At 67.1% G+C, this 48,470-nt stretch carries 41 protein-coding genes and 2 tRNA genes (1 of these 43 cut by a window edge); 30 read left to right on the top strand and 13 right to left on the bottom strand.

Going from position 1 to position 48,470, the window contains the following annotated elements:
* Positions 1 to 605: 605 nt before the first annotated feature.
* On the bottom strand, positions 606 to 1,166 hold the full coding sequence (locus tag D619_RS0106555; RefSeq protein ID WP_152417348.1) for a hypothetical protein: 561 nt from the start codon (positions 1,164 to 1,166) through the stop codon (positions 606 to 608).
* A gap of 216 nt (positions 1,167 to 1,382) precedes the next feature.
* Between D619_RS0106555 and D619_RS17845 the strand changes: the two genes are divergently transcribed.
* On the top strand, positions 1,383 to 1,922 hold the full coding sequence (locus D619_RS17845) for a hypothetical protein (RefSeq protein WP_152417347.1): 540 nt from the start codon (positions 1,383 to 1,385) through the stop codon (positions 1,920 to 1,922).
* Positions 1,923 to 2,208: 286 nt separating this feature from the next.
* Here D619_RS17845 and lepA read toward each other — a convergent pair whose 3' ends face one another.
* Positions 2,209 to 4,017 carry a translation elongation factor 4 gene (lepA, locus tag D619_RS0106550; protein WP_017667776.1) on the bottom strand — a complete coding sequence of 603 codons (1,809 nt, stop codon included), beginning with the start codon at positions 4,015 to 4,017 and terminating at the stop codon, positions 2,209 to 2,211.
* 360 nt (positions 4,018 to 4,377) lie between these two features.
* Here lepA and D619_RS0106540 point away from each other — a divergent pair, with 360 nt between their 5' ends.
* Together D619_RS0106540 and D619_RS0106535 are read left to right on the top strand one after the other, a co-directional pair.
* Positions 4,378 to 5,679 carry an FAD-dependent oxidoreductase gene (locus D619_RS0106540; protein WP_017667774.1) on the top strand — a complete coding sequence of 434 codons (1,302 nt, stop codon included), beginning with the start codon at positions 4,378 to 4,380 and terminating at the stop codon, positions 5,677 to 5,679.
* A gap of 50 nt (positions 5,680 to 5,729) precedes the next feature.
* Positions 5,730 to 5,806, top strand: a tRNA-Pro gene (locus tag D619_RS0106535).
* 42 nt (positions 5,807 to 5,848) lie between these two features.
* Here the strand turns inward: D619_RS0106535 and D619_RS15865 are convergent.
* Positions 5,849 to 6,745, bottom strand: a complete 897-nt coding sequence (locus D619_RS15865; protein WP_017667773.1) for an SMP-30/gluconolactonase/LRE family protein — start codon at positions 6,743 to 6,745, stop codon at positions 5,849 to 5,851.
* 46 nt (positions 6,746 to 6,791) lie between these two features.
* On the opposite strand from D619_RS15865, the gene D619_RS0106525 reads away from it, so the two are divergent.
* Positions 6,792 to 7,424 (top strand): 2-dehydro-3-deoxy-6-phosphogalactonate aldolase, encoded by a 633-nt coding sequence (locus tag D619_RS0106525; RefSeq protein ID WP_033373116.1) that lies wholly within the window; start codon positions 6,792 to 6,794, stop codon positions 7,422 to 7,424.
* Between the two features lie 103 nt (positions 7,425 to 7,527).
* On the opposite strand, the gene D619_RS0106520 is transcribed toward D619_RS0106525, so the two are convergent.
* Together D619_RS0106520 and D619_RS18045 are read right to left on the bottom strand one after the other, a co-directional pair.
* Entirely contained in the window at positions 7,528 to 8,286 is a 759-nt protein-coding gene (locus D619_RS0106520; RefSeq protein ID WP_026090785.1) for an SDR family NAD(P)-dependent oxidoreductase, read from the bottom strand.
* 206 nt (positions 8,287 to 8,492) lie between these two features.
* A complete protein-coding gene (locus D619_RS18045) occupies positions 8,493 to 9,104 on the bottom strand; it encodes an outer membrane beta-barrel protein (RefSeq protein ID WP_017667770.1) in 612 nt (203 codons plus the stop codon).
* Positions 9,105 to 9,303: 199 nt separating this feature from the next.
* Here D619_RS18045 and D619_RS17835 point away from each other — a divergent pair, with 199 nt between their 5' ends.
* The 20 genes from D619_RS17835 (at position 9,304) to D619_RS15825 (ending at position 29,785) form a co-directional block, all read left to right on the top strand.
* Positions 9,304 to 11,151: a hypothetical protein gene (locus D619_RS17835; RefSeq protein WP_017667769.1), complete on the top strand. Its 1,848-nt coding sequence runs from the start codon at positions 9,304 to 9,306 to the stop codon at positions 11,149 to 11,151.
* A gap of 236 nt (positions 11,152 to 11,387) precedes the next feature.
* Positions 11,388 to 11,582 (top strand): Flp family type IVb pilin, encoded by a 195-nt coding sequence (locus tag D619_RS0106505; RefSeq protein WP_017667768.1) that lies wholly within the window; start codon positions 11,388 to 11,390, stop codon positions 11,580 to 11,582.
* Between the two features lie 4 nt (positions 11,583 to 11,586).
* A complete protein-coding gene (locus D619_RS17185; protein ID WP_017667767.1) occupies positions 11,587 to 12,081 on the top strand; it encodes an A24 family peptidase in 495 nt (164 codons plus the stop codon).
* A 40-nt stretch (positions 12,082 to 12,121) separates the two neighbouring features.
* On the top strand, positions 12,122 to 13,009 hold the full coding sequence (cpaB, locus tag D619_RS15850) for a Flp pilus assembly protein CpaB (protein ID WP_017667766.1): 888 nt from the start codon (positions 12,122 to 12,124) through the stop codon (positions 13,007 to 13,009).
* Entirely contained in the window at positions 13,006 to 14,316 is a 1,311-nt protein-coding gene (locus tag D619_RS15845; RefSeq protein ID WP_017667765.1) for a type II and III secretion system protein family protein, read from the top strand. The genes cpaB and D619_RS15845 overlap by 4 nt, the downstream gene beginning before the upstream one ends.
* A gap of 5 nt (positions 14,317 to 14,321) precedes the next feature.
* Positions 14,322 to 14,585, top strand: a complete 264-nt coding sequence (locus D619_RS0106480; protein ID WP_152417343.1) for a hypothetical protein — start codon at positions 14,322 to 14,324, stop codon at positions 14,583 to 14,585.
* On the top strand, positions 14,582 to 15,781 hold the full coding sequence (locus tag D619_RS0106475; RefSeq protein ID WP_017667763.1) for a P-loop NTPase: 1,200 nt from the start codon (positions 14,582 to 14,584) through the stop codon (positions 15,779 to 15,781). Before D619_RS0106480 ends, D619_RS0106475 begins: the two co-directional genes overlap by 4 nt.
* Positions 15,778 to 17,133 (top strand): CpaF family protein, encoded by a 1,356-nt coding sequence (locus tag D619_RS0106470; protein ID WP_033373109.1) that lies wholly within the window; start codon positions 15,778 to 15,780, stop codon positions 17,131 to 17,133. Before D619_RS0106475 ends, D619_RS0106470 begins: the two co-directional genes overlap by 4 nt.
* Before the next feature lies 1 nt (position 17,134).
* Positions 17,135 to 18,058, top strand: a complete 924-nt coding sequence (locus D619_RS0106465; protein ID WP_017667761.1) for a type II secretion system F family protein — start codon at positions 17,135 to 17,137, stop codon at positions 18,056 to 18,058.
* Positions 18,055 to 18,957: a type II secretion system F family protein gene (locus D619_RS15840; protein ID WP_017667760.1), complete on the top strand. Its 903-nt coding sequence runs from the start codon at positions 18,055 to 18,057 to the stop codon at positions 18,955 to 18,957. The genes D619_RS0106465 and D619_RS15840 overlap by 4 nt, the downstream gene beginning before the upstream one ends.
* Complete coding sequence (locus D619_RS0106455; protein WP_017667759.1) at positions 18,954 to 19,487, top strand: tetratricopeptide repeat protein; 534 nt, start codon at positions 18,954 to 18,956, stop codon at positions 19,485 to 19,487. Before D619_RS15840 ends, D619_RS0106455 begins: the two co-directional genes overlap by 4 nt.
* Positions 19,484 to 20,089, top strand: coding sequence for a TadE/TadG family type IV pilus assembly protein (locus tag D619_RS17180; protein WP_017667758.1), 606 nt, complete (start codon positions 19,484 to 19,486; stop codon positions 20,087 to 20,089). The genes D619_RS0106455 and D619_RS17180 overlap by 4 nt, the downstream gene beginning before the upstream one ends.
* Positions 20,076 to 20,639, top strand: coding sequence for a TadE/TadG family type IV pilus assembly protein (locus D619_RS0106445; RefSeq protein WP_081587071.1), 564 nt, complete (start codon positions 20,076 to 20,078; stop codon positions 20,637 to 20,639). The genes D619_RS17180 and D619_RS0106445 overlap by 14 nt, the downstream gene beginning before the upstream one ends.
* Positions 20,636 to 22,129, top strand: coding sequence for a pilus assembly protein TadG-related protein (locus D619_RS0106440; protein WP_017667756.1), 1,494 nt, complete (start codon positions 20,636 to 20,638; stop codon positions 22,127 to 22,129). Before D619_RS0106445 ends, D619_RS0106440 begins: the two co-directional genes overlap by 4 nt.
* A 169-nt stretch (positions 22,130 to 22,298) precedes the next feature.
* Positions 22,299 to 23,336 (top strand): UDP-glucose 4-epimerase GalE, encoded by a 1,038-nt coding sequence (gene galE, locus D619_RS0106435; RefSeq protein WP_017667755.1) that lies wholly within the window; start codon positions 22,299 to 22,301, stop codon positions 23,334 to 23,336.
* A gap of 108 nt (positions 23,337 to 23,444) precedes the next feature.
* Entirely contained in the window at positions 23,445 to 24,377 is a 933-nt protein-coding gene (locus D619_RS15830; RefSeq protein ID WP_017667754.1) for a UDP-2,3-diacylglucosamine diphosphatase, read from the top strand.
* A 10-nt stretch (positions 24,378 to 24,387) separates the two neighbouring features.
* Entirely contained in the window at positions 24,388 to 25,476 is a 1,089-nt protein-coding gene (locus D619_RS0106425) for a glycosyltransferase (protein ID WP_017667753.1), read from the top strand.
* 58 nt (positions 25,477 to 25,534) lie between these two features.
* Positions 25,535 to 26,818: an amidohydrolase family protein gene (locus D619_RS0106420; RefSeq protein ID WP_017667752.1), complete on the top strand. Its 1,284-nt coding sequence runs from the start codon at positions 25,535 to 25,537 to the stop codon at positions 26,816 to 26,818.
* Positions 26,818 to 28,866 (top strand): penicillin acylase family protein, encoded by a 2,049-nt coding sequence (locus D619_RS0106415; RefSeq protein WP_017667751.1) that lies wholly within the window; start codon positions 26,818 to 26,820, stop codon positions 28,864 to 28,866. The genes D619_RS0106420 and D619_RS0106415 overlap by 1 nt, the downstream gene beginning before the upstream one ends.
* A gap of 58 nt (positions 28,867 to 28,924) precedes the next feature.
* Positions 28,925 to 29,785 (top strand): MurR/RpiR family transcriptional regulator, encoded by an 861-nt coding sequence (locus tag D619_RS15825; RefSeq protein WP_017667750.1) that lies wholly within the window; start codon positions 28,925 to 28,927, stop codon positions 29,783 to 29,785.
* Here the strand turns inward: D619_RS15825 and D619_RS15820 are convergent.
* Positions 29,730 to 30,377 (bottom strand): RNA pseudouridine synthase, encoded by a 648-nt coding sequence (locus D619_RS15820; protein WP_017667749.1) that lies wholly within the window; start codon positions 30,375 to 30,377, stop codon positions 29,730 to 29,732. The two genes, D619_RS15825 and D619_RS15820, sit on opposite strands and share 56 nt — an antisense overlap.
* A gap of 104 nt (positions 30,378 to 30,481) precedes the next feature.
* Between D619_RS15820 and D619_RS0106400 the strand changes: the two genes are divergently transcribed.
* Positions 30,482 to 32,656, top strand: coding sequence for a flagellin (locus tag D619_RS0106400; protein WP_017667748.1), 2,175 nt, complete (start codon positions 30,482 to 30,484; stop codon positions 32,654 to 32,656).
* A 101-nt stretch (positions 32,657 to 32,757) separates the two neighbouring features.
* On the opposite strand, the gene D619_RS0106395 is transcribed toward D619_RS0106400, so the two are convergent.
* The gene (locus D619_RS0106395; RefSeq protein WP_017667747.1) at positions 32,758 to 34,317 is read right to left on the bottom strand and encodes an AMP-binding protein; all 1,560 of its coding nucleotides are present in this window, start codon (positions 34,315 to 34,317) and stop codon (positions 32,758 to 32,760) included.
* A gap of 165 nt (positions 34,318 to 34,482) precedes the next feature.
* Between D619_RS0106395 and D619_RS0106390 the strand changes: the two genes are divergently transcribed.
* A tRNA-Ser gene (locus D619_RS0106390) sits at positions 34,483 to 34,573 on the top strand.
* 307 nt (positions 34,574 to 34,880) lie between these two features.
* On the opposite strand, the gene D619_RS15815 is transcribed toward D619_RS0106390, so the two are convergent.
* Positions 34,881 to 36,905, bottom strand: a complete 2,025-nt coding sequence (locus D619_RS15815) for a TonB-dependent receptor (protein WP_017667746.1) — start codon at positions 36,903 to 36,905, stop codon at positions 34,881 to 34,883.
* 98 nt (positions 36,906 to 37,003) lie between these two features.
* On the opposite strand from D619_RS15815, the gene D619_RS0106380 reads away from it, so the two are divergent.
* On the top strand, positions 37,004 to 38,632 hold the full coding sequence (locus D619_RS0106380) for a carboxylesterase family protein (protein WP_017667745.1): 1,629 nt from the start codon (positions 37,004 to 37,006) through the stop codon (positions 38,630 to 38,632).
* 90 nt (positions 38,633 to 38,722) lie between these two features.
* On the opposite strand, the gene D619_RS0106375 is transcribed toward D619_RS0106380, so the two are convergent.
* Positions 38,723 to 40,543 (bottom strand): TonB-dependent receptor, encoded by a 1,821-nt coding sequence (locus D619_RS0106375; RefSeq protein ID WP_017667744.1) that lies wholly within the window; start codon positions 40,541 to 40,543, stop codon positions 38,723 to 38,725.
* Positions 40,544 to 40,567: 24 nt separating this feature from the next.
* The gene (locus D619_RS15810; protein WP_152417342.1) at positions 40,568 to 41,206 is read right to left on the bottom strand and encodes a VTT domain-containing protein; all 639 of its coding nucleotides are present in this window, start codon (positions 41,204 to 41,206) and stop codon (positions 40,568 to 40,570) included.
* A 211-nt stretch (positions 41,207 to 41,417) separates the two neighbouring features.
* Between D619_RS15810 and D619_RS0106365 the strand changes: the two genes are divergently transcribed.
* The 3 genes from D619_RS0106365 to D619_RS17175 are packed head-to-tail and all read left to right on the top strand — an operon-like array spanning position 41,418 to position 46,213.
* On the top strand, positions 41,418 to 44,012 hold the full coding sequence (locus tag D619_RS0106365) for a c-type cytochrome (RefSeq protein WP_020480406.1): 2,595 nt from the start codon (positions 41,418 to 41,420) through the stop codon (positions 44,010 to 44,012).
* 10 nt (positions 44,013 to 44,022) lie between these two features.
* Entirely contained in the window at positions 44,023 to 44,682 is a 660-nt protein-coding gene (gene ccmA / locus D619_RS15805; RefSeq protein ID WP_017667741.1) for a heme ABC exporter ATP-binding protein CcmA, read from the top strand.
* The gene (locus D619_RS17175) at positions 44,675 to 46,213 is read left to right on the top strand and encodes an ABC transporter permease (RefSeq protein WP_017667740.1); all 1,539 of its coding nucleotides are present in this window, start codon (positions 44,675 to 44,677) and stop codon (positions 46,211 to 46,213) included. The genes ccmA and D619_RS17175 overlap by 8 nt, the downstream gene beginning before the upstream one ends.
* On the opposite strand, the gene D619_RS0106350 is transcribed toward D619_RS17175, so the two are convergent.
* The 3 genes in view from D619_RS0106350 to D619_RS15790 are tightly spaced (at most 20 nt apart) and all read right to left on the bottom strand, a layout consistent with a single transcriptional unit that may run on beyond the window.
* Positions 46,201 to 47,268 carry an MBL fold metallo-hydrolase gene (locus D619_RS0106350; RefSeq protein ID WP_017667739.1) on the bottom strand — a complete coding sequence of 356 codons (1,068 nt, stop codon included), beginning with the start codon at positions 47,266 to 47,268 and terminating at the stop codon, positions 46,201 to 46,203. The genes D619_RS17175 and D619_RS0106350 overlap by 13 nt on opposite strands.
* Positions 47,265 to 48,356 (bottom strand): aldose epimerase family protein, encoded by a 1,092-nt coding sequence (locus D619_RS0106345; protein WP_243442612.1) that lies wholly within the window; start codon positions 48,354 to 48,356, stop codon positions 47,265 to 47,267. Before D619_RS0106345 ends, D619_RS0106350 begins: the two co-directional genes overlap by 4 nt.
* A gap of 20 nt (positions 48,357 to 48,376) precedes the next feature.
* A protein-coding gene (locus D619_RS15790; protein ID WP_017667737.1) for a PQQ-dependent sugar dehydrogenase crosses the window boundary here: on the bottom strand, positions 48,377 to 48,470 show its 3' end. 1,436 nt of this gene lie beyond the right edge of the window; only the last 94 of its 1,530 coding nucleotides appear in the window; its start codon lies beyond the right edge, outside the window — the gene reads right to left on this strand; it ends in the stop codon at positions 48,377 to 48,379.

Here is a 48,470-nt window from a genome sequence, read left to right as displayed (position 1 = left end):
CCCCGCCGCGTGCAGGGACGCAGTCCCTGCACGCGTTTGTTTTCTCGGCGGTTCCAAGGTTGGCCACTTTTGACAGTTTTTCCGCATTTCGCGGGGTTGTGAACCGCCGACCTCTGCCTGGTCGACCCCTCGCACCCCATGTGCAAGAGCAGCGCCCATCGACAGGATGACAGGCACTGGCCGTGCAGGACAGCAGGGGGCTGGCGCATCGGGAAAATGGCCGCTGGCGGACAGGGACGCGATCGCTGCACCCGTCCGCCTCAGGGCCGCCCCTTCGTTCGTTTCAGGGGCGCCGCTGTAGGTTACAAAGGTTACAGATTCTTCCACATGCGCGTGCGCGTCTGGACAAGATCAATCGTGGAAAGAGCAGCCGGGCGGGCCAGACGCCGAGTATAACGCCGCCAGCGCCGTGTAGGACAGCTTTCCGATGTGCGCTCTGCAAGAAGGGAAGTAAGGGAGCCTCCGGCGGGCAGGGACGCAGTCCCTGCACCCGTTTGTTTTGTGGCAGCTCTCAATCCCCAAAAATTCACACAATGCTCGACACGGTGACGCGCTGAATTAGCGCGCTGGCATCAAGGAATTTTTGTATTGTGTTCCCGGAAGTGTTAGCAGATCGGCACGCCTTGCGCCGCCGCAACTAGCCGGTCATGAACCTTTCCCAGCAAGACAAGGTCAGGACGCAACTCGGCGCATGTCTCATATAGCGCAGAGGCAAGATGGGCGACGCCAGTTTGGTCAATCTCGTGTGCGCCTGAAAACTCGTATGAATAGCGCCAATCCTGAAACACGCGCGCGAACGTAACAAGGTCGTCGGACAGTGCGCCTCCTTCATATCGGCCATGATAGCGCTGGGTGATCTTCTCCTGAGTTGCCGAATCCAGTCGCCTGAACAGTACGTTCAGCTCGTGGCCGCGCTCCGGAGCAGTCTGTTTTTCGATGGCGAAAAGCGCCTTCAAGTAAAGTTCACAGGCAAAAGCGTGCAGCACCAACCCCTGCACAGGAAGGAAGTGGGATCGACCCTCTGCCTCGCGAAACTCGAAACATCGCTGGGCACTTTCGTGGTAATCGCGTGCTGCACGAAAAATGCGATCGGCAGGCGGCACGGCTGGCAAAGTCCTCACATGCTGTTCCAGCTTTTCGCGTATCCAGTCGGGCATATTGGCCACTTTGCCGATCCTTTCACATTAGGCGCTATCTCGGCTTCTGGCACAAACTTGGCGTCAGAGAGAAGAAATTGTGGTGATATGCCGTTATCCGGATCCGGACGACCATGCGGCACTGCGTTGCTTGGCGGTATAATTGGCGGAATTTGGATTGAAATCTGCCATCATTTCGAGCTAAAATCGTGTTTGGGATGTGTCTTGTGGGAAGGGGCGCGGCAAGTGTCAGATCAAGTCATTTTCAAATCAAAAAGAACGTCCAACGCATTATTGGGCATTAGCCTTTTCGTGTTGGTTGGGTGTGTGTTCTATGTCGCGCTTTTTACAAATGAGCACGATTTTCTGAGCACTCGTGTTCGGCGAGGTGGCGGATTGATTAAGCTCATTGAACAATCAATTGGGTGGAACGCTTTTGTTGTCCTGCTGATTTTATTTAGCTTTTGGCTAACCGTGTATGCCATTGTCGCGCTTTGGAAAGCGATAGACGGGACGCCGGACGTAACAGCGTTTCCAGATCGTATCGAGTTTCATCCCTCTGTTCGACAGTCATCTGCGCTTTATGATGAGATATCTCATTGGTCGATTGAAATAGTAAGCGGGCATCCCGTTATTTGGATAAACTTCTTAGAATCCTATTGGTCTCTTCAAGGATTGTTCAAGAGGAAAACAGTTAAGCTGGAAGGTAGCTGGGAGCAATTAGAACCGTTGGTAGATTTCTTCTCACATCATCACGACATGGGGGGAAAGTTCGTTCGGTCTTAGGAAGGCCGCCCGACTTGATAACTAAAATTATCCATCGCCGGATTAGGATATACGTAGCGGTTCCGGTAGGCTTTCATTTCCAAAGGACCATATCGACAAGGACTACCTTCAAATTCCGGGGACACCAAATTCCGTGGACACTATACTTATTTGGCTCCTGCCCGCCCGGCGAAGGGATGCGTCACCCCGGATCAAGCCCGGGGTGACATGTGGGGTTGGGGCTGCGTGAAAACTGATGGGTGCAGGGTCCGCGACCCTGCCCGCCGGAGGCCCTCTTACTTCAACCTCAGTTATCATCCCCCATCCGCAGCGCCGCGATGAAGGCTTCCTGCGGGATGTCCACGTTCCCGTACTGCCGCATCCGTTTTTTGCCTTCCTTCTGCTTGTCGAGCAGCTTGCGCTTGCGGGAGGCGTCGCCGCCGTAGCATTTGGCGGTGACGTCTTTGCGCAGGGCGGCGATGGTTTCGCGGGCGATGACTTTGCCGCCGATGGCGGCCTGGATCGGGATTTTGAACAGGTGGCGGGGGATGAGGTCTTTCATCCGTTCGCACATGTGGCGGCCGCGGGCTTCGGCGGCGCTGCGGTGGACGATCATGGAGAGGGCGTCGACGGGCTCCATGTTGACCATGATCGACATTTTCACCAGGTCGCCTTCGCGGTGGCCGATCTGGTGGTAATCGAAGCTGGCATAGCCGCGGCTGATGGATTTCAGGCGATCGTAGAAATCGAACACGACTTCGTTGAGCGGCAACTCGTAAACCACCTGGGCGCGGCCGCCCACGTAGGTGAGGTTTTTCTGGATGCCGCGCCGATCCTGGCAGAGTTTCAGGATACTGCCCAAATATTCATCCGGCACGTAGATGGTGGCTTCGATCCACGGTTCGTCGATCTGCAGGATGGAGGAGGGATCGGGCATGTCGGCCGGGTTGTGCAGTTCCAGTGACGAGCCATCGCGCAGCATGATGTGATAGACGACCGACGGCGCCGTGGTGATCAGATCGAGATCGTATTCGCGGCTCAGGCGTTCCTGGATGATTTCCAGGTGCAGCAGGCCGAGGAAGCCGCAGCGGAAGCCGAAACCCAGGGCGGCGCTGGTTTCCATTTCGAAGCTGAAGCTGGCGTCGTTGAGGCGCAGCTTGGCGATGGAGTCGCGCAGCTTTTCAAAGTCGGCGGCGTCGGTGGGGAACAGGCCGCAGAAGACGACAGGCTGCACTTCCTTGAAGCCGGGCAGGGCTTCGTTGGCGGGCTTCTTCGCGTCGGTGATCGTATCGCCGACGCGGGCTTGCGCCACTTCCTTGATCTGGGCGGTAATGAAGCCGATCTCGCCGGGGCCGAGTTCGCTGAACTGTTCGATCTTGGGGCGGAAGGCGCCGACCCGGTCCACCAGGTGCACGCTGTCGGCGGCCATGAACTTGATCTGCTGGCCCTTCCTGATGGTGCCATCGATGATGCGCACCAGCACGACGACGCCGAGATAGGGATCGTACCAGCTATCGACCAGCATCGCCTTCAGCGGCTTGGTGGGATCGCCCTTGGGTGGCGGGATGCGGTGGACGATGGCTTCCAGCACTTCGACGATGCCGATGCCGGATTTGGCGCTGGCCAGCACGGCGCCCGATGCGTCGAGGCCGATGATGTCCTCGATCTCCTGCTTCACCTTTTCGGGATCGGCCGACGGCAGGTCGATCTTGTTGATGACCGGCACGATTTCATGATCATGCTCGATGCTTTGATAGACATTGGCCAGCGTCTGCGCTTCGACGCCCTGCGCTGCGTCTACCACCAGCAGTGCGCCTTCGCAGGCGGCGAGCGACCGGGAGACTTCATAGGCGAAATCGACGTGGCCGGGCGTGTCCATCAGGTTGAGGATATAATCCTTGCCGTCAGATGCGCGGTAATCGAGGCGCACGGTCTGCGCCTTGATGGTGATGCCGCGCTCCTTCTCGATATCCATGTTGTCGAGCACCTGCTCGCTCATCTCGCGCAGCTGCAGGCCGCCGGTCGTCTGGATCAGGCGATCGGCCAGCGTGGATTTCCCATGATCGATATGGGCGATGATCGAGAAATTGCGGATACGGCTCTGGTCGACGGTCATGCGAGGGCTTTAGCAGGCGTGGCGGTGCATGCAACGGTCAGGCCGTCGCGGGCGTTCTGTCCGGGGCGGGGAGGGTCAATACCCGCCCCGGACAGGCCCCCGCCCATCAGTCGCCCTGGTGCCCGATCCGATCAGCCATCGGCTTCCGGATTGGCCAGGCGGCTGGCGGCATGGTGTTGCAGCCCGACGGCACCGCAGTTTCACTGCGTGTCCCCCGGTCCTTCGAACACAGAATAACAGGCAGCATGGCGGCGAATTGCATGGAACCGACAGAAATGCTGGCCGGGCTGAAACCGCAGCTATCTTGACCCTGCGCTGCACTGGCCATAGCGGAACGGCAGCAAGCGACGGAGACAAGGATTGACCATCAGCATCGCCATCGTGGGTGCCGGCCCGGCCGGTTACTACACCGCCGAAGCCGCCCAGAAGCAGTGGGGTGAAGATGTGCGCATCGACATCATCGATCGCCTGCCGACGCCCTATGGCCTGATCCGCGCCGGCGTGGCGCCCGATCACCAATCGATCAAGGCTGTCACCAAGCGCTATGAGGCGACCAACCTGGCGCCGGGCACGCGGCTGGTGGGCAATGTGATGCTGGGCCGCGATGTGTCGGTGGAGGAATTGCTGGGCCTGTATGATGCGGTGGTGCTGTCGGTGGGTGCGCCGCTCGACAAGCCGATCGGCATTCCAGGTGATGATCTGCCGGGCGTGGTGGGTTCGGCGGCGTTTGTCGGCTGGTACAATGGCCATCCCGATCATGCCGGGCTGAATGTCGATCTGTCCCACCACGGCGCCGCCATCATCGGCAACGGCAATGTCGCCATCGATTGCGCGCGGGTGCTGGCCAAGACGGTGGACGAGCTGAGCCAGACCGATATCGCCGATCATGCGCTGAAGACGCTTGCCGCCAGTGGGGTGCGGGACATTCACATCATTGGCCGGCGTGGGCCGCATCAGGCCAGCTTCACCACCAAGGAAGCTGGCGAGCTGGGCCACCTGGTGCGCGCGCACCCCATCGTGCGGCCGGGCGATTTCCCGCCGGAAGCGGACGACGCCGCCTTGGACCCTGGCCAGCGCAAGATGGTGACGCATCTGCGCGGCTTTGCCGGCCTGCCCCGCGGCGACAAGCCGGTGACGATCAATTTCGAATTCTTCCGCCGCCCGGTCGCGGTGGAAGGCCATGGCAAGGCCGAACGGCTGATCGTCGAAACCACGCGGCTGGAGAATGGCCAGGCGGTGGGGACGGGCGAACTGCACGCGATTCCGTGCGGGCTGGTGATTGCCTGCATCGGCTATCGCACCGCCGAGATCCCCGGTGTCAACTGGTCTGAAAAATTGGGCCGCTTCCCCACCGACGATGCGGGCCGCATTGCGCCGGCGCTCTATGCCAGCGGCTGGGCGCGGCGGGGGCCTTCAGGCACCATCGGCACCAACCGGCCCGATGGTTTCAGCGTGGTGGCCGCGATGGTGGATGATGGCATCGCCGCGTCGGGCAAGGCCGGGCCGGCGGGCCTTGATGCGCTGCTGGCGACGCGTGGGCTGAAGGCGACGGATTTTGCCGGCTGGCAGAAGATCGAAGCCGCCGAAGTCGCCGCCGCCCGCGCCGGCGCGCCGCGCGAAAAACTGGTGGACGTGACGAAAATGCTGCAAATCGCGCTTTGAGCGGTTGCGCACGCGTGAGGCGGCGGCTATAGCGCCGCTTCCGTGAATGTCGGGGCGTAGCTCAGCCTGGTAGAGCGCTGTCTTCGGGAGGCAGAGGCCGGAGGTTCGAATCCTCTCGCCCCGACCATCGGGAACAAGGGGTCAGCAGCAATGCTGGCCCTTTTTCGTTTCAGCCGAGACGAAACCGCCCCGCCGGCAGGCCCCTGAATGGCTTTCCAGGCGGCCCCTCATACACCAGCACATCGCCGGCATGCGGCTCGGCTTCACGGTCCAGCCCTTCGCTGGCGCTGGTCACGAACAAGAGATCAAGCTCCGCGCCGCCGAACGCCACACAGGTCACCTGGCTGACCGGCACGGACAGGCGGCCGGCGACCGTGCCATCGGGGTTGTAGGCGGTGACGCGGCTGCCGCCCCATTCGGCATTCCACAACAGGCCGGCGGCATCCACGTCGGAGCCATCAGGCGCGCTGCCCGGTTCCGTCTGCGCAAACAACGTGCCTTCGCCCAGCGGGCCATCGGCGGGATAGCGCAGGATGCGGCCGGTCAACGAGTCGGCGAAATGGGCGTGCGCGCCATCGGGGGAGAAGCAGATCGAATTGCTGATCCCGATCCCATGGCGCAGCGCCACCGGCGGCGCCGTCCCCGGCGGGTCGAAGCGGTAGAGCGAACCCCGTTCCGGCGGCGCCCGGGCATCGTCCTCCACCATCGCCCCGGTCCAGAAACGGCCCTGCCGGTCCACCCGGCCATCGTTCAGCCGCATCCCGTGCGCTTCCAGGTCCAGCCGGTGCAGCCATTCGATCTGCCCGCTGGACAGGCTGAACAGCGCAAAGCCATTGGCCAGCGCCAGCAGCAGGCGATCCGGATCGTCGGTCAGCGCCAGCGAACCCAGCCGTTCGGGCAGGGCGATGCGTTCGAGCAGGCGCGCCTCGTGGCGCCAGCACAGCAGTTCGCTCTTCTGGATATCGGTGAACCACAGGCAGGCGTGCACCTCATCCCACACCGGCCCTTCGGCCAGCACGCATTGCGACGGGATGATGAAGGCGGGTTGGCTGGGCAGGGCAAGCATGGCGGGCAGGATTGCACTGCCGCCGGGGCCGGCGCAAGAAGCGCTGATGAGCCGAGAATTTCTTGATGGGCACCGGCCCTTGATCGCCATCCTGCGCGGACTGGAGCCGGAACGCGCCGCCGCTGTGGCCCACGCGCTGGTGGATGCCGGCATCAGCCTGATCGAGGTGCCGCTGAACTCGCCTGATCCGCTCAGCAGCATCGAAGCCATCATCGCGGCCGTTGGAGATCGCGCGCTGGTCGGTGCCGGCACCGTGCTGGATACCGGCGCGGTGCGCAGCCTGGCCGGCATTGGTGCGCGGCTGGTGGTGGCACCCAACTGCAATCCGCAGGTCGTCGCAGCGGCGGTGGCCAGCGGCATGATCGCGCTGCCGGGCGTGCTCACCCCTACCGAAATGTTCGCCGCCATCGCGGCTGGTGCCCATGGCCTGAAGCTGTTCCCGGCCGAGCTGGTGCCGCCTGCCGGCGTGAAGGCCGTGCGCGCCGTGCTGCCGCCGGGCCTGCCACTGTTCATGGTGGGCGGCATCAACGCCGACACGATGGCGGCCTATCGCGCCGCCGGGGCGACCGGCTTCGGGCTGGGCAGTTCCCTGTTCGCGCCGGGCAAGCCGCTGGCCGACATTGCGGCTGACGCCAGGGCCGTCGTGGCGGCGTGGGACGGCCTCTGCAAAATCGACTGAACCGCTCATGCCGAGCTTGTCGAGTCACGGACCGGCTGTGGTGCGTGCCTCGACAAGCTCGGCATGAGCGGGATTGGGATTTTGTCCCAGCGACACGTCTGGCCTAAACCCGCCCGCCGTCGATCACCACCGATTGCCCGGTGATCATCCGGCTGTCGTCACTGGCAAGGAACAGCGCCAGATTGGCGACGTCTTCCGGCAGGATGCGTTGCTTCAGCGCCACCTGTTTCATCCATTCGGCCTCGGCCTCGGGTGTCAGCCACAGATCGAGCTGGCGCTGCGTCACCACCCAGCCGGGCAGGATGGCGTTCACCCGGATCGCGTCCGGCCCATATTGCCGGGCCAGCGCCTTGGTCAGCCCGACAATGGCCGATTTCGCCGCCACATAGGCCGGCATCCCCGCCGGGCCGAGCAGCGCGTTGATCGAGGAGAAATTGATGATGCTGCCGCCTGCCGGCATCAGCCGGATCGCGGCCTGCGTGGCAAAGAAGCCGCAATCGAGATTGACCGCCATCAGGCTGCGCCAGCGCGCTTCATCAACGGCGAGCGGATCGTGGCGGCTGTCGTTGGCGACATTGTTGATCAGCACGTCCAGCCCACCCGCATGCGCGGCAAAATCGGCGATGGCGGCCTGCAGCGCCGCCGTATCGGTGACATCCAGTGCCCGGAACCAGGGCGCCGGCTGGCCGGCTGCCGTCACCATCCTGGCCACCGCTGCGCCATCGGCCAGATCGACATGGCCCACCACCGCCCCTTGCGCCGCAAAGGCCGTCACAAGTGCCGCGCCGATGCCGGTGGCGCCGCCGGTGATGAACACGCGGCGTCCGGCAAGGCTGGGATAGGTGGCAGGCTCACGGCTCATGCCGCCAGCATAGCGCGACACCACGCCAAGTCACGCCCGGCAACAAGGGCAAAACCGGGGCCGGCCCGCCTGGGGTCGGCCCCGGTCCGTCGGGGGGCTGAGGGGGTGTTTGGGGGAAACGGGCGGCCACCCCCTCGGCAACCGCCCGCCCTTCCTTGTGGGCCGGTCAGTTGGGGTGACCGGCCCGCAGCGGAACCGCGGTCAGGTCAGAAGTTGAACGCGACGCCCAGGCGGACCTGGTGCCGGTCGAAATTCTCGGCCCAGTCATAGCCCAGCCGCAGGCTGACCGTATCGGTGACGAAATGTTCGACACCGGCGCCCAGCGTGAGCGTGTCGTCGTTGAAGCTGAAATCCGTCACCACCGGGTTGGGATTGGTGGTGGGCGGCTTGGGCGTGCGGGTCGAAACGGCGTTCAGGCGCGTGTCTTCCCAGCCCACCCGGCCAAACACCATGGTGCGTTCACCGACGATGTAGCCCAGCCGGGCGGCCAGCCCGATGCTGCGGCCGATGTTGGTATCGGCCACGGTCACATCGGTGGCGGTTTCGCGGCGCAGCTGTTCCTTGATGGTGGAATCGGCCAGGCGCACTTCGCCGCCGACCACGATCCGGTCGGTCGCCTTCAGGTTGAAGCCGGCGAGGCCGCCAAAGGTCCAGCCGTCCTTGTTGGTGCGGCCGCTGCTTTCGTAACCGAAATCGCCGCCGACATAGAAGCCGTTGAACTTTTCGGCGCATGTGCCGGGCGCGGCGCTGAGCAGGGCAGCGATGGCGACCAGCAGGCTGGTGCCCAGCATGGGGCGGTTGGTCAGGTTGAGTGTCATGTCGTGTCTCCGTCGAGGGGGTGGACCGGTGCGAACACCGGCTGCGACGGGCAATGCAGCGGCGACGTTGGCACCAGCGTTGGCCGCAGCGTTGGAATTTGCGTTTGAATCGCATTGAAATCGGTTGAATTGGGCCCATAAACGCTGCTGTTGACTGCACCACCGGGACGCAATGCTTGTTCTGAACTGTCTTGGCCCGATGACGCTTGTTGCCGATGGCGTGGAACAGCCGCTGCCGGCATCGCGCAAGACGCGGGCGCTGCTGGCCTTTCTGGCGCTGGAACCGCGCCGCCATCGCCGCGAACGCCTGTGCGAGCTCTTGTGGGACATCCCCGATGATCCGCGCGCCGCCCTGCGCTGGAGCCTGGCCAAGCTGCGGCCCCTGCTGGACCGGCCGGATCGCCTGCTGGCCGGGCGCGAGGATGTCGGGCTCGACCGGATCGACCTGGTGGTGGACGTGGCCCAGGTTCGCGCTGCGTTGGCCGACGGGCTCGATACGGTGCCGGCCGAACATCTGGAAGCGCTGTTCATCGCCACCAACCAGCCGTTTCTGGCCGGCAGCGATCTGCGCGCCCAGCCCCTGTTTGATGGCTGGATTGGCGCGGTGCGGCGCGAGATGGCTGATGCCGCCCGGCTGCTGGGCCAGGCCCTGCTGGCGCGGCCATTGCCGGTGGCGACGCATCTGGCCGTGCTCGCCCGGATGATCGAGGCTGATCCGCACGATGCTGATCTGCACGCCCGCCGCATCGCCTTGCTGACGGCCAGTGGTGACCGTGCGCAGGCCGCGCAGGCGAGCAGCGCTGCGCAGCGACTGGTGGGCGAAGTCGATCCCGCCGCTGCGGCTGGCCTGGCCACCGCGGCGCGATCGGCCTTGGTCACGCCGCCGCCGCGCCCGCCGCTGGCCACCGAAGCCTCAGGCGTGCTGGCGCGGGTGATCGTGCAACCGCTGGCCGCGGCCGGCAATCCCGCCATCGCCGATCCGCTGGCGCAGATGCTGCAGGCCGGACTTGCCGATGCACTGGCGCGGTTCGGCAATCTGCATGTTGCCACGGCGGCGGATGCGGCCGGCGCTCCCGCAACGACTGCGCATGTCGTGTCGGGCAGCCTGGTGCAATCCGGCCCGCGCGTGCGGGTGCGCTGCCGGCTCACCGATCCGGCCGGGCAGATCTTGTGGAGCGAAGACTATACACGCGAAGGCGACGATCTGCTGGCGCTGGAGGATGAATTGACGGCCGCCATCGCCGCCGCGCTTGAATCGCGCATCCGCTTTGCCCGCGCCAACGATGCCCAGGAACGTCCGCCCGCCACGGCCAACGCGCTGTTCCTGCGGGCGCTGGCGCACATGATGAGCGATGGCGATTTCGCGGCGGTGGAACGCTATCTGGAACAGGCGCTGGCGCTGGATCCCGATCATGGTCTGTCGGGCGCCTATCTGCCGTGGGCGGCGGTGCAGACGGGCAAGATCGTCTCGCCGGAAAGCGCGGTGCGCTATGCCGGCATCGCCCGCCACGCCATCCACAGCGCGCCCGATGACGTGATGGTGCAATCGGTGGGCGGGCTGTTCTACCTGCTGCTCAGCCATGATTTCGACGGCGCGCTGGCGGTGATCGAGCGCGCGCTCACCCGCCAGCCGCACTATGCCTTCCCGTGGCTGGCGCGGGGCTGGGTGCGGGTTCATGCCGGCGACAGCCCGGGTGCGCTGGCGGATTTCGACCGGGCCGAGGCGCTGTCGGTCGCCGATCCCACCGACAATGGCATCAACGCCGGCCGCGCCCTGGCCTGTTACCAGGTGGGCGATCTCGATGCGGCGCGGGCCTGGGTGCAGCGCGCCATGGCCCGCAGCCGCACCAGCCTGGAGGCCATGCGGGTGGGCATTGCCGCCGCTTTCGAACAGGGCCGGCTGGACGATGCCAGGGCAATGGCGCTTGCGCTGCTGGCCCGCAATCCCGGCGAGCGCGCCAGCCGGGCGCGCATCATGCCGTTCCGCCACCCCGGCGTGTCAGACCGGTTCTTCGCCGCCTATACGGCCGCCGGAATTCCCGACTAGGGCCCTGGCCCCAGTTGCATCCTTTCTGGAGCATGTTGCGGCCAGGGCGGGCATGCCGCCGATTCAAGCCCGCCTGTCGCGGCCGTTACCTCGCTTGAGATGCAAGGCAATTTCGCCCGCTCGCCACTGAGTGCCCCCGGGCAACAACGGCGCGCGTCGGGACGGCCCTGATCACCGCCACGCTGCATCGCTTTGGCCATGTTGGTTGAAGAGGCGGGATACGGAAGGACGGGAAGATGATGAAATATCTGAATATTCGCAGCCTTGGCCATCGTGCTCGCCGCGGCGCCACGGCGCTGGAATATGCGCTGGTGCTGGCCTTTGTGGCCGTGGGCGTGGTGGCGGCGCTGAACCTGCTGTCGTCCGACGTGTCGTCCACGATCACCTCGGTCGGCAGCAAGGTGAAGGGCGCGCCGGACGCCGTGAAGTAAGGCCATGGCGCCATGGACGGCCTGGCTGGCCGTGGTGCCGCTGGCAGCCGTGTGCGCGGCGGATCTGCGCCATCGGATCATTCCGGATTGGTGCGTCGCCGCGCTCGCCCTCATCGGATTGCTGGGTGCCGCAGGTGCCCAGCAATCCAGCGGCCCGGACGCGCTGCAATCGGCGCTGCTGGCTGGCGGCTTCTGCGCCCTGATCGGTGGCGGCCTGTCCGTCATCGGCCTGTGGGGCTGGGGTGACGCCAAGTTGCTGGCAGCGGCCGGGCTGATCACCGGAGTGGCCGGCATGCCGCGACTGTTCATGGCCATGGCCCTGGCCGGTGGCGGGCTCGCGTTGCTGCTGCTGGTGCTGCGCGGGTGCGTGCGGCGCGGGCGGCTGGCCCTGAAGCCCGATGCCCCGCGCTGGCTGCGGGCCGAACGCCGTCGGCTGCGCCTTGCCCCTTCGGTTCCTTATGGTCTGGCCATCGTGGCCGGGCTGATTGCCGGGATGTGATGCCATGGCTCAATTGCTCAGAAGGCCGCGATTTCTGGCTGTGATCACGCTGCTGGCCGTGCTGATCGCGGGCGGCGTGCAATTTGCCCTGTCGGCCCGCCGCGTCGATGCGGCCCCGGTGCAGCCGGTCGCTGCGCCAGCGCTGGCCATCGTCACGGTCGCCGCCGGCCTGCCGCCGGGCCACATGATCCGCCCAGGCGACCTGGCGGAACTGGCCTGGCCGCAGGGCGATCCACCGCCCGGCGCCATCGTTGCCGGCACGGCCGAAGCGCAGCAGCTGGCTGGCTCCGTCACCCGCCGCGCGCTGGCCGCCGGCGAGCTGGTTCACGCCGCCGCCGTCATCCGCCCCGGCGAGCGCGGCTTCCTGTCGGCGCTGGTTGCCCCCGGCAATCGCGCCATCGCCATTGCCGTTGATGCCACCACCGCGGCTGGCGGGCTGATCTGGCCCGGAGACCGGGTCGATGTCATCCTCACCCAGGAATTGCGCGACGACGCGGTGCCGCTGGCACAGCGTGTGCTGTCGGAAACCATCCTGTCCAACGTGCGCATCCTGTCGGCCGATCAGCGGCTGACCCCGGCTGGCGCGGCGGCGCCCGGCCCGCTGGGCGTTGGCAGCGATCCGGCCAAGCCCGGCGTGCCGGCCACGGTCACGCTGGAAGTCACCCCGGTCGAAGCCGAGCGTGTCACGGTGGCGGGCACGCTGGGCCGCCTGCATCTCACCCTGCGCGGCGTCGCTGCGGCCACGGCCGAAGCGCCGATCCCGGCGATGTGGGCCGGCGGCGTGTCGCCGTCGCTGGCCGGGGTGCGCGCCCGCCCGGTCCAGGCCCTGTCGGCCGCGCCGGTGGCCCCTGTCGCAGCGCCGGCGGCTTCTGCCGCCAGGCCCGACAGCGTCCGCATCTATCGCGGCTCGAATGGGGATATGAAATGAACGCCAGATTTGCCATCCCCGCCCTGTTGCTGGCCGCCACGCCGGTGGTTGGCCAGGAGCAGCCGGTGCAATCGCTGCGCCTGACTGTTGGCCAGAGCGAAGTCATCGCCCTGCCGGCGGCGGCCACCAGCGCGCTCGTCGCCCGGCCAGAGGTGGCCGATGTGCAGATGCCGGTGCGCACCCGCGCCTTCGTGTTCGGCAAGGCGCCAGGCCGCACGGCGCTGGTCGCCATGGGGCCGGGCGGCAGCGTGCTGGCCAATCTGGCGGTGGAAGTGCTGCCCGATGTTGCCCGGCTGACCGAGGAACTGGCCATGGTGCCCGGCGCCCGGGTGGGCCTGTCGGGCACGGCGATCGTGCTGGACGGCGAAGTTGCCAGCCCGGCTGCGGCCGAACGTGCGGCCAGTCTGGCGCTGGCGGCGGCCGGCGGCAAGGCAGATGGCGTCATCAACCGGCTGACGGTGAGCATGCCCACGCAGGTCAATCTGCGGGTGCGGGTGGCCGAGGTGTCGCGCAGCCTGGCGCGGGAAATCGGCTTCAATTTCGATGTGTTCGGGCGCGTCGGCGGCTTCTCGCTCGGCGTTGCCACGGGCCGCGAGATCGTTGGCGCCGGCGGCGAGATCCTGCGCGCACCGCGCGGCAGTGCCTCGCTGGCGGTGACGCGGCGAACCGACAGTCTCGACATGAATGCGGTGGTTGACGCGCTGGAGGAAGATGGGCTGGTCACCGTGCTGGTGGAACCCAATCTCACCGCACGATCGGGCGAAACAGCAAGTTTCCTGTCGGGCGGCGAATTCCCGATCCCGGTGAACCAGCAGCTGAACAACGTGGTGATCGAATTCAAGCGCTTCGGCGTGTCGCTGGATTTCACGCCGACCGTGCTCGACGATGGCCGCATCAGCCTGAAAGTGCGGCCCGAAGTGTCCGAACTGAACGACGCGGCCAGCGTGGAGATCCAGAATATCCGCGTGCCCGGCCTGTCGGTGCGGCGGGCGGAAACCACGGTGGAACTGGGCAGCGGGCAGAGCTTTGCCATTGCCGGCCTGGTGCGCGCCAACGCGTCGAACATCCGCCGCGCCGTGCCCCTGCTGGGCGATATCCCGGTGCTGGGCGCGCTGTTCCGTTCAACGCGGTTTCAGCGCCAGGAAACCGAACTGGTGATCATCGTGACGCCCTATCTGGTCACCCCCGCCAGCCCCGGCGCGCTCGCCGTGCCCACCGATGGTGTCAACGCGGCCAGCAGCATGGGCGCGGCACTGGCCGGAAAGATCAGGTCCACCAAGCCCGCCAGCGGCTTCATCCTGGAGTGAGCGTGATGATCCGGCTTTCCCTGTTGCTGATCGCCGCCGCACCGGCGCTGGCGCAGCCCCCCCAATCAACGCCAGCGCCCAGCCGCTGGGGCAAGGCCAATGCAGCCAATCTGGCGGCCATGGCGCGGCCGCAGGACCTGGCGCAACCAGCGCCCGCCAGCCCGGCCAGTGGCCGGATGGAAGCCGCCGCCGTTACCCGGCTGCTGAATGACAAGGGCAAGGATCTGCTTCGCGAAAATACCCGCCAGGGCGGGGGAGCGCCGCAATGAACGCCTTTGCCCCCATTGGTCCGGCCGGCAGCCAACGCATTTCCGGCGTGCTGGCCTATGTGCAGGATGCCGATACCGAAGCCGCGCTGAAGCGGGTGGCGGTGCATCTGGCGTTGCCCGGCTTTGACGTGCGGCGCGGCAACATCGCAACCGCGACGGCCGATCTGCGCCAGCAACGCTCCCCGGCATTGCTGTTCGTCGATGTCGCCGGCGTCGATCGGGTGCTCGATGCCGTGCAGGCGCTTTCCGAAGTGTCGGAACCGCAATTGCAGGTGGTGGTGATCGGCGAGACCAATGATGTCAGCCTGTTCCGCGGCCTGTTGCGGCTGGGCGTGTCGGATTATCTGTTCAAGCCGGTCACTTCGGAACTGCTCGAACAACTGGTCATCCGGCTGACCGGCGGCAGGCTGGATGGCAGCGATCCGCGGCTGGGGAAGCTGGTGGCCGTTTCCGGCGCGCGCGGCGGCGTCGGCGCCAGCAGCATTGCGGCCAATCTGGCGCATTATCTCGCCGAAAAGGTCGGCCGCCGGGTGGCGCTGCTCGATCTCGATCTGATCAGTGGCGCGCAGCCGTTGCTGCTGGGCGCACAGCCCAACGCCGGGCTTGCCGACGCGCTGGAAGCGCCGGGCCGCATCGATGATCTGTTCCTGGAACGCGCCACTGTCGCCATCACCGGCCGGCTTGATCTGATGGCCAGCGAAGTCGTGCCCGAACGCGCGCCGATGGTGACCGCCGAAGCCATGGCGGTCCTGCTCGGGCGGCTGCAGCGCGCCTATCATTATGTGATTGTCGATGTGCCGCAGGTGGCCCGGGCGCGTGCCTCGGCCTTCCTCGATGCGGCGCCGCTGCACTTGCTGGTCAGCGAGGCCACGCTGCTCGCCGCGCGCGACACCGCGGCCAGCCAGGAACAGGCCAGCGCCGCCGGCCAGCGCCAGATCCTCGTGCTCAACAAGGCCGGCCGCCCGGGCGATCTGACCGATGGTGATCTTGCCACCACGCTGAAGCGCCCGCCCGATGTGGCGGTGCCGTTCCTGCCGCTGGTGTTTGGCCAGGCCGTCAATCTGGGCCAGCCGGCCTGGGCCAGCGATCCGCGCGCCGAAGCCGGTATTGCCCTGCTGGCGCGCGAACTGTCCGGGCAGGGCGTGATGCCGGCGCCGGTGCCGGCGTGGAAGCGCTGGCTGGGGCTGGCGCCATGAGCTTTGGCCGCAAGACGCCGCAGACAGCTGCCGACACGCCGATACCGGCTGCCGCTGCCGCCGAGCCGGTGGCCGTTGCCATCCGCGCCAGCGCCGAACAATTCGCGATGGTGCGTTCTGCCGCCCTGGCCCGGCTCGATCCGGTCGCCGTCGCCAACATGGACAGCCAGGCCCTGCGCAGCGCCATCATCGAGGCGGTGGGCGCGGTGGCTGGCGATCAGCGCGTGCAGTTGAATGGCCGTGAACAGACCTTGCTGGCCGACGAGCTGGTGCACGACATGCTCGGCCTCGGCCCGCTGGAGCCGCTGCTGGTTGATGACCGTGTGACGGACATCATGATCAACGGGCCGGATTGCGCCTTCATTGAAGTGGGTGGCCGGCTGCAGAAGGCCGATATCCACTTCCGCGACAACGCCCATCTGCTGGCGATTGCGCAGCGCATCGCCAGCGCCATTGGCCGCCGTGTCGATGAAAGCAGCCCGCTGCTTGATGCGCGGCTCCTCGATGGCAGCCGCGTCAACATCGTGATTCCGCCGCTGGCGCTCGACGGCCCGTGCCTGTCCATCCGCAAGTTCGCGAAAAAGCGCATCGATCTGGCGAAGCTGGTGGAATTCGGCGCCATGTCCGAGCCTTTGTCGCGCGCGCTGGAAGTGATGGCGCGCAGCCGGCTCAATATCGTGATTTCCGGCGGCACCGGTTCGGGCAAGACCACCTTGCTCAACGCGCTCAGCCGCTTTGCCGATCCTTCCGAACGGCTGGTCACCATCGAGGATGCCGCCGAACTGCAGTTGCAGCAGCCGCACGTGGTGCGCATGGAAACCCGTCCGGCCAACCTCGAAGGGCAGGGCGCCATCTCGCAGCGCGACCTGGTGAAGAATGCGCTGCGCATGCGGCCCGATCGCATCATCATCGGCGAAGTGCGCGGGCCCGAAGCCTTTGACATGCTGCAGGCGATGAACACCGGCCACGATGGATCGATGTCCACCATCCACGCCAACAACAGCCGCGATGCGCTGGCCCGTATCGAGAATATGGTGCTGATGGGCTCGCTGGGCCTGCCCGCGGTTGCCATTCGCCAGCAGATCGTTTCGGCGCTGGATGCCATCGTGCAGGTGCAGCGCATGCGCGATGGCAAGCGCCGCATCACCCAGATCACCGAAGTCGTCGGCCTCGAAGGCGATGTGGTGGTGTTGCAGGATCTGTTCCGCTTCGAATATGACGGCGAAAACCGTGATGGCACGCTGCGCGGCCAGTTCGTGCCGACTGGTGCGCGCCCATCCTTCCTGCCGCGACTCAAATATTTCGGGCTCGATACGCTCTACAACAGCGTTTCGGCCGTGGGGGCGGCCTGAAATGACGCTGGCTTCCGCCTGGCGCGACGATCTGCGGGCCGTGCAGGATCTGCTGCCGGCGCGGCGCAAGCGGCTGGCGGCGCGGTTGGCGCTCTATCAACCGGTGCGTGCCGCGCATGCCGTGGCGGCGCCACCCCGCCGCCTGGCGCTGCCCGGCCTTCACCGTCTGCTCGATCCGCTGCTCGGCCTTGATCGCGGCGCCTGCGTGGATGAACGCATCGCCGCGCTGCCGGCGCTGCTGGTCGGCAGTGGCGCAGCGGCGCTGGTGCTGCTGGTGCTTGGCCAGTTGCTCGGCTTGCAGACTCTGATGGCCGGCCTGGGTGCGGCTGCTGCCTTCATCGGCGGCGTGCGCCTGTGGGTGGCGCAGCGCCGCGATGCCGGCCTGCAACAGGTAGAAGAACAGTTCAGCCTGGCGCTTGGTGTCATCATCCGCTGCGTGCGCGCCGGCCTGCCGGTGGTGGAGGGCATGCGCGCGGTGGGCGCCGAAGTGCCGGCGCCATCAGGCCCCGAATTCGGCCGCTGCGTCGATCAGATCCAGCTTGGTGTCGATTTCGATGAAGCGCTGGCCGGGCTGGCCGATCGCTGCCGGCTGGCGGATTATCGCTTCTTCGGGGTTACGGTGGCACTGCAGCGGCAGACGGGCGGCAACCTGGCGGAAACGCTGGACAATCTGGCCGAAACCATCCGCCGTCGCCGCGCCGTGCGGCTGAAGGCGCAAAGCCTCACCTCGGAAATCCGTGCCACGGTGATGGTGTTGGCGCTGCTGCCGGCCGGCGTCGCGGCGCTGATGATGGTGGTGTCGCCCAACTATATCCTGCAGCTGTTCACCACTGAAAGCGGCCGCATGCTGCTGGGCATCGCCATGCTGGTGCAGGCCACCGGGTTGGTGATCATCAAGCTGATCACCCGAAAGGCGTTGGGATGAGCGTGCTGCTGGCCCTGACCTTGCCGCTGCTGCTCGGGCTGGGCTGGCTGTCGTGGCGCGATGCCATGGTCAGGCAGGCACGGCTGCGGTCACGGCTGGCGCTGCTGGTGCCAGCGGCCAATGCCGGCCCGGCGCAGCCCGGCCCACTGCGCCGCATCGGCGACTGGCTGGCCGACAGCCCGCTGGTCGGCAGCCGCGAAGTCGGCCTGCTGCGCCAGAATCTCTATGCCGCCGGCTTCACCCGGCCCGATGCGGTGGATTGGTATATCGGTTTCAAGATGGTGCTGGCCGGGCTGCTGCTTGGCGTCGCGGCGTTGTGGGTGCAGATCGGCCAGCCGTCGGCCACATCGGCGCTGCTGGTGCTGCTGGGATCAGCGGTCGCCGGCCTGAAAGGACCCGATGCCGTGCTCGATCAACGCGCGGCTGCCCGCCGGGCCGCCATTGATCGCGGCCTGCCCGATGCGCTGGATCTGCTGGTGGTGTGCGGCGAGGCCGGTATCGGCCTGGAACTGGCGCTGGAACGGGTGGCCAGCGAGCTGAAGCGCGTGCACCCGGAACTGGCCACCGAACTGGGCGTCACCGTCTCGGAAATGCGGCTGCTGGCCGATCGGCTGCAGGGGTTGACCAACATGGGCAACCGGGTGCGGCTCGATTCGGTGCGCACCATCGCCTCCACCCTGTCGCAGACCATGCGCTATGGCACGCCGCTGGGCCGGGCGCTGCGCACGATGACGGCCGATTTCCGGCTCGCCCGCCAGATGAAGATGGAAGAGACGGCCGCCCGCCTGCCGGTGATCATCACCCTGCCGATGATCATGTTCATCCTGCCTTCGACCGCGCTGATCGTGGCCGGGCCGGCGTTCCTGCAACTGATCGATGCCTTGCGGAGACTGGCATGATGCGTCTTGTCCTGGCTTTGGGTGCTGTCCTGCTGGTTGCTGCCGCACCCGCGCCCGAACGGCCCGCGCTTTCCGGCGTGATGGCGCGGGCAGCGGCACGCGCCGGCCAGTGGCAGGCCGCCGCGCGGCTGTGGCGGGACCAGACACTGGCGCAGCCCACCAGCGGCGAGGCCTGGGCCGGGCTGGGTCAGGCGCTGCTGGAAGATGGCGAACCCGGCGATGCCGCCATCGCACTGGAGCGTGCGGCGCAGCTGCTGCCGGGCGATGCCGGTCTGTGGCTGCCGCGTGGGCGGGCGGCGCTGGCGCTGGGCGACCCGGCAGCGGCGCGGACGGCCTTTGCCGCCTACACATCGTCGCGGCCCGGCGATGCGCGCGGCTGGACCGGGCTGGGCGTGGCGCTCGATCTGGCCGGCGCGCATGGCGAGGCCCAGGCCGCCTATGGCCGCGCGCTGGCGGTCGATCCGCTGAACCGGGCGGCGCGGCACAATCTGGCGCTGTCGCAGGCGCTGGTGGCGAAGGGCCCGCCATGAGAAGCCGTGGCCGGCAGCATCGGTGGAAGCGCGGAGCCGTGGCGCTGGAAGCCGCCTTCTGCCTGCCGCCGCTGGTGCTGATCCTCATCCTGGCGGTCGATACGGCCTGGATCTCGCTGGTGCAGCACCAGGTCGGTCATGCTGCCCGGCTCGCCTCGCGCCATGGCATCACCGGGCGGGCTGACGCCGTGTCCGATGGCGCGGCGCGGGTGGCGCTGTGCCCCGGTACCGGCGCATCCGGCGCCAATCCGCGCGTCGATCATATCCGCGCCATCATCGCCGCCGAAGCCGCCGGCCTGCTCCGCCTTGCTGATCTGTGCCTGGGCCTGGGCAGCTATGCCGGCTATCAGGCGATCGGCCGGCCGGAACCGCTGGCCGACATCAATGGCAATGGCCGCCACGATGCCGGCGAAGCCTTCACCGATATCAATGGCAATGGCGTTTGGGATGCCGATCAGGCGGTGCCAACGCCGGGCGGCGGTGACCAGATCGCGGTCTATACCCTGCGCTACATCGCGCACCCGCTGGTCGGCCTGACGCCGGGGCTGGACGGCGATATTGCCATCGAAACCCGGGTGGTGGTGCGCAATGAGCCGTTCTAGGCAACGCCGGCTTCGGCGAGGCGGCGCCGCGCTGGAATTTGCCCTCGTGCTGCCGCTGCTGCTCGGCTTCGTGCTGGCCGGGCTCGATCTCGCCAGCTTCGTGGCGCAGGTGCAGCGCGCGTCGGCGGCGGCATCGGCCGCGGCGGATCTCGCCAGCCAGATCGACCAGTTCAGCCCGGAAACCGACATGACCCGGATCGTCACCGGCCGCGAGCTGGCCGTGCTGGCGCTGGCCGCCACCGAAGCCGCGCACCCACAGCCGCTGCTGGCCGATGGCGCCATCATCGTCACCAGCATGGCCAATAGCGGGGGTGGCGCCGCCATCGCCTGGCAGCAGCGCTGGGGCCGGGCGGACCTGCCCAGCCAGATCGGCGCCGGCAGCAGCGGCGGGATCAGCGTGGCATCAGGCGAAGGGGTGATCATTGCCGAAGCGATCTGCAAGATCCGGCCCTGGCTGTTCAGCGGTGGCTTGCTCGGCCTGCCCGAAGAAATCGTGGTGCGGCGCGTGGCCGTGCGGCGGCCACGCCTGGCCATTCCGGTGATCGGATGAGTGGCAGACAAAAGGCCAGGCGTGGCAGCATCGCGCTCGCCGGGGCGCTGATGCTGCTGCCGCTGTCGCTGCTCGCCGGCATGGCGATCGATTTCGGCCGGGCCTGGGCAGCGCAGGATCAGCTCGCGCAGGCCGTGGATGCCGCCGCCCTGGCCGGAGTCCGGCAGTTGGGCGCCGGCGATCACGACCGTGAAGCGCGGCAATTCTTCACCGCCAACATGGCCAATGTTGATGATGTGACGGTGAGCAGCCTGAGCATCGCACCGGCAGCCGACAATCAGACCCTGACGGTTTCTGCCAGCGCGGGCATCGCCACGACATTTCTGGCGCTGGCCGGCGATGACTGGCAGCAATTGACGATCAGCGCCACTGCCCGGGCGCGGCGATCGACCATGGCGATGGAACTGGCCCTGGTGCTCGATGTGAGCGGCGAGATGGTCGGCACGCCGATCAGCAGCTTGCGCCAGTCTGCCACTGAACTGATCAACATCCTGTTTGGCAGCAAGACCGTGCACGACAGCCTGTTCGTGGCGGTGGTGCCCTATGCGGCCACGGTCAATTTCGGTCCGAACCGCAGCAGCTGGCTGCAGGGCGGCGCCGCCACCGGCTTTGCCCCGTTCCGCTGGCGCGGCTGTGTCGAAGCGCGACCTGGCGGCGAGGATCAGACCGACACGCCGCCAGCCAGCGCGCCGTTCGAGCCGTTCCGTTATCCCAGCACCCGCGCCCAGACCGCCGTTGGCGCGTTCGGGGTCGACAGGAAATCCGGCAACCCGGTGTTTGGCGATGCCGATTGGGGCACGAGCCCGGCGATCATCAGCAGCGAAACCCCCGATCCTGACGACAGCGACAGCCAGGATCCCGCGCAGATGTGGACCGACGGCACCGCGCGCAAGGGCCCCAACGTTGGTTGCGGCCAGCCGATCGCCGGGCTCAGCAACGACAAGACAGCGCTTCTGCGCATCGTCAGCCTGCTGCAGGCCACCAGCCGCGGCGGCACCATGGGCCATCTTGGCCTGCAGGCCGGCTGGATGACGATCAGCCCGCGCTGGCGCGGCCTGTGGGGCAGCAATGTCTGGGGCACCACCACGCCGGCCGGCCTGCCGCTGGATTATCGCCCGCCGGGCGAGGGCATGGCCAAGGTGATCGTGCTGATGACCAGCGGTGAGACCAATTGGTTCGATCACAGCCGGCCGCCGTCGTTCGATTACACGGCGTTCGGCCGGGTTGCGGAAGACCGGCTTGGCACCCGATCGGGCAACGCCACGCCGCCGCGGCTGAACGACCGCTTTGCCAGCCTGTGCGAAGCCATCAAGGCGCGGGGCATCACCATCTACACCATCATGCTGGGCCGGAATCGCGGCGGCCAGAATCTCTATCGCCAATGCGCCACCAGCAGCGCTCACGCGTTTTACGCGCCTGATGCCTCCCAGTTGCGCGCCAGTTTCACCGAAATCGGCGGGCAATTGGCCAATGTCAGGCTGGAGCGTTGATGGCGGCGGCGCGCCATTCGGGTTTGATTGCTGCCGTTTCGATTCATCGCCCCGGGCTTGACCCCGGGCGACGGCCCTTTCGGCCCGGAATCACGAAAGCGGGACCATGGATCTGGCCCGGGGCAACGTCGGCTTTATTCTGCATTGAAGTTACTCTAGGCAACAGGACATGAACGCCATCCTGCCCCTGATCCCCGAAACCGAATTGCCGCCCGTGCTGGTCACCGGCGGGGCGGGCTATATCGGCAGCAATGCGGCGCTCGCCCTGATCGATCGCGGCGTGAAGACGGTGGTGCTCGACAGCCTGGTTACCGGCAGCCGCGCGCTGGTGCCGGCCGGCGCCATCTTCGTCGAAGGCCGCGCCGGGGATCAGGCGCTGGTGGAACGGGTGATCCGCGACCAGGGCATTGGCGCCGTGCTGCATTTCGCCGCCCGCATTTCGGTGGCGGAATCGGTGGAGCAGCCGGCGCTCTATTACCGCGAGAATTTCGGCGAGACGCTCAGCCTGGCGCAAACCGCGCTGGCCTGCGGCATCGGCGCGTTCGTGATGTCGTCCACTGCGGCGGTTTATGGCGATGGCGATGGCCAGCCGCTCGCCGTCACGGCGCCGGTTGCACCGATCAATCCCTATGGCTGGTCCAAGGCCTTTGCCGAACGCGCGCTGGCCGACATGGTGGCGGCCAACCGCAATTTCTCGGTGGCCTGCCCGCGCTATTTCAATGTCGCCGGCGCTGATCCCCTCATGCGCTCCGGCCAGGCCAGCCTGCATCCGCATCACCTGATCGAACTGGCCTGCCACGTGCTCACCGGCCAGCGGGAACGCTTCACCATCTTTGGCCGCGATTATCCCACCCGCGATGGCAGCGGCGTGCGCGATTATGTGCATGTCACCGATCTGGCCGACGCGCACATCCTGCTGCTGCGCGCCTGCCTGGCCGATCCGGGCCAATATCACGCGGTGAACCTGGGCTATGGCCAGGGCGCCTCGGTGATCGAGGTGCTCGACGCGCTGGAAGCCGTGTCGGGCACCGCCATCCCGCGCCATGACGGCCCGCGCCGCGCCGGCGACCCGGCGGTGCTGGTGGCCCACAGCCAGGCCCGCGAACTGCTGGGTTGGCAGCCCCGCTTTGCCGATCTGGAGACCATGGTCGGTCACGCCCTGGCCTGGGAACGGCGCAGGCTTGCCCTGGGTGTCGCCAACCGCTGACACAAGTCTGCAACGATAACGCCACATCGTTGCAATGCCATCGCCACACCCCTGTCACTGCCTGTCGCTAATGCGTCCGGGCAAGGATAAGCCACAGAGGGGTTTCCGATGGCGTCTTTGCCGCTGGCCGTTGCCGATCATTTGCTCTGGCGCGAGCCGGTCCCCGCTTCGCCACCGCCGTTCCGCCTGCCGCTGGCCTGCCCGGCCTTCCTGTCCGACGATGACGAGCGCACCGCCAGCGGCAAGCTCAAGTTGCGCACGGTGTGGATTTCCGATGTCCACCTCGGCACGCCGGGCTGCAACGCCGATCTGCTGCTGGATTTCCTGAAGTCGATCCAGCCCGAAACCCTCTACCTGGTGGGTGACATCATCGACGGCTGGAAGCTGAAGCGTGGCTGGTTCTGGCCGCCGCGCCACAACGACGTGGTGCGCCGCGTGCTGAAGATGGCGGCCAAGGGCACCCGCGTCATTTTCATCCCCGGCAACCATGATGAATTCCTGCGCCCCTATGCCGGCCTGGGTTTCGGCGGCGTGGAAATCGCGCTGGAAGCCATTCACACCACCGCTGATGGCCGCCGCCTGCTGGTCTGCCACGGCGATGAATTCGATGGCGTCGTGCTTTACCACCGCTGGCTCGCCTGGGCCGGCGACATTGGCTACGAACTGCTGCTGAAATTGAACCGCCACTACAACCGTGCCCGGCAACAGCTGGGCCTGCCCTATTGGTCGATCTCCGCCCACATCAAGAAGAAGGTGAAGAACGCCGTCGCCTTCATCGGCCGGTTCGAAGAAGCCGTGGCCGAAGCCGCCCGCCTGCGCGGCCTGGATGGCGTGGTGTGCGGCCATATCCATTCGGCCGAAATCCGCGAATTTGGCGGCATCATCTACATGAACGATGGCGACTGGGTGGAAAGCTGCACGGCGCTGGCCGAGCACGCCGATGGCCGCATGGAGATCATCGATTGGGCCGAACACACACGCCAGGCCGCCGATCAGCGCGCCATGCCGGCCCAGAAGACGCCGGTCGCGTTGGCCGCCTGAAGGAACGATCATGCTGAAACTCACGCTCGTCACCGACGCCTGGGAACCCCAGGTCAATGGCGTTGTCCGCACGCTTTCCACCACCATCCGCCTGCTCGCGATGCGCGGCGTGCGGGTGCAGGTGATCTCGCCCGATCAATATTGGTCGGTGCCGATGCCCAGCTATCCCGAAATCCGGCTGGCGATGACCACCCAGCGCCGCATCGGCAAGCAGATCCGCGCCTTTGCCCCCGATGCGCTGCACATTGCCACCGAAGGCCCGCTCGGCTGGCACGCCCGCGGCTGGGCGATGAAGCAGGGCATGGCCTTCACCACCAGTTTCCACACGCGTTTCCCCGATTATGTGTCGGCGCGCATCGGCATCAACCCCGAACGCGTGTGGCGCGTGCTGCGCCGCTTCCACGGCGCGGCCAGCGCGGTGATGGTCGCCACCCCGCGCCTCGCCGATGAATTGGCCAGCCACGGCATCACCCAGACTCGTTTCTGGTCGCGCGGCGTTGATGTCTCGCAGTTCCGCCCCGAAATCGCGCCGCACCCGGTCTATGCCGGGCTCAAGGGCCCGGTGGCGCTGCATGTTGGCCGGGTGGCGGTGGAAAAGAATATCGAGGCCTTCCTGGCCGCGCCCTGGGCCGGCGACAAGTTGGTGGTGGGCGATGGCCCGGCGCTGGATGCCCTGCAGCGCAAATATCCGGCGGCGCACTTTCTTGGCGCCCTGCACGGCGAGGCGCTGGCCAGTGCCTATGCCGGTGCCGATGTGCTGGCCTTCCCCAGCCGCACCGATACGTTCGGCCTGGTGATGATCGAGGCGCTGGCCAGCGGCACGCCGGTCGCCGGCTATCCGGTGCCTGGGCCCCTGGATGTGGTGGGTGCCGATGGCTTTGGTCCCGATGGTCGCGCGCCCGGCCGCATTGGCGCGGTGGCCCATGATCTGGGCGACGCCATGCGCGCTGCGCTGGCCGCCCGCCGTGCCGATTGCGTGGCGCACGGCCGCCGCTATGCGTGGGATGGTTGTGTCGATCAGTTCCTGGCGGCGCTGGTCACCGGCGATGGCCAGCCGGTGCCGTATCTGCCGGCGCCGGGCCTGCAATTGGTCGCCTGATCGGCTTGCCGTCCTTCCCGGCTGCCCCTATCGAAAGGGCAGACAGGGGAGATTTTCGATGAAGCGCATTGCCTTGGCCGTGGTGGCCTTGTTGTCGTCGGTGTCGGCCAGCGCCGAAACGCCCGATTCTGCTACAGTGGTAATCACCGCCGCGCGGATGCTGGATGTCGTCAGCGGCAAGATCGTCCAGAATCCGCAGATCGTCACCGAAAATGGCCGCATCACGCTGGTCACCACGTCGGATCGGCATGTCGTCACCGATGCCAGGCGCATCGATCTGGGCGATCTCACCATCCTGCCCGGCCTGATCGACATGCATGTCCACCTCACCAGCGATCCCACCCTGTCGGGCATGCAGGCGCTCAGCTATCCGGGCTCCTTCTGGACCGTGCTGGGCACTGCCATGGCCAAGCGCACCATCGAGGCCGGCTTTACCACCGTGCGCAATGTCGGTTCGGCCGATTATGCCGATCTTGGCCTGAAAATGGCAATCGAGCGCGGTGCCATCCCCGGCCCGCGCATCGTGCCCGCCACCTATTCGATCGGCGCCACCGGTGGGCACTGCGACAGCAACGAACTGCCGGCCAATTATGTCTTCGATCGCCCCGGCATCGCCGATGGCCCCGATGGCGTGCGCCAGAAGGTGCGCGAACTGCACCGGCGCGGCGCCGAAGTGATCAAATATTGCGCCACCGGCGGCGTCTTCTCGATCGGCACCAGCGTGGGCGCCCAGCAGTACACCCAGGCCGAAATGAACGCGCTGGTGGATGAGGCGCACATGCTGGGCCTGAAGGTTGCGGCCCACGCCCATGGCACCAACGGCATCAAGGCCGCGATCCGCGCCGGAGTGGATACGGTGGAACATGTCAGCTTCGCCGATGCCGAGGCGTTTGAACTGGCGAAGAAGGCCGGCACCTGGTTTTCCATGGATATCTACAACGATGATTATATCCTGGCCGAAGGCGCAAAGAACGGCGTGCCGGAATCCAGCCTGGCCAAGGAACGCGAGGTCGGCCTGCGCCAGCGCCAGACCTTCCAGGCGGCGTGGAAGGCCGGCGTGAAGATGGCGTTCGGCAGCGATGCCGGCGTCTATCCGCACGGCGACAATGCCCGCCAGTTCGCCAAGATGGTGGAATGGGGGATGACACCGATCGACGCCATCCGCGCCGCCACGGTCAAAGCCGCCGAGGCGCTGGGCCGCGAGGCAGACGTGGGCCAGATCGCACCCGGCCGCTATGCCGACATCATCGCGGTGGCGGGTGATCCCACGAAGGACGTGAACCTGCTGCGCGATGTGAAAGCCGTGGTGAAGGGCGGATCGCTGGTGAAAGACGCCCGCTGATGCCGCGTTGGTTCACCGCCCTGTTCTGGAGCAGCATCGCCATCGCGGCGGTGGTGGTGGGGCTATCGACGTGGGACGCGTTCAGCGCCAGCCCGCCAGATGCCGATCCAGTGCGGGTGCGAACCGTGCGCATCGAGCGCGACAAATGGGGCGTGCCGCATATCCACGGCAAGACCGATGCCGATGTCGCCTATGGCATCGCGGTTGCCCATGCCGAGGATGATTTCCGCAACCTCGAAGAGATACTCGCCGCCGTGCGCGGCCGCGCCGGAGCGATCCTTGGCCAGGATGGCGCTGTCCTCGATTATGCCGGCCAGGTGTTCGATGCACAGGCGGTGGCGGATCGCGGCTATAGCAGCCTGTCGCCAGCCACCCGCATGCTGGTTGAAGCCTATGCGCAGGGGCTGAACGATTATGCCCGCAGCCACGCCCATGAACAGCGGTTGCAGGGCCTTTTTCCCGTCACCGGCAAGGATATCGTCGCCGGCTTCGTGCTGCGCTTCCCCTTCTTCTTCGGCATGGAACGCGTGCTGGGGCCGTTGGTGGAAGGCAAGTCGCCGCCTCGCGATGCCGGCCCTGCCGATGAGCGCGGCAGCAATGGCTTTGCCGTCTCTGCGGCGCGGTCGGACGATGCCACCACCCGCCTGATCGTCAACAGCCACCAGCCCTGGGAAGGCGGTGTGAGCTGGTGGGAAGTGGTGGTGCACAGTGATGAAGGCTGGAATTTTGCCGGCGGCCTGTTTCCCGGCGCGCCGTTCCCGCTGCATGGTCACAACAAGGATCTGGGCTGGGCCCTCACGGTCAACCGGCCCGATCTGATCGACGTCTACAAGCTGACGTTGAATGCAGATCGCACCCAGTATCGGCTGGACGGCAAATGGCTGCCGCTGGAAGCAAAACGCGTCTGGTTGCGGGTGAAGTTCGGCCCGCTGGTGCTGCCGATCCCGCGCACCGTCTATCGCAGCCGCCACGGCGCGGTGATCCTGAATGAAAAGGGCGGCTTTGCCATTCGCCACGCCGGCATCGGTGAAGTCGCGGCGGTGGAGCAACTGTACCGGATGAACAAGGCGAAGGATTTTGACGGGTGGCGCTCAGTGATGGCCATGCAGGCCGTGCCGTCCCTGAACGTCATCTATGCCGATGCCGCCGGCCATGTCGGCATGTTCTACAACGCCAAGTTCCCCGATCGCCGCCCTGGCTTCGACTGGCGGGGCGTGCTGCCCGGCGACACGTCGGCCACGCTGTGGACCGGCTATCGGCCGTGGGCCACCAACCCGATGGTGGTCGATCCCAAGGCCGGCTGGGTCGCCAACGCCAATAATGTGCCGTGGGTAAGCACGGCTGCCGGCGAGAGCCCGCAGGCCGGTGATTTCCCCGCCGAGCTGGGCATCGAAACCCACAAGACCAACCGCATGTACCGCTTTGCCGAAGAGTTCGCCGCCATCAATGGCCCGGTCAGCCGCGCCGCGCTGCTGCGCATCAAGTTCGACAAGGGCTACAGCCGCGCCTCGCCGGCTGGCCAATGGATGCAAAAGGTGCTGGCGGTGAACACGACCGGCAAGCCTGATCTCGCCGCGGCGCAGGCGCTGCTGCAACGCTGGGACCGGACGGTGGACGGTGTGGGCCCGGCCGACAGCCTGGCCATCGCGGTGATGACCAGCGCCGCCAAGGAAGTCGATCGCGGCGAACCGCTGCCGCCGGCCGAACCCAGGCTGCGCGAGGTTGTGACTGCGCTGAAGGCTACATTTGGCCGGCTGGATGTGCCGCTGGGCGAATATCAGCGCCTGCGCCATGGATCGAAGGACCTGCCGGTTTATGGCGGACCGGACACGCTGCGCGCCATCTATGCCCAAACGGGTGCGGACGGCCGGCGGGTGGCCAACAATGGCGACGGCTTCATGATGCTGGTGGAATGGCCGGTGGGCAAGGCGGTCCGGTCTCGCTCCATCCACCAATATGGCGCCGCCACCATCCGCCGCGCGTCGCCGCATTATGCCGATCAATCGCCGCTGTTCGTGCGCGAAGAGTGGAAGGACGTGAACTTCTGAGCTGGTGCCTTGTGATGCGCGCGCTTGCACGTCGCCGCCCGCCTGTTATCCATCGCACATGAGCAGCCGCGTCGCCCAACGCCTATCCGAACGATATGAGCATCTGACCGTATCCGAACGGATGATCGCCGGCTGGCTGGCCGACAATCTCGATCAGCTGCCGTTTGAAACCGCGGCGTCCATCGGCAACCGGGTTGGCGTTTCGGCGATGACCGTGGCGCGACTGGTGAAGAGCCTGGGCTATGACAATCTGGCCGCGCTGAAGGACGATCTGCGCGATGATGCCCGCGATGCGCCATGGCTGCTCACCCGGCCGGCGCCGAGTGCCGATGCCCGGTTGAAGGCCGAGACTGCCGCCATCGCCGGCGTCTACCGATTGGCCGAAACGCCAGAATGGGCCGCCATCGTCGCCCTGCTGGCCACCGCCCCGCGCATCCATGTCGCCGGCTTTCAGACGGAGGCTGGCCTCGCCGCCGGATTTGCCCGCCACTTGTCCTACGTGCGCCCGCAGGTGCAGGCGCTCGACATGGCGGCCGGCATCATGGACGTGCTGGTCGATGCCGGGCCGGATGACGTGTTCCTGACCATCGATGTGCGCCGTTATTCCCGCCAGTTCCGCCTGCTGGCTGAACGTGTCGCCGCCAGTGGCCGCCCGCTGGTGGTGATCACCGATCCCTATTGCCCGTGGGCGCGTGATCTGACGCCGCACATCCTCACCGCCGAAGTGGCGCTGGGCCATTTCTGGGACATGAACTCGGCGCTGGCCTCGCTGTTGAACCTGCTGGTCGATGGCGTGGTGCAGAAGATCGGGCCGGGCCAGGTGCACGAGCGGCTGGCCGTTCTGGCCGAAAACTACAGCGATTTCATCGGCTTTCAGGGTCGGGTGAAATCGGCCAACCCGCCGGCGGATCGCAGCTGACCGCAAGCCGCTGGCCGTCGGGCAGGGCAATCGCGAGGCTCCGGGCGTGCAGCCGCATCGGACCGATGCCATCCCCATAAACCGGATCACCTGCAATCGGGCAGCCGATGTGGGCGGCATGCACCCTGATCTGGTGGGTGCGCCCGGTTTCGGGGCGGAACTCCACCAGGCGCGTGGTGGCATCCAGAACCTGCCAATGGGTGCGCGCCGGTTTGCCATCGCGGCGCACCACCATGCGCCAGCCGGCTTCTGCGGTTGAAACCTTGATCAAGGGTGCATCCACCAACCCTTCGGCCGTGGCGGGCAGGGACGACACGATGGCCCAATAGACCTTCTCGGCCTTGCGCTCCTCAAACGCCGCGCTCAGCCATTTGGCGCCGCGCCGTGTGCGGGCAATGGCCAGGCAGCCCGACGTGTCGCGGTCCAGCCGGTGCGCCGCCACCGGCACAAAGCCGCCCACGGCCAGGGCCGGCAGATGCTCTTCGAGGCTGTGCGGCGTTTTCGGCCCCGGGTGCACGGCCAGGCCCGCCGGCTTGTCGATGATCACGACGTCGCGGCTGTCAAACAGGATGGGGATGGGGAAGTCGTTCAAATCATGACCATTTCAAAACGCGTTTAAGCGCTGTTCACGCTGTGCCGTTTCCAGTGCAGCGCCCCGCACCTTCTGCGGTGGCGGGAAGCGGGAGTAAACCCAAGATGACTGTGATCAACACCAACATCAGCGCGCTGACCGCCCAGAATGCGCAGCGCTATGCCAATAACATGATGGGCCTTGCGATGCAGCGCCTCTCGACCGGCCAACGCATCAACAGCGCCAAGGACGATGCCGCCGGCCTCGCCATCAGCCAGAAGATGACCGCCGATGTCCGCGGCCTCGCGGTCGCCATGCGCAACGCCGGCGACGGCATCAGCATGGCGCAGACGGCGGAAAGCGCCATGGGCGAAGTCACCAACATGCTGCAGCGCATGCGCGAACTGGCCGTGCAGTCGGCCAACGGCACGCTGACCGGCATCGATCGCCAAGCGGTGCAGGCCGAAGTCCGCCAGCTGATCGGCGAAGTCGACAATATCGGCGTGCGGACCAACTTCAACGGCCGCCGCCTGCTCGACGGTTCGGCCCAGAATGTCCGCCTTCAGACCGGCAGCCGCGCCGGCGAAACCGTGTCGTTCAGCCTGTCCTCGACCCGGGCGCGCGATCTCGGCCTCGGCTCCAGCCCGGCGCTGTCCGCCTCGGGCGCCTTTGAAGCCACCGCCGCCAACCTGGGCGCCAACCAGGCCCTGCAGGCCGGTGACCTCGTCATCAACGGCGTCACCATCGGTTCGTCGCTGTCGTCGGATGACAGCCTGTCGTCGGGCAACAAGGCGGCTTCGGCCGTTGCCAAGGCTGCTGCCATCAACCGCGCCACCGAACAGACCGGCGTGCGCGCTGTGGTCGGCCAGACGGTGATGACCGGTTCGGCCATGACCGCGGCCGCGCTCACCGGCACCGTGACGATCAACGGCGTCACCACCGCCTCGGTGAGCACCACCACCGATGCCGCCGAAAGCCGCCGCCTGGTGCGCGATGCCATCAACGCCATTTCCGGCCAGACCGGCGTGCGCGCTGTCGACACCGGCGATACCAATGGCGGCATCCGCCTGGAAGCCGATGACGGCCGCAACATCGAAGTGGCGGTGACGACGCTGACGGCCGCGGCAACCGGCCTGAAGGTCGGCGCCCAGTCGGGCAGCTTCAGCCTCGAAAGCACCAATGGTCAGCCGATCGAGATCAGCTCGGCCAACAGTGCCAGCGCCCGCATCAGCCGGGCTGGCCTGGCCGAAGGCACCTACGAACGCGGCGTGTCCACGGTCAGCACCGATGCCCGCGCCGTGGCGGTGGATGCCGCAGGTATCCGCAACCTCAACAACGGTGATCTTTCCATCAACGGTGTTGCCATCCGTGCCGCTGCGGCGGCCGACGACAATGTCTCCTCCACGGTGGCGGCTTCTTCGTCGAAATCGGCCAGCGCCATTGCCATCGCGGCGGCCATCAATGCCGCTTCGGCGCAGACTGGCGTTTCGGCCGTGGCCAATGATGTGACGCTCACCGCCAACACCACGGCCACCACGCTCACCGGCACCGGCGCGTCGGTGACGATCAACGGCGTGGCCATCACCATCGACGGCCTGGCCACCACCGATACCGCCCAGGCCCGCCGCGAGAAGGTGGCGGCTGCCATCAACAACTTCGGCGGCATGACCGGCGTGACGGCCAGCGACAACGGCCTTGGCGGCCTGGATCTCACCGCTGCCGATGGCCGCAACCTGTCGGTTGCCATCGTTGCCGGTGGCGCCACGGCAGCCGAACTCGGCCTGGGTGGCACGTCGGTGAAGGGCTCCGGCTCGGCCTATGCCATCGCGGCCACGGCGGCGACGGCGGAAACTGCCTATGGCACGGTGCGACTGGAATCGGCCAAGGCCATCGACGTGCGCGCCGGCAGCCAGGCCTTTGCAGCAGCGTCGAACTTCACGTCGCTGGGCTTCGAGGAAAACAGCTATGGCGCCTCCGCCGGTGGCCTGCGCATCTCGGACATCGACGTGTCGACCGCCGATGGCGCCACCGCGGCCCTGGATGCCATCGATACGGCGCTGAACAGCGTCAACCTCGATCGCGCCAACATCGGTGCCGTGCAGAACCGACTGGAAGCGGCGGTGAACAACCTGTCGTCGAACAGCACCAACCTGCAGGCCTCGCGCAGCCGGATCCAGGATACCGACTTCGCGATGGAATCGACCAACCTGGCGAAGAACCAGGTGCTCAGCCAGGCCGCGCAGGCGATGCTGGCCCGGGCCAACCAGTCGGCCCAGCAGGTCACCCAGCTGCTGCAGTAAGGCACGGGAGGGCCATCCCCCACAGGTGGGGGCTCGTCAGAAGGGGCGGCGCCGGCAAAGCGTCGCCCCTTTTCCGTGACTCCCCCCCGCCAGACGGCGGTTCAGCCGATCTTGCTCTTGTGGCCCGCCCAATAGGGGTCGCGCAGTTCGCGCTTGTAGAGTTTGCCCGTTGGCAAACGCGGCAACTGTTCGGTGAAATCGATCGAGCGCGGGCATTTGATATGGGCCATGTTGGCCCGGCAGAAAGCGATCAGTTCCGCCGCCAGGTCCGCGTCCGCCGTCACCCCCGGCGCTGCCTGCACCACGGCCTTCACCTCTTCGCCCAGATCCTCGTTGGGCACGCCGAACACGGCGGCATCGGTCACCTTGGGATGGGTGATCAGCAGGTTCTCGCACTCCTGCGGATAGATGTTCATGCCGCCCGAAATGATCATGAAGGTCTTGCGGTCGGTCAGGTGCAGAAAGCCATCGGCGTCGAGATAGCCAACGTCGCCGACCGTGGTCTTCGTCCCGTCGGCCGACCGGCTTTCGTTCGTCTTGTCGGCGTTTTCGAAATATTCGAACGGCGTCGCGGTGGTGAACCAGATCGTGCCCGGCTCACCCGGCGGCGTCGGCTGCATGTCGTCGTCCAATATGTGGATCTCGCCCAGCACCACGCGCCCCACCGTGCCCTTGTGGGCCTGCCATTCTTCCGTGTCGCAGGCCGTGAAGCCCAGGCCTTCGGTGGCACCATAATATTCGTGGATGATCGGTCCCCACCAGTCGATCATCGCCTCCTTCACCGGGATCGGGCAGGGGGCAGCGGCATGCACCACGGCTTCCAGCGAACTGAGGTCATGGCGGCGGCGCACATCCTCCGGCAGTTTCAGCATGCGGGAAAACATGGTCGGCACCAGCTGGCTGTGGGTGACGCGATAGCGTTCCACCAACTGCAGATAGGTTTCCGGGTTGAAGCTCTCCATGATGACCGCAGTGCCGCCCGCCATGATGGCCAGCGAGACTGCGGCCTGTGGCGCCGAGTGATAGAGCGGCGCCGGCGAGAGGTAGATCATCTGGTCCCGGCACCGCCACAGCTGGCTCAGGAAATCATAGAGCGGAATGCCTCCTCCCGGCTTCACCTCCGGCAACGGCCGCACGATGCCCTTCGGCCGGCCGGTGGTGCCCGAGGAATAGAGCATGGCGACGCCCAGCCATTCATCGGCAATCGGCGTATCGGGCATGGTGGCGACGGCGGCAGCGAGCGACATCACGCGGCCGCCATCGCTGGCCTCCCCCTCGCCATCCACCACCAGGCACAGCGCCACGCCCGGCGCCTGCGCCATCGCAGCGCGCGCCACCGCCAGCTTGGCCTGCGAGGTGATCAGGATCTTGGAACGGCTGTTCTGCAGGATATAGCCCAGCTCGTCGACGCCCAGATAGGAGTTGGTGGGCGTGTAATAGAGCCCGGCGCGCGCGCCGGCCCCGCAGCATTCGACATAATTGACATTGTTTTCCATATAGATGGCATAATGATCGCAGCGGTTCAGGCCCTGCTGGCGAAAGACATGCGCCAGGCGGTTGGTCCGCTGTTCCAGTTCGCCAAAACTGATGGTCTCGCCCGATCCCGCCATGATGACGGCAATCCGGCCTGGATCCGTTTGCGCAAATTTGCCTGGTATCATGATGCTCCCCCGCTCGTGACGTGCGAAGGGTCAGCGGCAATCACCCTGTTGTCAAGGAAGCTCGGGGAGTGGCAACGGCTGTGTATTGCGTTTTCTTTTTCAGCGAAGCGCCTGCAACGGTTTACGTGGCCTGCCCCGCTTGCTATCGGGCCCCTTCCAGTGCGCGGAGCGGTGGCCGAGTGGTCGAAGGCGCACGCCTGGAAAGTGTGTATGGGTCAAAAGCTCATCGAGGGTTCGAATCCCTCCCGCTCCGCCAAGATTTTCATATCATTGAAATAGTTGCCAGTTCGCTCAAAACACCCCCGTTCTTCAGGGGACGATTTTGCCAGTCTGGAATCGTGTCGAGAGGCTTCAGCCGCGCCCAGCGGTGAACCCAAGGTTCTGGCGCTGCGCTGCCCGTGAAGGCGTGATGCGCTTCACGTCCTTCAGGCGTTCAAGATTGAAGTCCGCTGGAGCTGAGCAATTGAGAATGTCCTGGACGATCGCGCTGCCATATCCCCGCTGGATGAAAATAGGGGAGAAGATCAGTGCACATTGATTGGTAACGCACCGCAGGGCAGCGGTCAGAAATCGGCGGTGAAATATATTTGGGTCACCCTGCCGGGCAGCACATTATAGGCATTTGCGCCACGTAGATCGAAGCCTTGGCTGTCGAAGAGGTTTGAGGTCTGAATGCGCAAGACGGCGTTGTTGCCGGCAATTTTGAAGCGATAGCGACCACCCAAATCGATCAGCGTGCGCGTGGGTACCGAAACCAGATTGTTGACCGTGGCGACCTCGGGCGAGCGATAAGATAGCTGAAGGTCGAGCGAGAGGCCTGGCGCGAAGCCGGGGCGCCAATCGGCCGCGAATTCGATGCGTTCCGAAATCGCGCCTACCGGCAGCCGCCCGACGATGCCGCGGCTGACGGCATCGCCGGTGACCCGGGGGCGCAGCAGCACGGCACCCACCACCACCGAAAGCTCCGGCGTCAGCGGCCCCGCGAAGCTGGCTTCGACCCCGCGATTGATCACGTTGCCGAGCACGTCGAAACGGCCATTGGCATCAAGGTTGAAATAGGGTTTCGACACGTCGAACAGGCCGGCAATCATGCGCATGCCGCCGCCCAGATCGATGCGGACGCCGGCATCATGCTGGCGGGTCTGAATGGCGGGCAGCGCTTCGTTGCGGTTGGCAGCGAAATTGGGAGCGACACCTGATTCCTCCAGCCCCGTCACGGCGCCGCCATAAAGGCTGATCCGGGGCGTGATCTGCACGGCTGCCGTCACGTTATAGAGCCAGGGCGCGGCATCGACCGCCGTGCGCGCGCCCGGAAATCCGATGCGTTTGGCATAATCGGACTTCTGCACACCCACCGACACTTCCCCAAGGCCGGCCCATTTGCCTTCATAGGCGATGCCGCCCGTCCATTGCCGGACATTGTCGCGTTGCTGGGGGCCGAAACCGAGGTTGGGCGGCGGCACGTCGGGCGCCACGCCGAGAATGTTGACGCTGCCGAGCTCCACGCTCTGCGAGCCGTCGAAGCGGCGAAAGGACTGGCGGCCACGGGCGGTGAGGTGGAAGGCATGGCGGCGCGGGCCTTCGTTGATGCGCCGCGTGAGCCGCAGCTCGCCGCTGGTGCTGGCGTTGAAGAGCGGAGGGTCGCCGGTCAGGCGCTGGCTGCCGCTGCCATCGAGGCTGACGATACGCACGACATTGGCGAACTGGCTGCGGATGGCGCGCTGGGAACGGAACAGGCCGACGCGCATTTGCCAACCCTCGGCAAGGGCCCAGTCGGTGACGATGCCGGCATTGATTTCGGTGTCGCTGCCGCGCGACCACCACGGGCCAAAGAACTGCCGGCGCGGCAGGCGCGGGGGGAGGAAATTGCCCTGCGGCACCGTTATCGGGCCGCGATCATCGATCAACGTGTCTTTCATCGTGACGAACGGCAGCACCGCCAGCCGGGCCGAAGGCTGCCATTGGCCGATCAGGGCAAGTTCATAGCTGTGATCGCGCGTCCGGTTGAAGCCATTTTCCAGTTCAAGTCCGGCGCCAACGCCAAGTGACAGGGTGGAAGACACCGGCAGCGTCGCATCGAATTCGGCGGTGGGTGTGTGCCAGCTGTTGTAGCCAACCAGCAGGCTGGCCGCCGCGTCGCGGCCCGGGCGGCGGATGCCGAGATCGACAATGCCGGTGGGAGCCGGGAAGGGGCTGCCCAGTGCCGATGGGCCCACGCGGATGGTGGTGGCGCGCACCAGCCGGCTGGATGGGATGGTGATCGGATCGAAATAGAGCCCGTCGATCCGCACATTGCCGGCAGCGACCGGGGAAAAGCCGCGCACGCGCTCACGGTTGTAGAGGCCCGAGATCTCGCGGCCAATGCTGGTGCCAAACGCATCGCCGGCCTGGCGAACGGCATTCTCGGCCGAACGGCTGCCGGTGGCGGCGACGATGACCGCCGGATCACCGGCAGGCGCCGTGGCCTGTGCGCGCAGTGCGGCCGGCGTGATCAGCGCGATCGCCAATCCCAGCAGCGACCCAGGCCGCCACGGCGAAAAGGGGCGTTGGCAGGCGCCATCGGTGTGCCGGCGCAGTGTGGCGATCATCTGGTCGTCCTCTGAGCGTCAGCTGGCAAAAGCGTCTTGCCAAGCGACCTAGAAATGCCTAGCTTACTGTATACAGTCTACAGTTATTTGGGGGTGATATGCTGGATCGTCGTGAAATGCTGGGGGGAGTGGCGCTGGCCGGAACGGCGCTCGCCGCCAGCAGCGCCCGAGCGCAGACCCTGGGCGCCAGCAAGGCGCCTGGCATCGATCCGGCGACGCTGGTCGATACGGCGCAGGGCCGGGTGCGTGGCTATCGCGATGGCGACGTCCGCATCTTCAAGGGTATCCCCTATGCTGCCGATACCGGTGGCAGCAGCCGCTTCCTGCCTCCCGGCCCGGCGCCGAAATGGGCCGGCACCCGGAGCTGCATGAACTGGGGCCCGACCTGCCCGCAGCAGGTGCGCACCGGCTGGGCCAACGACGAGGAAGCCTGGCTGTTCCACTGGGACGATGGCTACACCGGCGAAGATTGCCTGCGCCTCAACATCTGGGGCCGCACCGATGCCCGCAATGCACCGGTGATGGTGTGGATCCACGGCGGCGGCTACACCGCCGGGTCCTCGCAGGAACTGGCCGGCTATGATGGCACGCGCATGGCGGCCAATCACGGCGTTGTCTTCGTGTCGGTCAATCATCGGCTGGGGCCGCTGGGTTACATGGATCTGTCCGAAGTGGGCGGCGCCCCCTATGCGCAGTCCGGCAATGCCGGCGTGCTCGATCTGGTGGCGGCGCTGCAGTGGGTGAAGGCCAATATCGCGGCGTTCGGCGGCGATCCCGGCAATGTCACCATCTTCGGCCAATCGGGCGGTGGCTCGAAAGTCTCCACGCTGATGGGCATGCCGGCGGCGGCTGGCCTGTTCCACAAGGCGATGATCCATTCCGGTGCGTCGATGCTGGGCAACGACAGCAACCGAGCCCGCGCCTTCACCCGCGAGGTGCTGGCCGAACTGGGCATCGGCAAGGAAGTCTTCCGCCTGCAGGCCATCCCCACCGCCGCGCTGATCGATGCCGGGCAGAAGGTGGCGCGCCGGCTTTCGGCCGGGCAGCCGACCAATCTGACCATTGGCGGCCCGCGCCGCCGGGCACCGGGCTGGTCGCCGGTGGTCGATGGCGTCACCATCCCGGAAGCGCCGTTCGTGGATCGGGCGCCAGCCATTTCCGCGCATGTGCCGCTGGTGGTGGGCAGCGTGCGCGATGAATCGGGCGGGGCGCTGCCGGAATTCGATGAAGCCGAACTGCTGAAGCGCATGGCCAATGTACCCGCTGCCAGCCGGGGCGAGGCGCTGGCGGCCTTCCGCGCGGCCTTCCCCGGCCTGTCTCCCGGCCATCTGTCGCGCGTGATGGCGGCGATGACCGGGCGCAACAACAGCGTGCATTTCGCCAAGCTGAAAACGGCGCAGGGCACGGCGGCCTTCACCTGGTACATGACCTATGCCTGCCCGACGCTGGAAGGCCGCTGGGGCAGCTTCCACTGCATCGACATTCCGTTCGCCACCGACAATGTCGAGCGCTGGGCCACCGCCACCGGCAACACCCCGGGCGCGCAGGCGCTGGGCCGGGCGATGAGCAGTGCCTGGGCGGCCTTTGCCCGCACCGGCAACCCGTCGATCAAGGGGATGGCCTGGCCGGCGCACGACAACCGGGTGCCGACGATGGTCTATGACAATGTGTCGAAGGTGATGATGGATCCGGCCGGCGTCGCACGCCGTGCCGTGATGGCGACCTGATTGGCGATCAGGTCGTAATCCTGGACGGTGGCTCCAAAAGGGCCACAGGCTGGCGCGCTGACTCCTCCCCTGGGCGGCGCGCCAGTTCGTTCACAGCCGAACGCTGGCCAGCAGGCGCAGGCGCAGTGGCGGGGCCGGGAAGCCGGCGGCATCCTGCCATTCGGCATCGATCAGATTGTCGGCGGCCAGCCTGATCGCCAGCGCATCCGTCGCCTGCCAGCGGGCATCGGCAGCCACCTGCACATAGGGTGACAGGCGCTGCCGCCCCCCCGGCACCGATTCATCATCACGCGCGCCGACGTGGCCGGCCCGCAGGTTGATGGCCAGCCGCTCTGCCGCCTGCCAGCGCACGGCGGCATTGGCCCGCCAGCGCGGTCGCAGAAGCAGGTCGGGCCCGCCGGCCCGGTCGCGTGGCCAGATATGCTGCACGGCCAGATCAAGCTGCAGGTCGCCCAGGTTTTGCACCAGGCTGGCGGCTACTCCATCGACGGCAACGCGGCCGCGGTTGACCAGCGCCGGCGCCGGCTGGAACACGAAATCGATGAGGTCGCGATAACGGGCAACAAAGCCGCCCAGCCGCAGCCGTGTGCCTTCCTGCTGCCAGATCAACGCCGCATCGCCGCGCTGGCCGGATTCGGGCCGCAACGCCGGATTGCCGACCAGCGGATTGGCCAGGGCATAGAAGCTGGGCGCCTTGAAGCTGCTGCCGGCCGAAGCCTCCAGCCGCCAGCCGTGGCCCAGTTCGGCAGCCGCGGCGATGCGGCCCGAAATGCGCGCCTTCAGGCTGCCGAAGCGATCGACGCGCACCGCCCCGCTGCCGGACACGGCGCCGGCCTGGGCGGCAACTTCGGCAAAGCCGGCCCAGGCGCCGCGATCCAGCCGATAGGCGGTGGGTAGCGTGAAAAAGCCGAAATCAAGTTCGCCGGTGGCGCGGCCGCGTTCGTTGCTGCCTTCGATGCCGGCGGCGATCTGCGCGGTGCCGGCGGTCCAGGCCAGGCTGGCCTGGCCAAGCAGGCGATCATAGCACGTCGCATCCGTGCTGGCGGGCAGGCCGGCGGGATTGCTGGCGGCACCGGCCACGCCGGGGCTGGCGATGCTGTCGCTGCGGCCGAGCCAGCTGGCATTGAGATCCAGCGCCAGGCCGTCGCCGAGTTGCTGGCGCGTTCGCACGGCGGCCAGATATTCCCGCGCCCGGCGCTGTTCGGCGATGCGGCGTTCGGCCAGCAGGGCGCCGCCACTGGCATCCGGGAAGCCCGCGGCGTCGATGTCGTTGACGCGCAGCAGCAGCCGGTCGGCGCCGTCACCGCGCACCAGCCTGAGCACGGCGGTGCGCGCGACGAACCGGGCCAGCGGCGTCGGCGTGCCATCATCGTCGATCTGGCCGGTCAGGCTGGCGCCCCAGCCGCCGCCGATCGGCCCGGACAGGCCAGCGGCGAGCGTGTGGCCGCCCCGGCTGATCCCGCCGGCCTGGGCCGTGAGCTCCAGCCGCTCGGCCGGGCCGCGCGGCGTGATCGCCAGCACGCCGGCCAGCGCGCCCGAACCATGCACGGCCGAAAGCTGGGCCGGCAGCAGGTCGAGGCTGGCGAGCCCGAAGCTGCCGATCTCGGCCAGGTTGACGGCGCCGCCGCGGGAACTGGTGGCGTTGTTGATCGGCACGCCATCGAACAGCACCAGCGTGAAATTGGGATCGGCACCGTCCAGCGTGGCGGCGGCAAAGCCACTGCGTCCGCCCGGCTGCGCAATGAACAGGTTGGGCACCCCGGCGGCGGCCGCCGCGATACTGCCCGATGCATCAAGCTGGTCGGACTCGATGCGGATCGCACTGGCCAGCGGCCGCAGCCGCGAGGCCGTGACGACCAGCGGCGGTGCCACCGCGGCGGATTGGGCAAGCAACAGGGTGGCAAGCAGCATGGGCACTCGATTGGCTGAAGGGGATCAGGCGCGGCGGAACAGATGCCACAGGGCATAGGCCAGCGCGGGCAGGGCAATGATGCCCACCAGGGCCGGCATCAGATGGCCGGCAGACGCCGTGGCACCAAGGCCGGCCCAGGCCAATGCCAGGGCGGCGTTGGCGGGCACGACGGCCAGCAGGAACGGCCGCCACGGCAGCCGCGCCGCGCCGGCCAGGATCACCACGGCTTCAGCCACCACCGGCACCGGTCGGCTGAGCAGCAGGGCCAGCGGACCGATGGGGCGAACCCGGGGATCAAGCCCGGCCAGCGCGGCATCACCAACCAGGCGCCCGGCCAGCGCCCGGCCGGGCTGGCGGCCCAGCCAATAGCCAATCAGCGCCCCAGTCATCAGGCCCATGAAGATCGCTGCTGCCCCCACACCCGCGCCCAGCGCGCTGCCACCGGCAACGGCAACGATGCTGGACGGCACCGGCAGCACGGGATCCAGTGCCAGCAGCAGCACCACCAACGCCATCACCAGCCACGGCCGATCGGCCAGTGCCGCTGTCGCTGCCAGCGTCCAGCGGGCCAGATCGTCGCCAACCAGCGCCCACGGCAGCAGGATGGCGGCCAGCAACCCCGTCAGCAACACCAGCCAGCGCGCACCTGATCCTGCCTGCATCGCCTGCACCTGCACCCTGCCTCCTGCCCGACCGCGACCGGATATCGTGCTGCGGCACGTCGTCCACCCCGTCAAGGCGGACCGGTTCTGACTTGCGATTGGCGCATACTATATACAGTATGCAATTGCCAAGCGCCGCCACCTGCGGCACGAAAGCCATATGGGCAGGATGATGATCAGGGCAGGAAACAGGGCACGTCGCAGGGCAGGGATGGGCGCGGCAGCCGCAGCATTGGCGGCACCGTTGCTGTTGGCGGCAGCCGATCTGGCCGTGCCGCCGCGCAGCGAACTGAACCGGCCCTGGCCCTTCTTCACGGCGGAAGAGCCCGATGAACCGCCGGTGCGCGCGCCCGCCGATGCGCTGAAAAGCTTTGCGATGCCGCCGGGCTATGCGGTGGAACTGGTCGCCACCGAACCGCTGGTGCAGGATCCGATCCTGATGGAATTCGATGGCGAAGGTCGGCTCTGGGTGATGGAACTGCCCGGCTGGGCGCACAATTTGTCGATGGAAAACAGCCTGGAACCGGTGAACCGCCTGGTGGTGCTGGATGATAGCGACAATGATGGCGTGTTCGACAAGCGCACGGTCTTTGCCGACAAGTTGGTGCTGCCCCGCGCCTTCAAGATCCTCGCGGGTGGCTGCGCGCTGATTGGCGAGCCGCCAACGCTGTGGAAGGCCTGCGACACCGATGGTGACCTGAAGGCCGATACCAGGGAGAAAGTCGCCGACGGCTTTGCCCGGCTGGGCGTGCTCGAACATGGCGCCAACGGGCTGTTCTGGGGGATGGACAATCTGCTGGTCGTTTCCGAGCATGAATGGAACGTCGCCTACAGGGCCGGCCAGTTCGTCACCGTGCCGGGCCTGCGCCGCGGCCAGTGGGGCGTCACCCAGGATGATGCCGGGCGCATCTATCGCAACGTCAACACCGATCCGCTGTTCGTCGATTATGTTTCGCCGGATTATTTTGCCCGCAATCCCGATCTGGTGCGCACCCGCGGACTGTACGAGAATCTCGTCGATCAGGAGAAAACCAACATCTGGCCAGCCCATCCCACCTTCGGTCTCAATCGCGGCTACCGGCGTGAGGTGTTCCGCGCCGATGGCACCGCCAGCTATTATGGCGGCGTGTCCTCGCCCCTGATCTATCGCGGCACCCGCCTGCCAGCCGACGTGCAGGGCATGGCCTTCGTGGCGGATGGGGCCACCAACATCGTGCACCTGCTGCGGCTGAAGGATGATGGCCAGGGCCGGATGGCGGCAGAGGATTATTATGCCAGGGGCGAATTCCTCGCCTCCACCGACGTGCGGTTCCGGCCCACGGCGCTTGCTGGCGGCCCTGATGGCACCATCTACATCGCCGACATGTATCGCGGTGTCTCGCAGGATGGCCCGCTGCAGACCGATTATCTCCGGGATTATATCAACAAGCGCGGGCTGGCGCGGGGCACCGGCCATGGCCGCATCTATCGGGTGGTGCATGTTGGCGCCAATGGTGCGGCCGCCCGGATGCCGCGCGATGCCCGCCCGCAGATGAGCCGCGATACGACCGCCAGCCTGGTGGCGCATCTGGCGCACCCCAATGGCTGGTGGCGCGACACCGCCCAGCAACTGCTGGTGCAGCGGGCTGATCCCAGGAGCCGGCCCCTGCTGGAACGGCTGGTGCGCGACCGCAAGACCGATTGGCGCACCCGCCTGCACGCGCTCTGGACGCTGAATGGCATCGGCGGCATGCAGCCAGCGCTGGCGCTGATCGCAATGGCCGATACGCGGCCGGAATTGCGCGCCGCCGGCTTGCGGCTGGCCGAACCCTGGCTGGCCACGGGCGACAGGAAGATGAGCAAGGCGGCGCTGGCATTGGCCGTCGACGCCAATTGGCAGGTGCGCGTGCAGCTTGCCGCCAGCCTTGGCGCGTTGCCGGCCGAACAGCGTACCGCACCGATGATTGCGTTGCTGAATGCGCAGGGCGATGATCCGGTGCTGGTCGATGCGGCGCTTTCAGGCCTCAAGGGCGGCGAGATGGCGGTGCTCACCGCGCTGGCTGGCCAGGCTGGCGCGCCGCGCGAGGCGCTGGCCATGCTGTCTGGTGCGCTGGCCAAGCGCCGCGATGCCGCCATTGGCCAGTTGGTGGCGATGGCCGGCGATGCCGGGCAGCCGGCACTGGTGCGCAACGCCCTGCTCGACGGGCTGGCCCTCGGGCTGGCCGGCGGCGTGCAGGCCGGCGGCAATGCCGTGGCCGGCGGGCGCGCGGGCGGCAATATCCCCGGCGTCACCCGGCAGCGTGGCGGCGGCAGCCGCTTCGAACTGGCGTCGGAGCCGCGCGGGTTGGCGGTGCTGGCCGACGGCAAGGACGCACTGGCCGAGCCGGCTAGGAAATTGCTGGCGCTGGTCACCTGGCCGGGCCGGCCGGCGCCGCCAGCGCTGCCACCGCGCAGTGCCGGCGAAGAAGCCTTGTTCCGGCGCGGCCAGTCGATCTATGTCGAGCAATGTTCCGGCTGCCACCAGCTGCAAGGCCAGGGCCAGGCCACGGTGGCGCCGCCACTGGCCGGATCGAAGCGTGTTGCCGCGAACGGCGATGTGCCGGTGCGCATCCTCACCAACGGACTGGAAGGCAAGATCGGCCTGATGCCGCCGCTCGGCAGCGCCATGAGCGACGAGGAGGTGGCCGCCGTGCTCACCTATGTCCGCCAGAGCTGGGGCAATACGGCAACGCCGTTGCCGCCGGCCGCCGTCAAGGAATGGCGCCTGGCCTTTGCCCACCGCACCACGCCCTGGTCGGAAAAGGATATCGACGCCCCGCAGCGATGAGGGTGAAGGCATGATCCTGATCGAGGGCCTGACCCGCAGCCGCGACGGGCGCCGCGTGGTGGATGACGTGTCGATCACGGCGGCAGCGGGCGAGATCGTCGGCCTGATCGGGCTGAACGGTGCCGGCAAGTCCAGCCTGCTGGACTGTGTGGCCGGCCTGGCCCGGCCGCAGGCGGGGCAGATCAGCGTGGCCGGCCATCCACCGGGCAGCCCGGCGGCGCGGCGGGCCACTGGCCTGTTGATGCAGCAGCCCGGCCTGCCCGAACGGCTGCGCGTGGCCGAGACCTTGCAGCTGTTTGCCGTCCTGCACGGCGTGGCGCCCTGCGCCGATCTGGCCTCGCGCCTCGGTCTGACCGCCATCGCGCAGCAGCAGGTGCGCCGCCTTTCGGCCGGCCAGCGACAGCGGCTGGCGTTGGCGCTGGCATTGCAGCACCGGCCGGTTGTCATTCTGCTTGATGAACCTGCCACCGCGCTCGACCCGGCCATGCGGCGCGATCTTGCCGCCATCCTCGCCGAACGGCGGGAAACCGGTGCGGCCATCCTGATGGCGACCCATGACCGCGACGAGGCCGCCAGCCTGTGTGATCGGCTGGTGCTGCTCGACAATGGCCGACTGGTGGCGGGCGCGGTGCTGGCCGATCTGCTGCAGGAAAGGCCCGGCCATGACTGAAGGACCGCTGTGGCCACTGGTGCGCGCCAATCTGCTGGCCTCGCTGCGCAACCCGATGGCGCTGATCTATGGCTGGCTGTTCCCGCTGCTGTTCCTCGCCGGCTTTGCTGCGCTTTACGGCGATGATCCTGTGCCGCTGGCGCTGCATGCCGGCCAGTTCTTCACGATCACCATCCTGGGCAGTGCGGCCTTCGGCCTGCCCACCCAGATGGTCAGCGAGCGCGAGAGCGGGCTGTGGCGGCACTATGCGCTCACGCCGGCCCCGCGCTGGCGCTTTGTGGTGGCATTGGTGCTGGCGCGGGCGGCGCTGCTGGCTGGTGCCCTGCTGTTGCAGCACTGGGCGGCGCGGGCGCTGGGCATGCCGCCGCTGCCGCACCCGGTGTCGACCGTGCTGGCGTTGGCCATCGCAGGCCTGTGTTTCCTGTGCCTTGGCGCGCTGATCGGCAATCTGGCGCCAAATGTGCCGGCGGTGCAGGCGCTGGGCCAGTGCATCTTCCTGCCAATGCTGATCCTGGGCGGCGTGGCAGTGCCGCTGGCCAGCCTGCCCGATTGGGCGCTGCCGTGGTCCAATCTGCTGCCTGGCCGCCATGCGGTGGTGGCGATCCAGACGGCGGTCACCGGCACGGGCACGCGCGCAGCGGGATTTGAACTGCTGGCGCTGGCAGGCCACGGCTTGCTGGCGCTGCTGGCGGCCGTGCTGCTGTTTCGCTGGGAACCGGCCGCGCCGCTGCGGCCCGGCCGCCGTGGTTTGTGGCTGCTGCCGCTGATCGGGCTGTGGTTGGCGCTGGTGGTGGTGGCCAATGTCCGCCAGCAGCCGATGCCCGCCGCTCCGGACACCGCCAACGCCGGCCAGCCGGCCGATTATGTGCGGCCTGCGCCCGGCATTACCGTTGCGGCGGCCGCTGCTCCAGCTGCTGCCCCATCTGCTGCTGCCCCAGCTGCTGCATCACCGCTCGCTGCGCCCATCGCGGCCCCGCCCCAGCCGCCGGTGCCGGCGGCAGCCACGGACGATCTTGCCGCCGCCCTTGATGGCATCGCGTTTGAACGGCTGCCACCCGATTCCGGCCTGGTCGCGCCGATCGCCAACGGGCCGCCTGATGCGGTGCTGGAAAATGCGCTGGCCCGCATCCAGCGGCAACTGGCGGATTGGCCTCCGGCCCGCTCCGGCAGCGAGGAACAGCAGGTGCGCACATTGTTGCTGATCGCTGCCGTGCCCGACCTGTTGCAAATGGACCCGCTGGAACGCCATTTGCCACTGCTGGTGGAAGCGCAATTGCAGGCACGCTTTGCGGCGCCGGCGCTGCAGCGACTGTTGCTGGCCATTGCCCTGCATCCCGATGCCGGAAGTGTTGCTGCCCGCGCCGATCTGCCCGCACTGGGCCTGCCGGCCCATGCGGGACCGGAATCGGCCGTGCGCGGTCGGGTGATGCTCTATGCCTTCAAGCTGCTGGGGCGGCTGTCAGGCCGGCGGGTGGGCGACCCGCCGCTGCCGAATGACCAACCCGAGCCCGAGCCGGCTCAGGGCGAATAGGTCTCGCTGGCCCCGGTGCGCGGGTTGCTGATGGCGATGCGCCCGTCGCGGCGCACGCTGATCAGCAAATTGCCATTGTCATCGCGGCCGGGGTTGACGATACGCGCTGGCGCAACATTGGCGGCCGGGTTGCGCAGCGCCCCGTGCAGCTGCCACACCACGGTGCCGGGCAGGGCCTGCAGGCGCTGCAGCACGGCGGCGTCACCGCCCTTGGTGGGGCCATTGTTCACCACCACGACACGCGGAGCCACGCTGGCAAGCAGCGACGGCGGGTTGGACAGATCGCTGCCATGGTTGTTGGCAAACATCAGGTCGGCCCGGCCGATGCGGTTCACCGGGCACACCAGGCTGTGCTCCAGCGTCCACGTCGTGTCGGCGAGGCTGAGGATGCGGGCCTTGCCCCAGCGCAACAGGAGCCCCAGCGATCGCGGGTTCTCCTCGCCGCCATTCTCGGCCTTGGCCGCCGGGCCATCACAGCCATGCCCCGGGCCACCGCCGCCCGGCAGCGGGCGCGGGCTGGCTTCGCCATCGCTGTTCACGGCCATCAGTTCAAGGCCGCCGACGCGCAGGCGTTCGCCCGCGGCCAGCACGCGGTGTTTCAGGCCGGCAATGGCCGCCGTGTAGAGCGGGTACAATGTGGCCGGCGCATTGGCGCGTTGGCCGGGGTTCAGCCCTTCACGCAGCGGTTCGCGGTTGGGACCATGATCGATCACCTGCCCGACCGGGAACAGCTTCAGCAAGTCCAACAGGCCGCCAACATGATCGACATGATAATGGCTGATGACGACATGATCGAGCCGCTTGAGGCCGGCGGCACGGGCGGCGGCGACAATTCGTTCTGCACTTGAAGCCGAGGCTGGCACCGGCGGTTCGCCCGGTGCAGCGCGCGGCACCCCGCGCCCCGCAGGCCAGCCCGCATCGATCAGCAGCGACCGACCCTCTGGCGTGACATAGAGTGTGGCAGCCCCACCCTCGACGTCGATGCTGACGATCTTCAGTTCCTGCGCCTGCGCTGGCGCGGCAAGGGCCAGGAAAGCCGCAGCGAGGCGTTTCATTTGATCACACCAAAGGCATAGACGGTTGTGGAGGTGAAGACCTCACCGGGCCGCAGCAACGTGGACGGGAAGGACGGCTGGTTGGGACTGTCGGGAAAATGCTGGGTTTCAAAGGCGATCCCGTCGCCTTGCCGGAGCAGCAGGCCGTTGCTGGCGGGCTGGCTGCCGTTGAAATTGTTGGCGGTATAGACCTGCATGCCCGGTTCGGTGGTGGAAACCAGCAGGCGCCGACCGGAGACTGAATCCACCAGCTCTGCAGCAGCGCGCAAGGTGCCGGCCGCACCGTCGATCACCAGATTGTGATCGATGCCGCGTGCCAGCAGGATCTGCGGGTGGTTGCTGCGCAGGGCCGGGCCAATCGGCTGCGGCTTGCGGAAATCGAAGGGTGTGCCGGCCACGGGCGCGATTTCGCCGGTGGGGATCATCCTGGCATCAACCGGCGTGTAGCGGCTGGCGAACAGGCGCAGCGATTGGCTGTCCACCGGCGCGCCGCCATGGCCGGCCAGGGTGAAATAGGCGTGGTTGGTGACGTTGATGTGCGTCGGCTTCGTGGTCGTCGCCCGCCAGTCCAGCCGCAGCTCGCCAGCGTCATTGAGCGTGTAGGTGGCGGTCACCTTCACCGCACCGGGAAAGCCATTGTCGCCATCCGGGCTGTCGAGGCTGAGCTCGACCCCGGCCGTGCTGCCTGACGGGATCAGTCGGGGCTTCCACAGCCTGGTGCCCCAGCCACCTTGCCCGCCGTGAATGGTGATGCCGGTTTCGGGATTGGCTGGCAGGGCAAAGCGCTGGCCATCGATGCTGAAGCCGCCGCCAGCGATACGGTTGGCGAAACGACCGATCAGCGTGTTGAAGGAACCGCCGCGATCCCAGGCGACGAAATCGGGCCGGGTGAGCACGACATTGGCAAGGCGTCCCTGCCGATCCGGCACCGACACTTCGGCCAGAGCGCCGCCGCGGGTGAGGATCACCACCTTGATGCCGGCCTTGTTGGCCAGGGTGATGGCTTCGACGGTCTCGCCCTTGGCGTTGGTGCCGAAAGGCGCAATGCTGGCGGTGGCGGCGAAGGCCGGCGCAGCCATCAGGGCCATGGCCAGAATCAGTGCCGGTCTCATGGCAGCGGGACCAGCCTGATGACGAGGCCAGGGGTGGAGGCTGACAGCGGCTGGCCGGTGCCCTGCCCGGTGGGCCGCTGCAACAGCACA

Source organism: Sandarakinorhabdus sp. AAP62, assembly GCF_000331225.1.
In the GTDB taxonomy this organism is placed as follows: Bacteria; Pseudomonadota; Alphaproteobacteria; order Sphingomonadales; family Sphingomonadaceae; genus Sandarakinorhabdus.
This window is presented reverse-complemented; position numbering and strand designations above follow the sequence as displayed.

Excerpts from the sequence above, each read along its gene's own strand:
- lepA (WP_017667776.1), bottom strand. The coding sequence starts at position 4,017 with ATGACCGTCGACCAGAGCCGTATCCGCAATTTCTCGATCATCGCCCAT.
- D619_RS15865 (WP_017667773.1), bottom strand. The coding sequence starts at position 6,745 with ATGCTTGCCCTGCCCAGCCAACCCGCCTTCATCATCCCGTCGCAATGC.
- D619_RS0106525 (WP_033373116.1), top strand. The coding sequence starts at position 6,792 with ATGAGCCGAGAATTTCTTGATGGGCACCGGCCCTTGATCGCCATCCTG.
- D619_RS0106520 (WP_026090785.1), bottom strand. The coding sequence starts at position 8,286 with ATGAGCCGTGAGCCTGCCACCTATCCCAGCCTTGCCGGACGCCGCGTG.
- D619_RS18045 (WP_017667770.1), bottom strand. The coding sequence starts at position 9,104 with ATGACACTCAACCTGACCAACCGCCCCATGCTGGGCACCAGCCTGCTG.
- D619_RS17835 (WP_017667769.1), top strand. The coding sequence starts at position 9,304 with ATGACGCTTGTTGCCGATGGCGTGGAACAGCCGCTGCCGGCATCGCGC.
- D619_RS0106505 (WP_017667768.1), top strand. The coding sequence starts at position 11,388 with ATGATGAAATATCTGAATATTCGCAGCCTTGGCCATCGTGCTCGCCGC.
- D619_RS17185 (WP_017667767.1), top strand. The coding sequence starts at position 11,587 with ATGGCGCCATGGACGGCCTGGCTGGCCGTGGTGCCGCTGGCAGCCGTG.
- D619_RS15845 (WP_017667765.1), top strand. The coding sequence starts at position 13,006 with ATGAACGCCAGATTTGCCATCCCCGCCCTGTTGCTGGCCGCCACGCCG.
- D619_RS0106480 (WP_152417343.1), top strand. The coding sequence starts at position 14,322 with ATGATCCGGCTTTCCCTGTTGCTGATCGCCGCCGCACCGGCGCTGGCG.
- D619_RS0106475 (WP_017667763.1), top strand. The coding sequence starts at position 14,582 with ATGAACGCCTTTGCCCCCATTGGTCCGGCCGGCAGCCAACGCATTTCC.
- D619_RS0106470 (WP_033373109.1), top strand. The coding sequence starts at position 15,778 with ATGAGCTTTGGCCGCAAGACGCCGCAGACAGCTGCCGACACGCCGATA.
- D619_RS0106465 (WP_017667761.1), top strand. The coding sequence starts at position 17,135 with ATGACGCTGGCTTCCGCCTGGCGCGACGATCTGCGGGCCGTGCAGGAT.
- D619_RS15840 (WP_017667760.1), top strand. The coding sequence starts at position 18,055 with ATGAGCGTGCTGCTGGCCCTGACCTTGCCGCTGCTGCTCGGGCTGGGC.
- D619_RS0106455 (WP_017667759.1), top strand. The coding sequence starts at position 18,954 with ATGATGCGTCTTGTCCTGGCTTTGGGTGCTGTCCTGCTGGTTGCTGCC.
- D619_RS17180 (WP_017667758.1), top strand. The coding sequence starts at position 19,484 with ATGAGAAGCCGTGGCCGGCAGCATCGGTGGAAGCGCGGAGCCGTGGCG.
- D619_RS0106445 (WP_081587071.1), top strand. The coding sequence starts at position 20,076 with ATGAGCCGTTCTAGGCAACGCCGGCTTCGGCGAGGCGGCGCCGCGCTG.
- D619_RS0106440 (WP_017667756.1), top strand. The coding sequence starts at position 20,636 with ATGAGTGGCAGACAAAAGGCCAGGCGTGGCAGCATCGCGCTCGCCGGG.
- galE (WP_017667755.1), top strand. The coding sequence starts at position 22,299 with ATGAACGCCATCCTGCCCCTGATCCCCGAAACCGAATTGCCGCCCGTG.
- D619_RS15830 (WP_017667754.1), top strand. The coding sequence starts at position 23,445 with ATGGCGTCTTTGCCGCTGGCCGTTGCCGATCATTTGCTCTGGCGCGAG.
- D619_RS0106425 (WP_017667753.1), top strand. The coding sequence starts at position 24,388 with ATGCTGAAACTCACGCTCGTCACCGACGCCTGGGAACCCCAGGTCAAT.
- D619_RS0106420 (WP_017667752.1), top strand. The coding sequence starts at position 25,535 with ATGAAGCGCATTGCCTTGGCCGTGGTGGCCTTGTTGTCGTCGGTGTCG.
- D619_RS0106415 (WP_017667751.1), top strand. The coding sequence starts at position 26,818 with ATGCCGCGTTGGTTCACCGCCCTGTTCTGGAGCAGCATCGCCATCGCG.
- D619_RS15825 (WP_017667750.1), top strand. The coding sequence starts at position 28,925 with ATGAGCAGCCGCGTCGCCCAACGCCTATCCGAACGATATGAGCATCTG.
- D619_RS0106400 (WP_017667748.1), top strand. The coding sequence starts at position 30,482 with ATGACTGTGATCAACACCAACATCAGCGCGCTGACCGCCCAGAATGCG.
- D619_RS0106395 (WP_017667747.1), bottom strand. The coding sequence starts at position 34,317 with ATGATACCAGGCAAATTTGCGCAAACGGATCCAGGCCGGATTGCCGTC.
- D619_RS15815 (WP_017667746.1), bottom strand. The coding sequence starts at position 36,905 with ATGATCGCCACACTGCGCCGGCACACCGATGGCGCCTGCCAACGCCCC.
- D619_RS0106380 (WP_017667745.1), top strand. The coding sequence starts at position 37,004 with ATGCTGGATCGTCGTGAAATGCTGGGGGGAGTGGCGCTGGCCGGAACG.
- D619_RS0106375 (WP_017667744.1), bottom strand. The coding sequence starts at position 40,543 with ATGCTGCTTGCCACCCTGTTGCTTGCCCAATCCGCCGCGGTGGCACCG.
- D619_RS15810 (WP_152417342.1), bottom strand. The coding sequence starts at position 41,206 with ATGCAGGCAGGATCAGGTGCGCGCTGGCTGGTGTTGCTGACGGGGTTG.
- D619_RS0106365 (WP_020480406.1), top strand. The coding sequence starts at position 41,418 with ATGGGCGCGGCAGCCGCAGCATTGGCGGCACCGTTGCTGTTGGCGGCA.
- ccmA (WP_017667741.1), top strand. The coding sequence starts at position 44,023 with ATGATCCTGATCGAGGGCCTGACCCGCAGCCGCGACGGGCGCCGCGTG.
- D619_RS17175 (WP_017667740.1), top strand. The coding sequence starts at position 44,675 with ATGACTGAAGGACCGCTGTGGCCACTGGTGCGCGCCAATCTGCTGGCC.
- D619_RS0106350 (WP_017667739.1), bottom strand. The coding sequence starts at position 47,268 with ATGAAACGCCTCGCTGCGGCTTTCCTGGCCCTTGCCGCGCCAGCGCAG.
- D619_RS0106345 (WP_243442612.1), bottom strand. The coding sequence starts at position 48,356 with ATGGCCCTGATGGCTGCGCCGGCCTTCGCCGCCACCGCCAGCATTGCG.